This window comes from Arthrobacter sp. NyZ413, from assembly GCF_049390645.1.
In the GTDB taxonomy this organism is placed as follows: Bacteria; Actinomycetota; Actinomycetes; order Actinomycetales; family Micrococcaceae; genus Arthrobacter.
In genome coordinates, this window is sequence record NZ_CP155434.1 from 3,034,363 (window position 1) to 3,091,155 (window position 56,793).

Below are 56,793 nucleotides of genomic sequence, written 5' to 3' on the forward strand. Positions count from 1 at the left end.
GTCGGCCGGCGCCAGGAGAATGGCCCGCAACAGCTCCGGAGGGCTCATTTGGACCGTGCCTTCCGCAATTCCTAGCGCGCTGCGGATCTCGGGCGAGATAGGTATGACCTTGGACTGGCGCGGGAAGACTCCTCCGCCCGCGCTGATGAGCGAGCGGTCGTAGTCGTCCCAGGAGGAGCGGGGCAGGTCGAAGAGCCTCTGCCGTTCCTGGAATGAAGACGCGGCGTCCGGCGTCGGGTCCAGGAAGATGTGCCGGTGGTCAAAGGCAGCCAGAAGGCGGATGTGCTTGGACAGCAGCATTCCGTTGCCGAACACGTCTCCAGACATGTCGCCAACACCGACCACGGTGAATTCCTCGGTCTGGGTGTCGAGGTCCAGCTCGCTGAAGTGTCGCTTGACCGACTCCCAGGCGCCACGGGCCGTGATGCCCATGGCTTTGTGGTCGTAACCCACGGAGCCGCCTGAAGCGAAGGCGTCTCCCAGCCAGAAGCCGTACTCGGCGGCAAGGCTGTTGGCAGTGTCGGAGAACGTGGCGGTGCCCTTGTCCGCGGCGACGACGAGATAGGAGTCGTCGTCATCCTGGCGAACAACGTTCGACGGCGGCACGATCTTTTCACCGTCGGCAGTAGTGACGAGGTTGTCGGTGAGATCGAGCAATCCCCGGATGAAAGTCTTGTAGCTCTCAATGCCCTCGGCCATCCACGCGGCCCGATCAAGTGACGGATCCGGAAGCTGCTTGGCGAAGAATCCGCCCTTCGCGCCGGTGGGAACAATAACGGCGTTCTTCACAGTCTGTGCCTTGACCAAGCCAAGGATCTCGGTGCGGAAGTCTTCCCGGCGGTCAGACCACCTGAGACCGCCACGGGCTACCTTGCCGAAACGCAGGTGCACGCCCTCCACGCGCGGCGAGTACACCCAGATTTCATACTTCGGCCTGGGGAAAGGCAGGCCATCGATCTTGGTCGGGTCGAGCTTGAAGCTGACGTACGACTTGGCCTGGAAGTAATTCGTCCGCAGGGTCGACTCGATCAGGTTGACGAAAGTCCGCAAGACGCGGTCGGCGTCGAGCGTTGCCACCTGGTCGATAGCCTCCGCCAAGGTGGCGCGGGCAGCTCCCTGGCGGGAAGCCCGCGAAGTCTCCGGCGACGACGGATCGAAACGGGCGCCAAAGAGCTCAATCAGTCCCCGCGCAACCTCAGGGTTCGCGAGCAGGGTGTCCGCAATGAACTCGAAGGAATTGGTATTGCCCATCTGGCGCATGTACTTCGCATACGCCCGGAGCATGACGACTTGGCGCCAGTGGATTCCTTCGCGAAGTACCAGCCGGTCGAAACTGTCCGATTCCACCGCACCGGTCACGGCAGCACTGAAGGAATCGGCGAGGAGCTGACCTGTGGCAACCGGATCCACACCGGCGGGATACTTCAAGCCGAGGTCATACAGGAAGAAGTCCCGGTGGTCAGCGGTCTCGATCTCGAAGGGCCGCTCATCAAGCACTTCGAGTCCAAGATTGTGGAAATACGGCAGGATCTGGCTCAAGCTCTTGGGTTCCAGCAGGTAAAGCTTGACGCGGGCATCTTCTTCGAGCAGTTCGCCGGCACCGCTGGGCAGGTACACGTGGACCCCCGGTTCGGCCTGGACTTCTGCGGCGTCGCGGTCAACGGTAGCCCCGTAGGTCTCGAAGCGCTCAATGTCCTGGAGGGCGTCCTCAACCTCGTAGTCCACGCGGTAGCTTGCGGGGAACGCATCAGCCCAGAGGGCAGACAGTTCATCCTGGTCCAAGCCACTCGTGTTCTCACGCAGTACTTCCGCGACCCCTTCCGCCCACGAGCGCGAAGCCCGGACGAGGCGGGCTTCGAGCGCCTCGGAGTCGACGTCGCGAAGTTCGGCATCGCGCGGAAGCCGGATGCGGAAGAAGACCCTCGCGAGCGCGGACTCCGTGATCCGAGCCTCGTAGTCGATGCTCTCCGCTTCGAAAGTCTCGCGAAGTTCCTGTTCGATGCGCTGGCGGACGTTCGTGGTGTAACGGTCACGCGGCAGGAACACCAAGGCGGACATGAAGCGACCATAAATATCCGGGCGTAGGAAAAGCTTCGTACGGCGCCGCTCCTGCAGGCGCTGGATGCCCAGTGCGGTGGCCGCGAGGTCGTCTGTTTCGATCTGGAAAAGCTCGTCGCGGGGGTAGGTTTCCAGAATACCCACAAGGTCCTTGCCCGAATGCGAGTCCTGGGGGAATCCGGCTGAACGGAGGACGGCTTCGACCTTCTCGCGGACAATCGGGATGTTCCGGACGGATCCCGTGTACGCGCTCGTGGCGAAGAGGCCGATGAAGCGGCGCTCGCCGTTGACATTTCCCAGGGCATCGAAGCTCTTCACGCCGATGTAGTCCAAGTAGGCAGGGCGATGCACTGTGGAGCGGGAATTGGCTTTCGTGATGACGAGGGCGCGCTTCTCGCGGGCTTTGCGGCGTCCCGCATCAGTGAGGTGTTGGATTTGGTGCGGATGGTCACCGGCCCTCAACAGTCCAAGGCCGCTCTCTTCGCGGAGCTCAAGGACGTCCTCGCCGTTTTCAGTGATGAGGTCGTATTCCCGGTAACCGAGGAAGGTGAAGTTGCCGTTATCCAGCCAGCGCAACAGATCCTGCGCTTGGCGGAGCTCGGCGACGTCTTCGGGGTGTGCCACCTTGTCCAGCGATCCGGCCACCTCCAGCGCCTTGCTGCGCATCTTGGGCCAGTCCTCGACGGCGGCGCGGACATCGTTGAGTACGCGGTGGATTCCGTCGATGAGTTCAGTTTGGAAGGTCTCGGCCACCCGGTCGACCTCGACGGCGATCCAAGACTCCATGTGCGAGACGTTGTCTCCCCGCGCGATGAGATGGGAGATGTTCGGCATGGCGGCGGTGTCGCCGCTTGAGATGCCGATGCTGGCTGGAACACGGGCGATGCCGACGAGGTCCCCCGTGTTTTGCTCGCGAGAAACGACAAACAGCGGGTGCATGACAAACCGGATCGCGCAGTTCTGGCGAACGAGCTCGGCATTGACCGAGTCAACGAGGAAGGGCATGTCATCCGTGACGATGTAGAGGATGCTGCGATCGGCCTCATTGAAAACCTTGACGTTCGCGACGCCCGGCTTGCGGCTCTTGGCCACTTCCCTATGGGTTTCCGCTCTCGAAGTCAGTTTCTCGGCAGCATATCCGCGGGCGTCCTCCTCTGCGAGGTGCTCGTAGTAGTCTCCGAAGAACCCTTCCCGGACTACTGCAGGTTTTGAACGATCCTCCACGCTGGATCCTGACGACATCGACAAACGCCTCCATCACATCTTGATTGCTGCGTCTTTGCAGCCCACATGGCGAGCCTAACGCTTTGGCCGATGCCTTGCTCTGGAATAGACGACAGAGGATTTGCCATTTTGCTGGACTGACGCACAAACCAAAGTGGCGATAGCAGCCCTCAGGGGCGATTCCGGCGCCGTTTCGAGGAGGACCTCGCCTGCCAGCAGCGCGGAATCGCATGCTTCCGGGTCCGAAGGCAGGAACGCCTCCACGTCCCGGCCGGGCCCGTAGCGCTCCCAGGCTTCGTTCAGTTGCCGTTCAGGCGAGCGCCCGACGGCTGCGGGCCGCACCTTGTTCAAAACGATCCGGGGATTCGCCTGCGGGACTGCGCGTGCAAGGTCGGCGAGACCTCGGACGAGCCTCGGCACGCCGATCGCGTCCGCCGCACCAATCGCATACACCGTGTCCGCCATTTCGATGCTCCGCAGGGTGGCGGCATTGCGGCGCGGAGCCATACTGTCAAAACTGAGCTCTTCGTCGGCCTCAAGGCAAAAGCCCGCATCCACCACCACGACGTCAGCGACCTGTTGGGCGACTTCGAGCACCGTGGAGAGCGCGACTGCGCGAAGTTCGGTCCAGCGGTCCGCGCGGGTGATGCCGGTGAGAACACTGAAGTTGCCTTTGGCCATGAAGACGGGAGCCGCGACCCTCTTGAGGGCACCGACATCCAACTTCCCCTGGTCCGCCAGCCTACATGCCTGTGCGACTCCCGCGGATTCGTCAAGCAGCCCCAGCGATGCGGCCACGCTTGCGCCGTAGCTGTCCGCATCGACGAGGAGGACGGTTTTTCCTTCTGCGGCTAGTTCTGCGGCGATGTTGACAGCGAGCAAAGTCCGGCCGGGAGCTCCCGCCGGACCCCATACGGCGACGATCCTGCCGGCGCCACGAGGCCCGGAGTCAGGTTCCTCGTGCACGGGGGCCGGACGGAGATCGACCGAGGTGTCAGCATAGCCGGCATCAACCGGTTCCATCCGGCGTCGGGCTGCCGTAAATGTCTGCCCCACCGACTCGGAAATCGTGGAGGCGAGCGTCACGGAATCGACGCTCATCGGCGTCGTTGCCACGCCGATACTGTGTAGTCGGCGTGCCTCGGCGGGATCGTCGGTAAGGGCAAGGACGGTCACGCCCACAGCCGCAAGGCGGTCAACCAGCGACGCGGTCAACTCATCGATGCCTTCGGCCACCACCGCCGCCCGTGCGAGTCCGCTTTGGCACGCAGCCAGCAACTCCGCGAGTTCGCCGCACCTTCGCACCACGGTGACAGGGCCGTGAAGCCGCTCAAGGCCGCCCACAAGGTCTTCGTGCGACTGGCCGACTGTGACAACCGGGATGCTCATTTTCCCGCACCGGGATTCCAAACAACGGCGACCTTCGCCTTGTTTGCCTGCGCTCCCAGAAGCTTCGGCATCTGCTCATCCGTGACAAGGACCAGCACCACCTTTTCCTTGGACGCACCCAAGGTGGAATTACCCTCGCTGACCTGCGCGACTTCCGCATTGGGCAGGAGCAGTTGGGGTGTGCCGAATCCGCCGCGCGGATCCGGCAGTGCAACCCAAACGTCCACGCGCGAACCGGCCACCACTTGCGACGGCAACGATTCCTGAAGCGGGATCGCCACCGGTTTGCGGTTCAGGGCGTCCGCCGTTCCAAGGCTCTCCTGCGGAACGAGCTGGTTGCCGGCGATTCTCTGCACGGCGACTTTTCCCTCGGGCACACCGCCCGCGACCGTCAGGTAGCTCCGTTCGACGTCGTCCAATCGGACATTGACGACGGCGAGTTGTTCTCTGGATATCTTCTGGCCGACGGCGATCGGCTCGCGTGCCGAATAGACCTGGATGGTGCGGTCGGCAGCCCCGACGAGCGCGATGACGCCCGCCAGCGACGCGAAGACAAGAAGAACTCCCACCAGTAAGCGCGGGTCCCGCCACGACGGCTTCTTCAGCCGCGCTGCGCCCGCAGTACTTGCACTCATTTCGCTCCCCCAATTGAGTCGGTCGACTGCCATGAAAGCCAGTGGCCTCATTCTGGTCCGGCGCACGTCGCCAAAGAAAGCCAAGTGCCACAAATCACTTCAAGCTGTGGATAACTCCGACAAAGAATGCCGAAGAATGGCAAAATGGTGTCATGCCCCGATTCCTCACCTTGGCTGACGTCGCCGAACAACTCCAGATCAACTCACCGCAGGCCTATGCGTTGGTGCGGAGCGGTCAACTCAAAGCCATCCAAGTGGGCGGCCGCGGTCAATGGCGGGTTGAAGAGAAGATGCTCGAGCAGTACATCGAAGAGCGCTACGCCGAAGCCAGCAGGATGATTGAAGAGGCCAAATCCAAATCCTCCTAGCGAGAACCGATGCGGGAGCGTCCGGTCCTGCCGGAAGACTCCGGCGCGCTTCCTGCGTGCTAAAGCTCGCGTCCTCGCAGTGAGCGCAATGCGGCCAGCGAGCCGAACGGAACCGTGACCACGGACACGACGTTTCCGGCCCGTCGTACTTCACCGGGCATCAAGACCGCTAGATCGAAATGGTCTTTCCCGACTCGATCGATGACACCGTAGATGGCAGCTTCCCCAGGGTTCGCAGCCAACACGTGGACCGCCAATTCGGCCCTGTCGCGGGCCAACACGCGCAAGGCGCTGGCGATGCCAAGCCGCCGGGAAACGGTTGACTGAGCGGCAATCGCTTGCCTGCCCAATCCTCGATACGTCAATACTGCCGCCAGCGGGACAAGCCATTGAAGGCTGCCCTCGTTCAGAACCAGCCATTCGCTCCCGACATGGCTCACGCCGCCTGACACGACCATACCCGATCTGAGAACGACGTCGAGTGCTTGTCCGAGCGCTCCGCGCAGCCTGTCAGAGACATCTATTCCGGCGATCTCGACCCGCGCGCGCTCCGAGACTTCCGATTCAAGGCCCAGGAGATGCTCTGCGGCAAGTTGTGCCTCCATGTCGTCAAACAGAGCATCCCATCGCATGGCGCCAGCGTAAGCGGGCCTTCCGGCCGGATCAAAATCCGGCCAGCGACCAGCAAATCTGGACAAGTCGTCATTTTTATGATCAAAATGATTCAAGATTTATCAAACTACATCAAATGACATTATCCGGGTAAGGGGAACCCATGGAACAATCGACCAGATCCGTTCGCAATGACGCCGCAATGGCAGCAACGATCCTTCTGCTGGGTGTCTTGCTCGCCGCTACCGGCATGATCATGCTTTCCCGCTGGCAGGAATCGGCGAGTCGCCGGCAAACACCCATGTTCGACGACCTCTTAGGCCTTTGCGCGACAGTCGGCGGGTTGGTGATCGTGGCGTGGTGGGTCGCGGGACTCCTTTTGGCGATCGCTACCGTATTGCTCCAGCGCTCAGGCCGGACGCAGGGTGCGCGGGCCACTGCCCGTCTCAGCCCCGCATTCATGCGAAGACTGGCTTTGGCGGTACTGGGCCTGAATCTCGTGGGAATTCCTTTGGCAAACGCAGCTCCTAATCCTGTTGAGCCGGCGTGGAGCCCGACTGACCGGAGCGTATCCACCGCGCCGGCGTGGGCACCGACGCCCGCAGCCCCAGAGGAAACGTCCGACGCTTCGGCCGGGCGCCAAGGATCAGTCCCTCTGACGGCCGGGCATCCCAACACGGCGGCTGAGAAGTTGGATTCCTTGTCGGTCAGCCCTGCCCCGGCACCCATAGAGCCAGGTTGGCAGCCGCGCCAGCCGGTCACGGGGCCCGGACTGCTCGGTTCGGGCCAGCAACGTAGCGCCGAACAATCCGGCGCGAACACGCAGGGGGCCGTGGTGGTCCAACGCGGCGATTCGTTATGGTCGATCGCCGCCCGCGAGCTCGGCCCACTTGCCAGCGACGTAGAGGTCGCCCTCCATTGGCCGAAGTGGTACGAGGCAAACCGCCAGATGATCGGAGACGACCCTGGGCACCTCGTCCCCGGCCAAATCCTCAATCCGCCTCACCGGAGCTGACTATGACCAGTCCTTTGAGCGGACCTCCCCTAGCTTCGTCACCGAGGAACACCTTGACTACACCAGCACTGCTCCCCCTGCCCGAATCCGGACGAAAGGCAGCCGTGCCTGCCCTTGCCCCTTCTGCAGCGGTGGCTTCTCCAATGCGTGCTTCCCTCGCGAAGAATGGAAGCGGCGAACCATCGGACGTTCGTCCTTCCTCCGCGCCTGCCGTGCCGAAAGTGCTGAGCCTCGACAGGGACATTCGAACCTTGGCCAGGAGCATTGCGCAAGCAGTTGTAGAAGTCCTCGCAGGCACCCGGCCTGCCCAGCAGCTATCGCGCTCCTTGGAACCGTCGTGCTATGCGTCGTTGCTACACCGGGCCGCGCTGACGAGGGCATACACTGCACGCATCAAGTCTGAGCAGTCGCGTCTCCACCGCAGTCCCGTGGTCCGTTCTGTCCGCATATGCGCCGTCAAGGACGGCGTCTACGAGGCAAGCTCCGTTGTAGCCGAAGAACTTCGCTCACGGGCAGTCGCCATGCGGCTCGAGCGTGGGAACGATGCCTGGAAAGTGACAGCCCTCGAGATCGGCTGAGACAGGAAAATCGGCTGAGACAGGGCGGGGCAGGCCCGGGCACTCCTGCGAAGGACTAAAGCACCGAACAGATCCGCTACGCCCCCGGCCTTGAGCCGCGCAAGGATCCAGCCGTGCAGGGATAGCCCCGCGCAAGGATCAGCCGCGCTGGGATAGACCCGCGCAAGGATCCACCCGTGCAGGGATACACCCGCGCAGCGATAGACCAAAAGGGATGGCCCGGAACATAAGTTCCGGACCATCCCCTTTGGCGTACCCGACCGGTGGTTCGCCACCGGCGCAGTCTCTGCGGTTCGCCCTGCCTGGGGCTTCACTGACCAAGCAGGACAGCCTCCATGCCTAGCGGCGCTTCTTCTTGTTATTTGAACGAGGCCTTTCCTCAGCAGCCTTGGCGGGGTTCCCGGACCGTCCCGAGGAACGCCCTTCAATCCGCGTCTGGGTGGACCCGTCTTCTCCGGGCGCCGTGAACTGCAGCTGGACCGGCTTCTCCGGAGCGTCCAGTCCCGCCGCGTGGATCTGTGCATCGTGATGCTCGGTGTGTCCCCCTTCGGGGCTGCCGTCCAGGACCACGACGTCCTCTGCCGGGGTGACTTCGACCTCGAGGTTGTAGAGGAAACCGACGCTTTCCTCACGGATTGCTTCCATCATGCTCTGGAACATCGTGAAGCCTTCACGCTGGTACTCGACCAGGGGATCCCTCTGGGCCATGGCGCGCAGGCCAATGCCCTCCTTCAGGTAATCCATCTCGTAGAGGTGTTCCTGCCACTTGCGTCCCAGGACTGACAGGACAACCCGGCGCTCAAGCTCGCGCATGTTCTCCGCGCCAATGGCTTCTTCGCGTTCCTTGTAGACGAGCTGCGCATCCGAAAGGATTTCGTTCTTCAAGAATTCAACGGAAACCCTGGACTTTCCACCGGCTTCATCAATGATCTCTTGGGAAGTTACCGTGACCGGGTACAGGGTCTTGAGGTTGGTCCACAACTGGCTGTAATCCCAGTCATCTCCCGTGCCTTCCGCCGTCGCGGCGTCAATCATGGCATTGATGGTGTCCTCGAGGAAGAACTGGACTTTCTCGTGCAGGTCGTCGCCTTCGAGGATCCGGCGGCGATCGCCGTAGATCGCTTCGCGCTGGCGGTTCAGGACGTCGTCGTACTTGAGGACGTTCTTCCGCTGCTCGGCGTTCCGGCCTTCAACCTGGCCCTGCGCGGAAGCGATTGCGCGTGACACGAGCTTGGATTCGAGCGCGACGTCGTCCGGAACCGAGCTGTTCATGAGCCGCTCGGCTGCCCCCGAGTTGAAGAGCCTCATGAGGTCGTCGGTCAGGGAGAGGTAGAAACGGGACTCCCCCGGGTCACCTTGGCGGCCCGAACGGCCGCGAAGCTGGTTGTCGATGCGGCGGGACTCGTGGCGTTCCGTGCCAAGGACATACAAGCCGCCCGATTCGAGGACTTCCTGGTGTTCGTCCTTGACGGCCTGCTTGGCGGCTTCGAGCGCCTCGGGCCACGCGGCCTCGTATTCTTCGGAGTTGTCCTCCGGGTCAAGTCCGCGCGCAGCCAATTGGGCGATGGCCGTAAACTCGGCGTTGCCGCCCAGCATAATGTCCGTACCACGGCCCGCCATGTTAGTGGCCACGGTGACCGCTCCCTTGCGTCCGGCCTGTGCCACGATGGCGGCCTCGCGTGCGTGGTTCTTTGCGTTCAGGACCTCGTGCCGGATGCCTTCCTTGGCCAGCAGTCCGGACAGGTATTCGCTCTTTTCGACGCTGGTAGTACCAACGAGCACCGGCTGGCCCGACTCGTGGCGCTCGGCGATGTCCCGAACCACTGCCTCGAACTTCACGATTTCGTTCTTGTACACCAAGTCCGGTTGGTCGATGCGCTGCATGTCCCGGTTGGTGGGAATGGGCACCACTCCCAGTTTGTAGGTGCTCATGAACTCAGCGGCTTCGGTTTCCGCGGTACCCGTCATGCCCGAAAGCTTCGAGTACATGCGGAAGTAGTTCTGCAGGGTCACCGTGGCGAGGGTCTGGTTTTCGGCCTTGATCTCGACGTTTTCCTTCGCCTCGATGGCCTGGTGCATGCCTTCGTTGTAGCGGCGTCCTGCCAGGATGCGTCCAGTGTGCTCGTCGACGATGAGTACCTCACCGTCGAGGATCACGTAGTCCTTGTCGCGCTTGAAAAGTTCCTTGGCCTTGATGGCGTTGTTCAGGAAACCGATGAGGGGAGTGTTGGCGGATTCATACAGGTTCTGGATGCCGAGGTAGTCCTCGACTTTTTCGATACCGGCCTCGAGGACGCCGACGGTGCGCTTCTTTTCATCCACTTCATAATCGGTTTCAGGCTGGAGGCGCAGGACGACCTTGGCGAACTCGCTGTACCAGCGGTTGGTGTCGCCCTGGGCGGGACCGGAGATGATGAGCGGAGTACGTGCCTCGTCAATGAGGATGGAGTCCACTTCGTCAACGATGGCGAAGTGGTGGCCGCGCTGCACGAGCTCGGACTTGTCCCACGCCATGTTGTCGCGCAGGTAGTCGAAGCCGAATTCATTGTTCGTGCCGTAGGTGATGTCCGCGGCGTACATCTCCCTGCGAACCGACGGATCCTGGTTGGCGAGGATGCACCCGCTGCTCAGCCCCAGGAAGCGGTAGACGCGGCCCATGAGCTCGGACTGGTATTCCGCCAAGTAGTCGTTGACGGTGACAACGTGGACGCCCTTGCCGGTGAGGGCATTGAGGTAGGCAGGAGCTGTGGCCACGAGGGTCTTGCCTTCACCGGTTTTCATTTCGGCGATATTGCCGAGGTGCAGGGCGGCCCCACCCATCATCTGGACATCGAAGTGGCGCATTCCGAGGGTTCGAGAGGCAGCTTCGCGCACGGCTGCGAAGGCCTCCGGCAAGAGGTCGTCGAGGCTTTCGCCGTCCTGGTGGCGGTCACGGAGCCTGTCCGTTTCTTCACGCAATTCGGCGTCTGAGAAGGACTTGAAGGAGTCTTCAAGGGCGTTAATGGAATCGGCATAGTTCCGCAGTTGCCTCAGGGTTTTCTTGTCACCCGTGCGGAGAATTTTTTCGATAAGTGATGCCACGTAAAGTTGCTCCCAGTCTCAAGCTGCCGAATTCTGGCGTTTTCAGTCTACGGGAGAGACCAAGAGCACGGTTACGTTTCCCTGAGAGCGGAGAACCCTTGGGCCGGGGCTCGGAAACCACCGCGACTCAATTGCCGGCAGTGGCGGAGGCCAGCGCTGACGAAAGATTGCCGTTCGGTGCTACCACGACGTCGTCGAGCCCCAACCACTCCGCCATGAGGCGAAGTTCAGCGGAAAGTTCGACGGCGGTGTCCGGCGGGGCGTCCGGCTCACCGTGGGCTGCGCGCACCAGCAACCGTTTCGCTTCGCGGTCGGCCTTCAGGTCGACGCGGGCGACGACGGAATCGCGCAGGAGGAAGGGCAGGACGTAGTAGCCGTATTTCCGCTTCTCAGCGGGAGTGTAGATCTCGATCCTGTAGTGGAAGCCAAACAACTCCTCGAGCCTCCTGCGTTCGAAGACCAACGAGTCAAAGGGGCTGAGGAGGGCCCGGCCTTGGGCAGTGCGCGGGAGTTTGGCCTCAACGTGCCTGTAGAGCGGCCGGTTCCAGCCGAGCACCGTGACTGGTTCCAGCCGACCAGCGGCAACAAGCCGAATGACCGACTCGGAGCTTGCCTTCACCGGGGTCCGGAAATAGTCGGCGAAGCAACGGACCGTACCGATTCCGTGGGCCTGCGCCGCTGCGTCCAGCAATCGGTCCATGGACGTGGCGCGGTCGGCGCTGGGGTCGTGGGTGCCGTCGACTGGTCCATTGTTGGCGAAGATCCTCGCGGTCAGGGTGTACCGGCGTTCGAATTGTTCCGTCCGGGAGGCAGCCGTCACCAGCCCTTCCTCGAACAGGTGCTCGAGGACCCGCTTTACCAGGTTCCAGTTCCATCCCCAGTTGTCGTGCTGCCGCTCTTCTTCGTGCCCAAGATGCGCAGTCAACTGTGCTGCAGTCATGGGACGGCCCCCGGCTAGCGCTTCCAGGATCCGGCGTGCCATCCCTTCCCTTACTCCCGGCTCCAAGTGGGAGGCTCCAACCCATTTGCGCTTTTGCCACAGAAGGAGGTCCTGGAAGTGCTCGGGCCGGATGAAGCTGGCCTCGTGTGCCCAGTACTCCATCATCCGTCTCGGGCTTCTACCGGCCATCGCCCGCAGGATCTCCCGGTCATAGTTGCCAAGCCGCGAGAAGAACGGCAGGTAATGGCTCCGGGACAGAACGTTGACTGAGTCGATCTGGACCACCTGCAGCCGGGCAAAAGTACGGCCCACCGCCCGTGAAGATACGGGGCCGGTGGGCCGTACTTTGTCCAAACCCTGGGCTGCCAATGCGATCCGCCGTGCCTGCGACAGGCTCAGCGAAGCGGTCATTCCAGTCCTTTCATCGGGGTCGCTGCAGTTGGCCTAGGCTCGTGCGGCCTGGTCGTTCGAGCGGTACGCGTGGATCTTTTCTTCCACGGGCTGGTCCCCTGGTTCGCAGGTGGAGTCGAGGGTGATAACCCCATATGTCCATCCACGGCGGCGGTATACAACCGACGGCGTATTCGTTTCTTTGTCCACGAACAGGTAGAAGTTGTGGCCCACCAATTCCATGTTGTCCACCGCGTCATCAAGGGTGAGCGAAGCGGCAGGGAAAACCTTGCGGCGAATGAGGACCGGGGAATCGCCGGCAGGGATGTCGTTTTCAACATCGTAGGGGGAAGTTTCCGCCTGCGCCGTCTCTGGCTCCAGGTGGTTGCTGGCCCCTGCGTAAATGGGTTCGCTCGCGCTGGCGGGCTCAAGCGCCGCAGTCGCCTCACGGACGGCCTTGGGCGTGTGGCGGCCGTGGTGGACCTTCTTCCGGTCCTTTGCGCGGCGGAGCCTTTCCAGCAGCTTGCTATATGCGAGGTCAAAGGCGGCAAACTTGTCAGCGGCACTCGCCTCGGCCCGGATCACGGGGCCCCGTCCCAGGACAGTTACTTCCACAGTGAGTTGGCCGGGTGTCTGGCGCGGGTTGGTTTCCTTGGAAACCTTGGCGTCAACACGTTGGACCTTGTCCCCAAGCGATTCGATCTTGGAAATCTTTTCGCCGGCATACTCGCGGAAGCGATCCGAAACGGTCAGATTACGGCCGCTGATCATAAACTCCATGGTGCCCTCCAAACAACTCAGGTGACACGATAAGGGCGCTTCCGGGGGCTGATCTGACAGACAGTCGAGCCCCTTTCCGAGCCGCTATCGACAGGTACATCTGTTCTTGGTACCCATAACCGACGTTAGTTCATCGCCACGGGTAATTCATCCTTTCGTCACTTATTTTTTGGTTTGAGTCGCCTGAGGATATGCCTGCCGGCTGGTTTGGGGAGCTTCGCCGCCCGCGGGCGGCCTGGTCGCGGCAAGGACGACTGCACCGCACACCGTTCCGCCCTCGGTCGAAATCGCCCGTGCTGCCTCGGCGAGTGTGGCGCCCGTGGTGAGGACGTCGTCGACTATGACGCACGGAACGCCGTCCAGCGGTCCTGCCCGAAACACGGCGCGGACCTTCATGGAGCCGCGCACGCGGCGCGCGCGCTCTCCGCGGCCAAGCCCCTTCTGTCCGCCCGCGGCGCCTTTCGTCCATCGATCCGGGATCCGGAGAAGGCCGGCCATTCCGATGAGTCCGGCGACTCCAGGTCCGGATTTCTTCAAGACGTCCTTTACTTCCATGCCCGGCAGCGCCTTGCGTCGCCGCAAATGCGAGAGCAGGAGATGAACCGGGCTGAAACCCCGGCGCCGGAATGCGGCGTTACTGCTCGGGACCGGGACAAGGCAGATGTGGGAGGCGTCCCCGACAGCTGCCCGGATCGCCTTTCCCAGTGCGGGCGCCAGCGTCGCGGCGAGCCGTCCCTGTCCAAGGTGCTTGAAGGAAAGCAGGGCTTGCGCCATTTCGTCCCGGTAGTGTCCAGCAGCCACGACGGGGACCAGCACCGACCCGTCGACGGTAAGCAGCGCGGGTGCCTGTGCTTCAGCCCGGAAAGGATAGGCGCACAGGAGGCGAAGGCGGCGCGCGCATGTGCCACACAGTACCGAATCCTCCGCGCCGCAACACACACATTCTTCGGGAGCCAGCACTGAGAGTATTTCGGTGAAGGCGTCGGCAAGGCCTTGAGCGACCGCAGCCATTAGCGCACCGTGCCTCCCGCGATGCCGCGCGTCGCAGTTCCGGGTGCCTGCGAGATCGGGATCCCGCGCGCGGAAACGCGCTTCGCCATGTGCCATGAACCCAGCATGAAACCTGGTGCCCGGCAGGGGAAGGAACCAATGCTGCTATGTGGACAAACCGCGGGAACCAGCTAACCCGGGAAGGCCGGATCCACAGGACCCTTGAGTTGGAGTTCCCAGCCGTTTCCCACGCGCTGGAACACCCCGGCCGACGACTGGCCGTAAACCTCGTCCGGACCATTGCCGGCGCTGATGGTTGTCAGCCCGGCCCAGGCAGGAAGAAGCTGGGGCTCTCCCGACGTGAGCGACAAAAGCTCGGGGACAACGTTTTGCGTGGCCGAACCCTTCATCACTGCCACGGTGGTGGAATTGACCCAGACTCCTTGGTCGACCGGCGCCGACGTGAGGAGGGTTATGGGCGCCGTGAGGTCTTTGGGGGTGCCATCGGGGTTGCGGAGGATTCCGGTCACTTGGACAGTTGACTTGCCGTTCTGCTCCGAGACGACGAGCGCGCGGGTGCCCTCGCGGGAAATCCGGAAGTCCCGCACGATGCGTCCGGCCAGCCAGGGCGGAGCCATGGTCACCGACGGGATGGGCTGGCCTTCCGGAACGTTGGACGGTTTGAACGCGACTACTTCCGTGGCCCCGTTCGCGCCGGGACCTGATGTCCATACCCAGTCCTGCGGACTGAAGGAGGGATCGGCCAGAGTGCTTCTGGTAGTCAATTGACGGGCAGGCTGGCCCGGAATCATGGAATAGAGGACGGTCCCCGAGCCGTTGAGGAAAGCCACAGCCTGGGACGTCGGGGACTCGGCGGGCGCTTGCGGATTGAGCCCCGCGACCGGCTGCATGTCCGGAAGGGGGGAAATCCTGTTGTTCTCATAGCGCACGAGTTCGTTGTTGCTGACGGCGATTTGGCGGGCCGGGGCGTTCTTCTCAAGGACCGGCGGCAGGACGGAGCCGCTGTCTTCGACACGGACCAGGTCCTGATCGGCCCGAAGTTGCACGTTCACCACGTCCGGCTGGCTCCGGAAGGTGAGCGTGAGTTGGTTTTGCATGCGCTGCCGGTCTTCGGCGGAGGCGTCAACGAGTTCCTTGGCGGAAAGATCCACCTGCGCCGCGCCGGAGACAACGGGCACCGATTCCCTGGCCAGCGTCATTCCGGCGGGAAACGCGCTGACCACCGCGCCACGGAGATAGGGTGCGGGACCTGCGAGCAACGCACTCGTCATGGCCTTGACCGTGTTCTTCTTGATGAACCACCGGATGTCCGGCACCGCATACGTAAAGGTGGGATCGTAGAAATAGATCGGCTGGGCGGCGTAGATGACCTTGAATGTCTCTTCAGGGATCGCTGTGCCGTCGGGCACGGCGGAGATCCGCCATTCGCCGTCCACCTGGTCCAAGGTCACCGGGATTGATTCCGTGGTTCCTTCCGGGAACTGGGTCGCGACGCCGTCGGCATCCACTGAGTAGGCGAGGTCAAGCTGGTACTTGAACTGATTCTCCACGCCGGTCTTGACAACCGTGGCCTTGCGGAAGACGAGCGTCCGTTGGTCCGACTTCCAACTGACCGACAATGACTGCGTCAGGTACTGCCGGGCCACCGCGTAGTCGCCTTCGTACCCGCTGCCGGCACCGTAGAAGTCCTCGATGATCGACTCCGGGGTGGCGCCCGGGTGGGGAGGCGGCGGGAAGAAAACGGGGGCGTTGGGATTGCCCGCGCTTTCGTCTTTGCTCTTTCCCACTGGGCCTGACCGCGGGATTTGCGCGCAGGAACTGAGGACCACCATGAGGACCGCCAAAACGGCGATGGTTGCCTTCAGCACGGACGAGCGGCGTAAACTCACGGCGTCGCACCTCCCCCGGTACCGGCGTCGTCCTCTTCTGCCAGGTTCCGCGCCGGCGAGGTTGTGCCTTCCGACGGTGCCGGCATTACTGAATCCTGAGTCGCTGAATCCTGTTCCGGAGCGCCTTCGCCGGCATCCAGGACGAGCATCTGCCGCTCGGACGCCGCGCCGGGAAGGCGGATATCCACGGGCTCCAACTGGAGGGGCGACTTCCCGATGGTGCCGCCCTTCTTGAGGGGCAGGGTCAATCGGAAGTTCGAACCGGACCCTTTGTGGCCCCACGCCTGCAACCAGCCGTTATGGAGTTTGGTGTCTTCCGCCGCGATGGACAATCCCAGCCCGCTGCCGCCGGTCGTACGGGCGCGCGCGGGATCGGCACGCCAGAACCGGTCGAAGACCCGTGCGGCTTCCGCGGCGGTCATTCCGATGCCGAAGTCGCGCACTGAAACGGCAACGGCATCATGGTTGGCGGCGACGGAGACGTGGACCGGCCTGCCTTCACCGTGCTCGACGGCGTTGAGCAGCAAGTTGCGCAGGATCCGGTCGATCCTGCGCGCATCCATCTCAACGATGATCCGCTTGTGCCGTGAAGTAAGGCGCACCTCCGAGCCGTACTCCGCGGCGACGGGCGAAGCGCCGTCGATGACATGGGACACAACCTGGAAGATGTCGGTGGGTTCCGCGTCCAACACGGCGGCGCCGGCGTCGAAGCGGGAAATCTCCAACAGGTCCGAAAGCAAGGACTGGAACCGCTCCACCTGGTTGTAGAGGAGTTCCGCGGATCTCTTGTTGATGGGGTCGAAGTCATCGCGCGCGTCGTACAAGACCTCGGCCGCCATCCGGACGGTTGTGAGGGGTGTCCGTAGCTCGTGCGAGACATCGGAGACGAACCGTTGCTGCATCTGGGACAGGGTTGCCAACTGGGTGATTTGTTCCTGGAGGCTCGCGGCCATGTGGTTGAACGAAGCCCCCAGCCTTGCGACTTCGTCCTCGCCCTTGACCACCATCCGTTCCTGCAATTGGCCGGCGGCGAGCTTTTCGGAAACGACGGCGGCATGGCTCACCGGGCTGACGACGTTCCGGGTCACGTACCACGCGATGCCGCCGATCATCAGCACAAGGGCCGCGCCACCGGCCCACAGCACGTTCTGTATCTCGTCGAGCGTCTGCTGGGCGGTATCGAGGTCATACAAGAGGTAGAGCTCGTAGACCGTGCCGTTGAACGTGACCTTGTTCCCGACGGCGATGCCCGGGTGGTCCTGGTCGCCCACCGGGAACTCCGTCGAAGCCCAGTACTGGTCCTTGCCGGATTCCTGGACGGCCTTCCTCAGGGCCGGGGGGATGACGCGGACCGTCAATTGGTCCGAAGCGCGCGACTCCACCCAGCGGTTCCGCGGCTTGGTTTGCTCCGGCATGGCTTCGAAGACGTAGCGCCGCTGGATGACGGAGCCGTTTCCCTCCACTGCCTTGAGGGTGTCATATACCAGCGTGATCACGCTTGATTGGTCGTTGGCCTGTGAGCCGTCGAAAGTGTCCTGGACTTGCTTGACGTAGTACCGGCTCTCCGATTCCGCCTGTTTCAATCGCTCTTGGAAAAGGTTGTTCGCGATTTGGTTGGAAAGGTACGCGCCAACCACGGCAAAGGAGGCAATGGACAACAGGAGGGTCATCGAGACTGTCCTGAATTCCAGCGAGCGGCGCCAGCGCCGTAACAGGGCACGCCACAAATACCGGATCCCGGGACGGAAATGCCGCAGGCCGGTCACGACGAGCCGCGACACGCGCAAGGCCAGGATCAGCGCGCGGCGCGTCCAGATGCGGGTCCGCTCAATGAGCCACGGGAGGTTCAGGGCGTGGGCGTCCGTGTGCTCGGGAACCGGGTGCCCCGCCCCGGTGTTTTTGGCGTCGCTTGGTACTGCCGGGTTGTCTGTGCCGGACTCGCCGGCGGGCGACTCAGGAGCCTGCTTTATATCCGACACCACGAACCGTCAATACAACTTCGGGAGCTTCCGGGTCACGCTCGATCTTGGACCGCAATCGCTGGACGTGGACGTTGACCAGGCGGGTGTCTGCGGCGTGGCGGTAGCCCCACACCTGTTCCAGCAGCAATTCCCGCGTAAAGACCTGCCACGGCTTGCGTGCCAAGGCAACCAGGAGGTCGAACTCCAAGGGCGTCAACGAAATACGTTCACCGCCACGGGTGACCATATGGCCGGCGACGTCGATGGTCACGTCCGCGATCCGCAGGGTTTCCGGGGCTTTCTGGTCCCCTGGACGCAACCGGGCGCGAACCCGGGCCACGAGTTCGGCGGGCTTGAACGGCTTCGGCACGTAATCGTCAGCACCGGATTCCAGTCCGCGGACGACGTCGGAGGTATCCGATTTGGCGGTCAACATGACAATCGGCACGTCCGACTCTCCACGGATCTGCCGGCACACTTCGATGCCGTCGGAACCCGGCAGCATCAGGTCAAGCAGCACGAGGTCCGGCTTGGCGGAACGAAAAACGTCGAGGGCTTGTCCTCCGTCTGCGCAAAAGACCGGATCGAAGCCGTCGTTCCGGAGCACGATGCCGATCATTTCGGCCAGTGCTTCGTCGTCGTCCACTACCAGGATGCGTGCCTTCATAGTTATATATTCCCTTATCACTAGTGCTTTGTCCTGTTGAGCCTGGTCACGGCATGGCGGCCGGCAACCGCCAAGCGCGTTGGACTATGTGGCTCAGCGACTGAACTATAGGCTGGAGCCCACGGTCCCCAACCGGGTCCGTGGATTGCTGCGGACTGCGTCTTTTGGGGAGGAAAACGTGTCACAGCCAGAGCCTGGCAACCAGCCACAATGGGGCAGCCAACCGCAATGGGGCGGCCAGCCGCCGTCGGACAACCAGCCGCAATGGGGAAGCCCACCGCAATGGGGGAACCAGCCCTATCCCGGACAGGCGTGGGGCGCCCCCGTTGATCCCCGCTGGCAGGCGGCGGGCCTGCCACCGTATGGACAGCCACGCTACATCGCTCCGCCGAAACCGGGAATCGTTCCGCTGCGCCCGCTTCTGTTCGGTGAAATCATGGACGGCGCCTTCCAGACCATCCGCCGGAACGCCAAAACCATGTTCAGTTCGGCGCTCATTGTCCAAATCATCTCGACTGGCCTGAGCGGAGTGGCCTCCATCGGGTTCCTTACCATGGCCAAAGTTCCGGCAGGCGGGTTCACGAGCCAGGCCGAAGCGATGAGCTTTTTCGGTCCGGTCATCGGAATGATGGCCGGTGTCATGGCGATTTCCCTGCTCTCGGCCGTGCTGTCCGCGATACTCCAAGGGGTCCTTGCCATTCCGGTCACGAGATCGGCCCTCAACCGGCGGACTGGATTCAAGCAAATGTGGTCCCTCGCCCGTTCACGCATTTTGCCCTTGGTGGGATACGGATTGCTGCTGCTGGCTGGATATTTGGCGATCGTCGTGATCGTCGTCCTGCTGGGAGCCATAATCCTGGCCTCGCTTGGGCCGGTCGGCCTCGTCCTGGCAATTCCCCTTGGACTCGTAGCAGTGGCGGCGTGCGTCTGGATCTACACCAAGCTGATGGTGGCGCCGGCCGCGATCACAGTCGAGGAGCTCGGGGTATTCGCCGGAATCCAGCGTTCATGGGGGCTGACTACCGGAAGTTGGTGGCGGATCTTTGGAATCGTCCTCCTGGTGACGTTCATGGTGGGAGTGATCGGGAGCGTAGTGCAAATGCCGATCAGCATGGCCACCGGAGGAATCACCGCCGTCGTGTCCCCACATGCCAGCACGCAACAGTTGACTACCACAACAATCGTCCTGACTGTGGTTTCGCTGATCGTCTCCGCCTTGGTGGGAGCAGTGGGCTTCGCTTTCCAGACTTCCGTTGCCGCCTTGATCTACATGGACCTGCGCATGCGGCGGGACGGGCTGGACCTGGAGTTGCTCCGGCTACTGGAAACCGGTGAAGATCCTGACGGCATTCCAGGCCGCCACGCGGTCCGCCAAGCGAACTTCCGGCCTTGGCCACCGGCGAGCGGTCAGGGCTACCCCCACGGATGATCCCAGCAGCCGCGGCCTCAATCCTTCTTGCCGCCTCCGAACCTCCGGTGGACCCGGACCGCGATGAAGCCCGACGGTGGGCCACTGAGGAGCTGTCCAAACAGCAGTATGTTTCCGCCCAGCCCAATTGGTTCGAAGAGCTGTGGAACCACTTCATCGATTGGCTTCGCTCCCTCAACGGGAACTCGATTGAGGGACCCGGTTTCGGGCTTCCCCTGATCGGAGCGTTGGTGGTGGTCCTCATCGTGGTCGCCGTCATCGTCGTCAGGCCGCGGCTCAACGCCCGCAGGAAGTCGTCGGCGGAAGTGTTCGACGACGACGCCCCCGCACATGCGGACGTATTCCGCGCCCGCGCTGCCGCCGCCGCGAGCCGGGAAGACTGGGCGACAGCCGTCGTCGAGCAGTTCCGGGCAGTGGTCCGCGCCGCCGAAGAGCGGGCGGTCATCGATGTGCAGGCGGGCCGGACGGCCGATGAGGCGGCTGCCCAACTGGGCCGCGCGTTCGCGGCGGCCGGCACACGGCTGGAGCAGGCGGCCCGGCTCTTCGACGGGGTGAAATACGGCAAGGGAGCCGCTTCGGCTGCCGATTACGCGGACGTCCTTGCGCTGGATTCGGAGTTGGCGGCAACGAAACCGGACTATTCCGGAGCCGCAAGCATCGGCTTGGCGGTGCCGCGATGACGATGGCCCCGGTCAGCGCCGGCGATCGCAAGACCGGCCGCGACACTCCCCCGCCAACGGAACCACGAGGTCCGGGCCGGAACCTCCGCGAGTGGGCGCGTCGCCGTTCGTCGTGGCTACTCATCGGAGCGCTCATTGTTGTTCTGGCCGTCGTCACGGTGGCTGAAAACTCCGGCGGCTCGGATACGGCTCCGTTGTCCGCCCGCAATCCGGCTCCGAACGGTGCCATGGCCGTAGCCGAAATCCTGCGGCAGCACGGAGTCACGGTCACCCAATCCGATTCATTCGCGAACACCACCGCGCTTTTGAGCGGAAAGCCGCAAGCCACCGTTTTGCTGTACGACCCGAACGGCTTCCTGGGCGCCTCCCAACTCCACCGCTTGGAAGGGACGGCGGGGCGCCTTGTTGTGGTGGCTCCCGGCTTCCGGACCCTCAGCGGGTTGGGCGCCGGAATCCGGAATGCGGGTGTGGTTCCCACGAGCACCACAACCGTGGAACCGGGATGCCGCCAGGCCGACGCCGTCGCCGCTGGGACTGTCTCCGGAACGGGTGGGTTCCTTTACGCCGGAGCCGAAACTACGTGCTACCGGCCGGGCAACGGCGACGGCGGGATGTACGCCGCCAGCGCGGACGGCCGACTAGTAGTGTTCGGCAGCACGGAGCTGCTCAGCAACCAGCTCCTGCAAAACGAAGGAAACGCGGCTCTGAGCCTGCGAACCCTCGGATCGGCACCAGAGCTGATCTGGTACCTCCCGGGCATCGGAGACGTTCCCAAGGACGGACGGGCGCCGACCCTGAACGACCTCGCGCCGCCGTGGGTTGGATTCCTCGGGCTGTGGCTCGCGATTGTCGCAGTGCTCGCCGTGCTCTGGCGGGGGCGGCGGCTCGGCCCGTTGGTATTCGAACCACTGCCCGTGGTGGTCAAAGCCGCTGAAACGGCTGAAGGCCGGGCCCGGCTGTACCAGGACTCCCGGGCTGTCGCGCGGGCGGCGGATAACCTGAGGGCAGGCACCCTGGCCAGGCTTGCCAAGCATTTCCGGCTCGGTCCGGAAGCCAGCGCGGAGGCCGTCCTGGACGCAATGGCAAGGCGGCTGGACCGTGCACCCCAAGAGTTGCGCCCTGTCGTGTTGGATCACAAGCCGCACAGCGAGTCCGAGCTGGTGCGTTGGGCACAAAGCATCGAAAGAATCGAGCAGGAGGCAATAGCCCGATGAGCAATCAAGCAAGCAGCTTCACCGACGGGAGCCACGGTTACCAGGGCGGACATGTGCGGGAGGACGCCGGACGCCACGAGCCAAGCCCCTCCGTTGAACCCGATCCCGCCCGCAAAGCGCTGCTGGACGTCCGCCACGAAGTCGGCAAGGCCGTCGTCGGGCAGGACTCAACCGTGACTGGCCTGCTGATCGCCCTCTTGTGCGGCGGCCATGTATTGCTCGAAGGCGTTCCGGGTGTCGCCAAGACCCTGCTGGTCCGGGCACTGTCCACGGCCCTGAGCCTCGACACCAAACGAGTGCAGTTCACCCCGGACCTCATGCCCGGCGATGTCACGGGATCCCTCGTCTACGACTCGCATACTTCCGAATTCACGTTCCGCGAAGGACCCGTCTTCACCAACATCATGCTGGCCGACGAAATCAACCGGACACCGCCCAAGACGCAGGCATCGCTGTTGGAGGCGATGGAAGAACGGCAAGTGTCCGTCGACGGCGTCTCACGCGCATTGCCGTCGCCATTCATCGTCGCTGCCACCCAAAACCCCGTGGAGTACGAGGGCACCTATCCCCTGCCCGAAGCCCAGTTGGACCGCTTCCTCCTCAAGTTGTCCATGCCCTTGCCTGGCCGGGCAGAGGAAATCGAGGTGGTCCGCAGGCATTCGGTGGGCTTCGATCCGCGAAACCTGAAGGCCGCGGGCGTCCGGCCCGTCGCCGGCGTGGTGGAACTCGAAGAAGCCCGCAGGTCGGTGGCCCAGGTGACGGTCGCCCCGGAAGTCCTCGGCTACATTGTGGACGTCGTCCGGGCAACGCGGGCGGCGCCGTCGTTCCAATTGGGCGTTTCTCCCCGCGGGGCGACGGCGTTGCTGAACACGTCCCGGGCGTGGGCGTGGCTCTCCGGCCGCAATTTCGTCACCCCGGACGACGTCAAAGCCTTGTCCTTGCCATGTTTGCGCCACCGCGTCGGGTTGCGGCCGGAAGCCCAGATGGACGGCGTCCACGTGGACGATGTGCTGGGTAGCATCCTGGCGTCCGTTCCCGTGCCGCGGTGATGGTTCCCTCTCCCATGACGACCGCTCCGGGGTGCTGAATGGCGATCACCGGCCGTTTCGTGCTGCTTGTTTTCGCCGCGTTGGCCCCTTTGGTGCTTTTTCCGTCGTGGGGCACGGTGCTGATCCTCCTTGCCGTGCTCCTCGCTTTGTTGTTGGCCGACCTGGTGCTCGCGGCATCGCCAACGGCCCTTTCCTTGGAGCGCAAGGATCCCGGCAACGTGACGCTCCATTCGGACGCGGAATCCGTGGTGCTTCTCGGCAATGGAGGCACACGCACCTTCCGCGGGCTCGTGCGCGACGGCTGGCAGCCCTCCGCGGGGAACGCCGCACCCATCCAGCGCGTCACTGTTCCGGCCGGTGAGCGACGCCGTGTGGCTGCACGCCTGCGGCCGACGCGGCGCGGGGACCTGACGTCACCCCACGTGACATTGCGGTCCTTCGGCCCGCTGGGTCTCGCGGCCAGGCAACGAACGGTCCCCCTCCCCGGCCGCGTGCGCGTCCTGCCGCCGTTCAACTCGAAGCGGCATTTGCCGTCGAAGTTGCGGAAACTCCGGGAACTCGACGGCAAGGCGGCCGTGCAGATCCGCGGGGCGGGAACCGAATTCGATTCCCTTCGGGACTATGTCCGTGGCGATGATGTCCGTTCGATCGACTGGCGCGCGACCGCGCGACGCACCGCCGTCGTGGTCCGCACGTGGCGGCCGGAACGGGACCGCCGCGTCGTGATCATGCTGGATACCTCCCGTACGGCGGCGGCGCGCATCGAGGACGAGCCGAGGCTGGATACCGGCATGGAGGCTGCCCTGCTTCTGGCTGTCCTCGCTGAACGTGGCGGTGACCGGGTGGACTTTTTCGCTTTCGACCGCCGCGTTCGCGGACGCGTCGATTCGGCGGCGAAAGGCAATCTCCTTGGTTCGCTCGTGCAGGCCATGGCGCCGCTTGAGGCTGAGCTGATCGAGATGGACTGGGGGCAGGTTCCCGCCGAGGTGCGGGCCATTTCGGCGCACCGCTCCCTCGTTGTCCTGCTGACGTCGCTCGACGGCGGTGCCCCCGAAGAAGGCCTCATTCCCCTGGTGGCGCAACTGCTGCGGCAGCACGTCGTCCTGGTCGCCTCAGTCCGGGACCCCTTGCTGGGCCGCATGAAGGAAGATCGGACGACGGCGAGCCAGGTATTCCGTGCCTCGGCCGCCGAACGGGCGCTGCTGGACCGCGAAGCCGTCAGCACCCATTTGCGGCAATTGGGCGCCGAGGTTGTGGATGCCGAACCGCTCGACCTGCCGCCCCGGCTGGCCGATGCGTATATCCGGCTCAAGGCGGCCGGCCGTTTGTAGTACCGTCACGCGAGAGCTTGGAATCCATCTACCCGGCGAGGAGCCACATGAGCACACCGATCTATGAACTGGCATTGGGCGCCAAATTCCAGCAACTGCAGCCCGAGGTCCAGGACTATTTCTCACTTGCGCCGGGATCCGGATCGTACGGAATCGGCGAGGGCGTGTTCGACGTCGTCGGATGCCGGCAGCGCTGGCTGCGGCCCCTTGTGGCCACCGTCGCCGGGGAACAAGCGTTCTTCCCCGAGTACGGCGAGCAGGTTCCGTTCCGGATCGAAAACCACGCCCATCTTGACCCGTTCGGACGTTCGAGCCTCACTGCCCGGCGGGAAATCTTCTTCCCGGGCCGGACCCGGTTGTTCCACGACTCCACCGTGGCCGAAGCCGGCAAAAACGGCACCCGGCTGGTGGATTACCTTGGCCGCTACCGCAGGCTCGCCACCGATTTGGACCTCGATGTCACGCCCGAGGGGCGCCTTCGAGGCATTTCAAGTGCCACGCGTCTATTCCTGGGTCCCCTCAGGCTATCCTTGCCGGCTTCCCTCGATGCGAAGGCGTATGCCGAACAGTGGTGGGACGCAGCGGAAGGGAAACATAGGATCCAGGTGAAGGTACTGCAGAGGCACGTTGGACTTGTCCTCGTATATGCCGGGGCCTTCGACTACCGGCTGGCCCCTTTGCTGCCCGCGAACGAATCCGCATCCTCCGCGCAAACCGCAACTTCCGCCGTCGGACTCCCGCGCTACGCGGAACCGGAACGTTGGGAGCCGCGCGTCTAGGGGCGGGGTAAAAAGTCAGCCGAGCGCGAGTTGGTTCAGTCCATCCGCCAGTTGCGTCAACCGGGTCAGTACTTCCTTGGCGCCTGACGGCGAATAGCCGGCCAAACCGTCCGACGGCGTGACGCGCACTGCCCCAAGGCTCGACGGCGGCAGGCCAAGTTGGCGCCAGGGGCGCCAAACGCAGTCCACGACGTCAGCGGTGCGCGGCAGCTTCGCCGATGGGTCGTCCGTTGGGAGCGCGCCGGCCCACAGCGTTTTTCCTGCCTCAACGGCCCCGGCGAGCTGTTCCCACTGGCGCGTTGTCAACGCCTTGAGCGGAACGGCGATGCCGTCCGCACCCGAGGCGAGGATCCGTTGGATGGGGGCTTCGATCTCCGGAACGGACACCACCACCTCGGCCACCCCGGCGGCACGCAAAGCGTCGATCACCGTGCGCCACGCACTCGTGACTTCTTCACCCGGAATGGCGCGGAGCGTCCGGTATCCGCTGGCAGTGGCTATGGTGCCGGCCAGAATGGCGGAGATGTCAGGTTCGTCGAGTTGGACCACGACGGCGGAGCCCGGCACCGCCGCGCGGACGCGCGAAACGTGGTCGGCAACGCCGGCGGCCAGGGAGTCCACGATGTCCCTGCGCGCGCCGAAGTCGAGCAGGGCACGCTCCCCGTTGTGCAGATACAGGCCCGCTGCGAGGCTCATGGGACCGCGCAACTGGATTTTCAGTGCCTCAGCAGAGGTATCTTCAGAACCGGCGACATCTGCCAGGACGTTGATATCGCTGGCAAGCGCGGACGCTGCGCGCCGCTGGTCCTTCCCGGGACGATCAACCAGACGCCATCCGTGTGGTTGCACATCCACGGCCAGTTCAACAAGGAGCGATGCAGTCCTGCCGAGGGGATCGGAGCCTACGCCGCGATCGGGCAGTTCCGCGAGGAAGGGAAGGTGCGGACTGCCGAGCTCGCCACGGATGATCCGCTGGGCTTCAAGAGCGTCCGTCCCTGGCCACGGTCCCGGAGCGGTCGCAGTGACCTGTTTTTGCACGGCTTCTGGCACGCGCTCAGGCCTGGGCGATGGTCGCTTGGTGGTCCTCGGCTATGGCTTCGTGATGCCTGATGACCTCGCTGATGATGAAATTCAGGAATTTCTCGGCAAACGCGGGATCGAGGTGCGCTTCCTCGGCGAGCCGCCGCAACCTGGCAATCTGGGCAGCTTCCCGGCCGGGATCGCCTGCCGGGAGCTTGTAGGTCGCTTTGAGGACGCCCACTTTCTGGGTCGCCTTGAAGCGTTCCGCGAGGAGGTAGACAAGCGTGGCGTCGATGTTGTCGATGCTCGAGCGGATGGAGAGCAGTTCGTCCATGACTGCCTGGTCCACATGGCCGGCAAGGGAGCTGGCGGAAGGATCGAAGGAATCGGCGTCAGGGAGGGCGTGGTTCTGCTCGGTCATTCCTCCAGTCTAGGTGTGCGGGCATCCCCTTGAGGGGCACAATGGGCATGTCCGCGCCAACGTTAAGGAGAGCACGCATGAAAATCGCAGTTCTTGGCACCGGAATGGTCGGTCACGCACTGGCCGGCAAGCTGGTGGCGCTCGGCCATGAAGTCATGATGGGTTCCCGCGAGGCCGGCAACCCTAAAGGCACCGAATGGGCGGCGCAGGCTGGCCCGGGAGCCAGCGCCGGCTCCTTTGCCCAAGCCGCGGCCATGGCCGAGCTCGTGATCAACGCGACGCCCGGCACAGTTTCGCTTGCGGCGCTGGAAGAAGCCGGCGCGGCAAACCTGGCCGGCAAGGTCCTGCTGGATGTGTCCAACCCCTTGGATTTTTCCCATGGGTTTCCGCCGTCCTTGTCGGTGTGCAACACAGACAGCATTGCCGAGACCATACAGCGTACATTTCCGGATGCGCGCGTGGTGAAGGCCCTCAACACCGTCACCGCTCCGCTCATGGTCGACCCGCTTCGGCTCGACGGCGGCGCACACGACGTCTTCGTGGCCGGCAACGACGACGACGCGAAGGCCGCCGTCGTCGGGATCCTGCGGGAGTTCGGCTGGCTACCCGGACACATCCGCGACCTTGGCGGGCTTGAAGTCGCGCGTGGCATGGAGATGTGGATGGCGCTGTGGCTGCGGATCTTCATGCGCCAGCCGCAAGGCAAGCTGTTCAACATCGCCGTGGTGTCCGAATAGCGCGAAGGGACATGCCCACCCCTCCGGGAGAGGGGTGGGCATGTCCCTTTTTTGCTTCGGGTGCTGCAGAGCGGGCTAGATGCCCAACAGCGCGCGGTGCTCTTCCCGCCGTCGGGCTTGTTCGTCCGGATCCGGCACCGGGAGCGAGGCAATGAGCCGACGGGTGTAATCGTGCTGCGGATTGCCCATGATCTGGCTGCCGATCCCCTGTTCCACCAGGTTGCCCTTGAACAACACGCCCACCCAATGGGAGAGCATGTCCACCACTGCGAGGTCGTGGCTGATGAACAGCGCGGCGAAGCCGAACTCTTCCTGGATGTCCTTGAACAGCTCCAGGACTTTCGCTTGGACGGAGACGTCCAATGCGGACGTCGGCTCGTCGGCGATCAGCAGGCGCGGGTTGAGCGCGAGCGAACGCGCAAGTGACGCGCGCTGGCGCTGGCCGCCGGAGAGTTCGTGCGGGAACCGTTCAGCGTACGACGCCGGCAACTGTACCGATTCGAGCAACTGCGCCACGCGCTGGCGTGCTTGAGCCGGGCTCGGGTGGGTGTGGATCAGCAGCGGCTCCGCGACGCATTCACCGATGGTCAAGTGGGGGTTGAACGACGCGGCAGGATCCTGGAAGACGAAGCCGATGTCCTTGCGCAAGGGCTTGAACGTGTGTTCCTTGAAGTCCAGCATTTCGTATCCGAGGACTTTGAGGCTGCCGCCAGTGGCCCGGTTCAGGCCCGCGATGGCCCTGCCGATGGTGGACTTTCCCGAACCGGACTCGCCCACCAACCCGAAGACTTCATTCTCGGAAAGGGTGAAGCTGACGTTGTCCACGGCTTTGAACCCCGGCCTGCCGAGCCGGCCCGGGTACTCGATGGTGAGGTTCTTTGCCTCCACAAGGACCTTCCCGCCCTGGTGCAGCCGTTCCGTGGCTCCCTCGGACGCCGAGTTCCGGCCAAGGTGCGGGACGGACGCCAGCAGGTTCTTGGTGTAGTCCTGCTTGGGCTCGGCGAACAGCGCCTTGGCGGGGGCCTCTTCCACCACGTCTCCTTGGTACATGACCACCACGCGGTCCGCGAGGTCCGCGACGACGCCCATGTTGTGCGTAATGAGCACAATCGAGGTCCCGTACTTGTCACGCAGGTCGCGAAGGAGCTGCAGGATTTCGGCCTGTACCGTGACGTCGAGTGCCGTCGTCGGTTCGTCGGCCACGATCAGTCCGGGATTCAACGCAAGGGCGGCCGCGATGACCACGCGCTGTTTCTGCCCGCCCGAGAGCTGGTGGGGATAGTAGTTGACCCGGACTTCCGGCTCCGGGATTCCCACTTTCCGCAATGCCTCGGTGGCCCTTTTCTTGGCTTCCCTGGCCGAGATCCGGTGCCCGTCCGCTGCGTGGGCCCTGATGCCTTCGGCGATCTGCCAGCCAACGGTGAACACCGGGTTCAGTGCGGTCGAGGGTTCCTGGAACACCATCGCGACATCCCGGCCGCGGATTTTCCGCAACTTGGACCGGCTGACGCTGATGACGTTGTTGCCTTTGATCAGGACCGCGCCGGAGCTGATAGCCGTTTCGGGAAGGAGTCCCAGGATGGTCTTGGCCGTGACCGTCTTGCCTGATCCGGATTCGCCGACGATCGCAAGGACTTCCCCGGCTTTGACCTCCAGGCTGACGTCCTTGACGGCGTAGACGTCGCCGCTGTCAGTCGCGAAGGTGACTTTGAGCCGCTCGATATCGAGGACGGGCTGGTCCGTAGGCAACGGCTGGTCCGAGATGTTGCCGATGTTGGTAGTCATGCGTTACCTGCTTCCGGAGTACCGTTTCCTGCTACGGAACCGGTACCTGCTCCTGTATTTCCGCCCTGTCCAACGGCTGCCGTGGAACGGGAGGGCTTGCCTCCTGCACGCTTCCGGCCGCGCAGGCGGGGATCGTTGAGGTCGTTGATGCTCTCGCCGACCAACGTGAGTCCAAGGACAGTGAGGACGATGGCGATGCCAGGGAAGACACCTGTCCACCAAATTCCTGAGGATGCGTCCGCCATGGCCTTGTTGAGGTCGAATCCCCATTCGGCCGCGGAGGATGGCTCGATGCCGAATCCCAGGAAGCCGAGCCCCGCAAGGGTCAGGATCGACTCTGAGGCGTTGAGGGTGAACATCAGCGGAAGCGTCCGCGTGGCGTTCTTGAAGATGTGCCTGCCGATGATGCGCATGCTCGATGCGCCAAGCACCATGGCTGATTCCACGAACGGTTCGGCCTTGAGCCTGATGGTCTCAGCGCGGATCACCCGGAAATACTGCGGTACGAACACCACGGTGATCGAGAAGGCGCACGCGAGGATGCCGCCCCAGAAGCTCGACTGGCCGTGGCTGATGACGATCGACATGACGATCGCGAGGAGCAAGGAGGGGAACGCGTAGATGGCATCGGCGATGACCACGAGAACCCGGTCCAGCCACCCGCCGTAGTATCCGCTGAGCAGGCCGAGCGCGACGCCAAGGAAAATCGACATGGCGACGGCCACCACAATCACGGTCACCGCGGTCTGCGAACCCCAGAGAACCCGCGAAAGGACGTCGTATCCGCCCACTGTGGTTCCCAGGAGGTGCTTGCTGCTGGGGGCTTGCTGCGCGGGGAATGAACCGCTTTGGTCGCTGAGCTGCGAGTAGCCATAGGGAGCGATGAATGGCGCCAGGATGGTGCACAGCAGGAAGAATCCGGTCAGGACCAGCCCGGTGATCAGCATGCCGCGCTGGAGTCCGACGCTCTTTTTGAGGTGGGAGATAACGGGGAGCCCTGACAAGAAGGACTTCTTCGGGCCGGAGAATGTGGCAGTACTCATCTCAGTACCTCACTCGCGGGTCGATCAGCGCGGCCACAACGTCCACGATGAAGTTGGTGATGGCGACGATGACGGCCAGGAGCACCACGATGCCCTGGACCGCCACGAAGTCCCGGGCATTCAGGTATTGCACCAGCTGGTAGCCAAGTCCTTTCCACTCAAAGGTGGTCTCCGTCAGGACGGCGCCACCGAGCATGAGGGCGATCTGCAGGCCCATGACCGTAATGATGGGGATCAGGGCCGGTTTGTAGGCGTGCTTGGTGACGAGCCGGAATTCGCTGACGCCGCGTGACCGTCCGGCCTCGACGTAGTCTTTGCCCAGCGTTCCAATGACGTTGGTCCGGACGAGCCGCAGGAAGACACCGGCGGTGAGGAATCCGAGCGCGATGGCGGGAAGCACGGCGTGCGAGACGACGTCGCCGAGTGCCGCGAAGTTGCCGCTGCGGAGGGCGTCGAGCCAGTAGATGCCGCTGGGAGCCGCGAGGCTGCTCATGGCCAGTTCCGTACGGGTCGAGGCGCGTCCCGCTACCGGCAGCCAACCGAGCCAGACCGAGAAGGTGAGCTTGAGCAGCAGTCCGGAGAAGAACACCGGGGTCGCGTAGCACAGGATGGCGAAGAAGCGGAGGAAGGCATCCGTCGCGCGGTCGCGGCGTTGTGCGGCGAGGAGCCCGAGGGGAATGCCGACGGCGAGCGCCACGATGAGCGCGTTGATGGACAGTTCCAGCGTGGCGGCGCCGAAGGTGGAAAGCATTTCGACGACGGGTCGCCGGTCCGTGATGGTGGTGCCGAAGTTGCCCGTGACAACCTGGCCCAGGTATTCGAAGTACTGGACGAAGATGGGCCGGTCGTAACCGGCGTCGTGGATTCGCTGGGCAAGGACGTCTGGAGGAAGCCGGCCGCCCTGCGCGGCGGTGATGGGGTCACCGATGACCCGCATGAGGAAGAACACGAGCGTGACCAGGATGAAGATCGTGGGAATGATCAGGAAGAACCTGACCACGATGTACCTGCCCAGGCCCCCGCCCTGCCCTGATTTGCGCTTCGGAGCGACGGCGACCGGCTCGACGTCGGGCACCTCAATAAGTGTTGTCATTGCTACCTAAAGTTCATAGCCCGCGGATCGCGCGGGGCCTTGCTTTGATGTGTGGCAATCAGCAGCAAAGGGGAGGCAAGCGCCTGTTGGCGCCCGCCTCCCCCTGACGGGCTGCTTACTTGGAAACAGTTCCCAAACGGAACTTGAAGGATGCGTCGAGCGTCTTGTCGACGCCGTTCACACCGTTTGCCGAGATGGCAACCTGGGCGCCCTGGAGCAGCGGAAGCGTGGAAATGTCCTTCGCCAACGCGTTCTGGACTTGCTGGATTGTCGCCTCGCGGCCCGACTTGTCCGTGGTGGTCAGCTGCTTGTTGATCAGGTCGGTGACCGTCGGGTTGTTGTAGTGGTTCTTCAGGAAGCCGCCGTTCGGGAAGAACGGAGTGAGGTAGTTGTCGGAATCGCTGAAGTCGGGGAACCAACCGAACTGGAACAGCGGGTATTCGTCGGCACGGCTCGCCTTGCTGTACGTCACCCATTCGGTGGATTGCAGGTTGACCTTGAACAAGCCGGATTTCTCGAGCTGGTCCTTGATCATTGCGTATTCGTCGCCCGAGGAGCTGCCGTAGTGGTCCGGGTTGTACTGCAGGTTCAGCGTGACGGCGCTGCTGACGCCGGCATCGGAGAGGACCTTCTTGGCCTTGTCCAGGCTCGGCTTACCGGTGCCGTCGCCGTAAGCGTCCTTGAACGACTGGTTCGCGCCCAGGAAACCGTTGGGTACGTTGGAGTACAGCGGCAGGTATGTGCCCTTGTAGACCTGGTCGGCAATGGCCTGGCGGTCTACGAGGTCGGCGATCGCCTGGCGCACGGCCAGGGCCTTCGCCGGGTTCGCGTCCGGAGTCTTCGCGCCGAACGGCATGGTGTCGAAGTTGAACGTGATGTAGCGGATTTCGCCGCCGGGTCCGATGTTGACCTTGACCTTCGAGTCCTTCTTGAGGTCGTCGACGTCGGTTGCGCTGAGGCTGCGGTTGGCAACATCGATGTTGCCCTGCTGGATATCCAGCTTCATGTTGGTCGGCTCGGCGTAGTACTTGATGGTCGCGGCGTCATTGGCCGGCTTGCCCAGTACCCCCTGGTAGTCCGGGTAGGCCTTGAGGCTGATGAGTTCGTTCTTCTTGTAGCTGTCGATCGTGTATTGGCCGTAGAACGCCTTGGCCTTCACGATGTCGTCATCCGAAAGCAGCTTGTCGGCCGGGAAGACCTGGTGGTCGACGATCGGGGCCGCCGGGCTGCTCAGGATCTGCGGGAACGTCTGGTCGTTGGCGAGCTTGAGCTTGAAGACTGCGGTGTCGGCGTCCGGGGTGCTGACGCTTTCCAGGTTCGCCAGCAGCGACGCGGGGCCGGCGGGGTCGTTGATCTTGAGCTGGCGGTCGAAGGAGAACTTGACGTCCGTGGAATCCAGCGTGTGGCCGTTGGCCCACTTCAATCCGGGCTTCAGCTTGACCGTGTACTCGGTGGGGGACGTGAACGACGCCGACTGCGCCAGGTCCGGCACGGGATCGGCGCTTCCCGGCTTCGAGTTGAGCAGGAAGGAATAGACCTGGTTCATGACCATGAAGGAACCGTTGTCGTACGAACCAGCGGGGTCGAGTGCGGTCACCTTGTCGGTGGTGCCGTAAGCGATCGGGCCGCTGGCAGCTGAAGAAGCCGAACCGCCTCCGCCGGACGGGCCCGTGCAGGCCGTCAAAGCGAAAGCGGAGATGCTTGCAAGCGCGATGACGCTTCGCAAAGCTTTCTTGTTCATTGCCATCTGTGAACTTTCTGTTCGATGGATACGGCATGCCGCCGTCGGTAATTTCTTCGGAGCGCAGACTCCTGATTCCACGATTCAACCAGAAGCCGGACGGGGTGAAACGTTTTATCATGTGAGTTGAGACACAAACTTTACTTTTCATCAGCGTCCGCACTCACTCTCCTGCCCCGTCGAACTTGCCTTGGCCAAGGCGTACGAACGTTTCTTTCCAGCTCATGCGGACGGCGTAGATGAAGGATGCTCAAAAATCGGAGGCCACGAAGGCGTGAGGGGTGACCCGCCGGGAGGTCCGGTCACGATTGGAGCTCAGGGGCTCCCCGCGCTCAAGGCGCGCGGCAGGCTACACGACCGGCAGGCCACACGACCGGCAGGCTGCAAGGCCGGCAGGCTACACGACCGGCCGCTACAAGGCCGGCAGGCTACAAGGCCGTGCGCTGGAGGGAACGGGCGGCATCGATGGTTGCCTGCCCGAGTACGCGCGTTCCCTGGTACAGCACGATCGTCTGTCCAGGAGCGACGCCGCGCAGGGAATCGATGAGCGTCACCACGAGGCTTTCGCGCTCGATGCCGGCCTCGTCGAGGTGACGTTCAACGGAGGCCTTGGCTGGAACGGGGTCGCCATGGGCACGGACCTGCGCATGGCAATCGAATACCTCGCCCGTGGCGACCTCCGCGATCGGCAGGCCGGCCCAGGACACCTTGATGCCACGGATCTCGTCGATGGCAAGCAGCGCTTCGGGCCCGACCACCACTTTGTTTTCCTTGGGCCGGATCTCCAAGACGAACCGCGGCTTCCCGTCTGCGGCCGGGGTGCCGAGTTTCAGGCCGCGGCGCTGTCCCACGGTGAAGGCGTTGGCACCCGGGTGCTCGCCGACCTTGGCGCCGGTTTCATCCACGATGTCGCCCGAGGCCATCTCGATCTTCTCGGCAAGCCAACCAGCGGTATCGCCGTCAGGGATGAAGCAAATGTCGTGGCTGTCCGGCTTGTTGGCGACAGACAAGCCGCGGCGCTCGGCCTCTGCCCGGACCTCGGCCTTCGAGGGGGTCTCGGCCAAGGGGAACACGGAGTGCTTGAGCTGCTCGTGGGTCAGGACACCCAGCACGTAGCTTTGGTCCTTTGCCCAGTCGGCGGCCCGGTGAAGTTCGGGATTGCCTTCCGCGTCCGTGATGACCTTCGCATAGTGGCCCGTGCAGACGGCGTCGAATCCCAGGGCAATGGCCTTCTCCAGCAAGGCGGCGAACTTGATCCGCTCGTTGCAGCGCATGCAGGGGTTGGGCGTGCGGCCCGCGGCGTATTCGTCGATGAAGTCCTGGACGACGTCTTCCTTGAAGCGTTCGGAGAAATCCCAGACGTAGTAAGGGATACCGAGCACGTCGCAAGCCCGCCAAGCGTCCCGGGAATCCTCGATCGTGCAGCAGCCACGGCTGCCGGTCCGGAGGGTTCCGGGCATGCGGGACAGCGCCAGGTGGACGCCGACGACGTCGTGCCCGGCCTCGACGGCACGGGCGGCGGCAACGGCGGAGTCGACTCCGCCGCTCATGGCTGCAAGAACTCGCATGCTGGCTTTCTGTTGAAGATAGGGGAAGAATCGCGCCTCAAGGACCTGAAGCAAGGGGACGCGCCCGTCTATTCTAGCGCCCGCCCGATCAGGCCCGAAAATGCCTTGACCCCGGCAGCCGGGAAATCTAAAGTCAAAATTGTCAGTTTTAGATGCCGGTTCGTGCACTCCTCAGCGCCCAGCCGGCTTCCGCGTCCAGAGCGAATCGAGTCATGATGGACACTGAACACATCGTCATCGCCGGCGGCGGTTTGGCCGGAGCCACAGCGGCCAAGACGCTCCGCGCAGAAGGATTCGAAGGGCGCATCACCGTAGTGTGCGCCGAGAACGAGACGCCGTACCTCCGGCCTCCGCTCTCCAAGGAATTCCTCCTCGGCAAGGCCGCCGAAGATACCGTCCCGGTGGTGCCGCCCGGCTGGTACCAGGAGAACGACGTCGAACTCCTCCTTAAGGTGGCTGCCACGGCGATCGATCGGGGCGCCCACGCCGTACAACTGGATTCGGGCAGCGAGCTCCGCTACGACAGGCTGCTGATTGCCACGGGAGCCCAGCCGCGGCGGATTCCCCTGCCGGGCTCGGAACTCGAGGGCGTCATGACTTTCCGGACGCTCAACGACTCCCGCGGGCTCAAGGAGAAGCTCTCCGGCGGCGGCAAGAAAGTTGTGATGATCGGCTCCGGGTGGATCGGGATGGAACTTGCGGCGGCTGCCACGGAATATGGCAACAGCGTGACCCTCATGGGGCTTGAAGACGTGCCGCTTAGCATCGCCATCGGACCCGAACTAGGGGCCTACTTCCGCGGCCTGCACGAAAAGCGCGGCGTGCAGTTCCGCCTGCCCGCGAGCGCCGCGGAAGTCAGGGGCGATGACGGCAGGGCCCAAGCAGTCGTTACCAATACGGGCGAAGTCCTTCCCGCAGACCTCGTGGTGATGGCCGTCGGCGTCGCGCCGGATACCGCTTTAGCCGAGGCCGCCGGGCTTGACATCAAGAACGGGATCCTGGTCGATTCCTCCCTCAGGAGCAGCGACCCGGACATCTTCGCTGCTGGAGACGTTGCAAACGCGCTCCACCCGTTCACGGGCGAGCACCACCGCAGCGAACACTGGCACAACGCGCTCAATGGCGGCAAGGTGGCGGCCAAGTCGATGCTCGGCCAAGACGCCGTCATGGACGTGGTGCCCTATTTCTATACGGACCAATACGACGCATCCATGGAGTACTCCGGCTACGCCACACTCGCGGCGGGTGCGGAGCCCGTGGTCCGTGGCTCGCTGGAGGAAGGCAGCTTCATCGCCTTCTGGCTCCGGGACAGCACAGTAGTGGCGGGCATGAGCGTCAACCAGCAGCGGGTGCAGAAGCCCATCAAGGCGCTCATTTCTGGCCGCGTCACGGTCGATGCTGAGCGCCTGGTTGATACAAGCGTGCCTCTTGACGATTTCTTGCCCAAAGGCTGAGCTCAAGCCGGCTGAGCCTCGCCTGGGGTCTGCGGCGTCGATACCCTATGTGCCGGACCCCCGGCCGCGGGCAACCGTCGCCGCGGTCTGGATGCTGGATTCGTGGCCGGCCATGCCGGCCTGCTTCGCGCGGGCGTAGGCTTCCGGGAGCGCTTTGAGGAGCGCGTCCACGTCGGCGTCGTTCGACGCATGGCCCAAGCTGAAGCGCTGCGCTCCCCGGGCGGTGTCCTCGTCCAGCCCCATGGCCAGCAGGACATGGGAGGGCCTGGGGACGCCGGCCGTGCACGCGGATCCGGTTGACGATTCGATCCCCGCGAGGTCCAGGAGGAAGAGCAGTGAATCGCCCTCGCAGCCGGGAAAGGTGAAGTGCGCGTTCCCGGGTAGCCGCGCGTCGCCCGGAGCTCCGCGCAACACGGCTTCCGGGATGGCAGCTGTGACGCCGTCGACGATGCGGTCCCTCAATGCGCTGATCCGCTCACGTTCGGACGCCAGGTTCCGTGCCGCGGATTCAGCCGCGGCGGCAAACGCGGAGATCGACGCCGTATCCAACGTTCCGGAGCGGACGTCGCGTTCCTGCCCGCCACCGTGTTGGGTGGGCGTGACCTTGACGGACCGGCCAAGGAAGAGCGCGCCTATCCCCACGGGACCGCCGATTTTGTGGCTCGAGACCGACATCGCGGCCAGACCCGATTCGCGGAAGCTCAAGGGAATGGAACCGAAGGCCTGCACGGCGTCCGAATGTACAGGGATGCCGTGGGCCGACGCGAGATCCACGATCTCCCTGATGGGCTGGATGCTGCCGACCTCGTTGTTGGCCCACATTACGGTCACCAACGCGATCGACTCCGGGTCGCGTTCGATTTCGGCGCGGACGGCGTCGAGCCGCACCACTCCTTGGGAATCAACGGGCAGCCAGACGGCTTCTGCGCCCTCATGCCGTTCGAGCCACTCAACGGTGTCCTGCACGGCGTGATGCTCGACGGCGGAGCACAGGATCCGCGTCCGACGACCGTTTTCGTCGTGGCGTGCCCAATACAAGCCCTTGACCGCGAGGTTGTCGGCCTCGGTGCCTCCCGAGGTGAAGATAAGTTCGGAAGGGTGCGCTCCCGCTGCCGCCGCGATGGATTCGCGGGCTTCCTCCACTGAACGGCGCGCGCGCCGCCCCGAGGCGTGCAGCGATGAAGGATTGCCGGTCCGCGCCAGCTCCCGGGTCATTGCCGCAAGGGCGACTTCGGAGATCGGGGTGGTGGCGGCATGGTCCAAGTAAACAGGCACTGCTTAAGTCTAACGAGCGCGATTCGCTTGTGGCCTACGTGTTGGCAGAACGCTGCAGGACCGAAGGCGGCACGGCGGTGCAGGCGAACCAGTGTCCAGGTGGGATCAGCGTCCAAGTGGGATCAGGGTCCGGGCGGGATCCGTGTCCAGGTGGGATCAGTGTTCAGGCCGGATCCGGGCGCAACAGTACCCTTCCCGGTCGTCGCCCGCGACCCGGTCCTGCTCGACCCCGCAAGCGGCTGCGGCTCCGCTGAGGAAGGCGCCGTTCATGGCGCAGACAACATCAACATGTCCTTCCGCCAGGCGGTGGAATGGGCAGTTCGCGAGCGAGTACCCGCCGTCGTCGTCGGCTTCCGGACGGTAACCGTAGTTCTCGAGTACGTCCGTGAAGTCCGCTCCATTCCCGCCCGCGGCGCGGCCGCGTGCATAAGCGGTTTCGAGGAGGGTTTCGCGCGGCGAGCCGCCGTCGTCCATCATCCGGTGGAGCGCGGAGGCCATCACGTCGCCGGCGAGGTCGTAGTTCCGTTCCGGAACGGACGCGCCGATCTCGTCAACGACGGACGTGTACAGCTTGGCGGGGCGCCCTGAACCCGGGCCGACCTTGCTGCCGAGCTTGCGGAATTCGACCTTCAGGAGCTCGTCGCGCACCAAGCGGTCGAGGTGGAAGGACGCCGTGCTTCGGGGAAGGCCAAGAGCCATGGCGGCGTCGTCGCGACTGACCGGGCGGTTCGCCCGGCACACGTGTTCATACAGGCGACGGCGATTGCGGTCGTCAAGGGACGCCACTGCCGACAGCCGGCGAAGCCAGGGAATTCCGCTCATGAACCAAGCTTATCTCTAAAAACAACATCCATTGCTTAATCCCGGGGAGCTTTCTAAAATCAAGATATCAACTTTTAGAAAGAAGGCATCATGACAACTGCATCGACCCCTGCCCGGGCGAAATCCGGATCCTTGCTGGCCGCCGATCCGCAACGGCAGGCCTTCCTCCTGCTCCGGACGGTATTCACCGTCGCTCCCATCATTTTCGGCCTGGACAAGTTCACCAACCTGCTCACGCACTGGACGATGTACCTCGCGCCGGTGGCCACAACCGTGGTGCCCATACCGGCTCAGACGTTCATGTACATCGTGGGAGTCGTGGAGATCGTGGCCGGGATCGCGGTGGCGGTCCGCCCGCGCTTCGGTTCACTCCTGGTAGCCGTGTGGCTCCTCGGAATCATCGTGAATCTGCTGGTCCTCGGCAATTTCTTCGACGTAGCGCTCCGCGACTTCGGGCTGTTGGTGGGCGCACTCGCCCTCAACCGCTTGTCCGGGTCCGCCCGCCGCTGACCAGCCCGCCAACCTGCGTTCGGATCCGCAACCCGCGAAACGAAAGCCAGGACCTCCCATAGGGGGTCCTGGCTTTTCGCTGTCCCGATCACCCCGGCCGGAGGCCCCATCCCCCAGCCCCGCGGCCGCCGTCGAACCCTCGCGGCACGCAGGTGAACCCGGGAACACGCAGGTGAACCCGGGAACTAAAGGGCGGCCCGCCGTCGTTCTCCTGAATGGCTGGCTAGACTTGCCAAGACCGCTGCTCCGCGCCGGGCGGCGAAACCGTCGAAGATCGCAGAGAAAGGCCGTCGTTGGCTGAGGGCAGCAGTTCCCACTATCAGGTCCTCCGGGTTTCCGTCACGGCCACGGACAAGGAAATCAAGGTGGCCTACCGCAAGGCTGCCAGGCTCGCCCACCCGGACCACGGCGGCGATCCCGCGGCCTTCCGGCAAATCACCCTCGCCTATGAAACCCTGATCGATCCCAAGCGCCGCGCGGAGTACGACCGCCGCTACGCCAGCAGCACTTCAGGGAAATTCAGCCCGCAACCCGAAAGGCCGGACTATAGCGGGGCCAGCGCTCCGCGGGCCGAAGCCCGCCCGTCCGCGGGAGCCCACCGGCCCAACACGCCGCGCAACACCGCCGGCGACGCGCCCGTCTATGTGCCGTCATTCGACGACCCCCTCGAAGTCCCGCTCCTCTCGAAGGGCGAAGCAGCCTTGCAAGTCCACGGCATGCCAAGGAAACGCGGGATCTTCGGCGCAGAGGCACGCATCCAACGGGAAATGCGGACCGTGCAGCTGATCAGCCGGCAAATACTGCCCGCCATTCCCTCGGCCCGGCTCATCAACGGATTGCTCTCGCCGTCGGACAACAGCCACATAGACCACGCCTTGCTCGCCGGATACCGGCTCGCGCTCATCGGCTCCATGCTTCTGCCCAAGGGCGCTTACGCCTGGGACGGGCTCGCACTCCGGCACGGCGGCCGCGCGGTTCCCCCACCCCAGCTCGAGCTGATCGTCCGCCACATGCAGGAGATCTTCCCGGAGCTGAATGTCACGGGATGGGTGGTGGTGCACAGCACGGACGGCAACCCGCACGAACCGGTCATCGACCACTATCGGCGGACAGACGGGGAGTACGGCTCGGTACAAATCGTCAATGCCGCCGGATTGGCCCGCGGCCTCAAACAATTCCTGAGTTCCGGGCCGGTCCCGAACACGGTGGTTGTGCCCGTCCTCGCGCGCTTGCTGCGTGGCATGCACTGACCCGCCCGGCACCGCCAAGCACCCAACCATGCCCTTCCCCGCCGCTCGCTAGGATTGATACGTGTTCCGCATCCTCTTCCACACCCCTGAAATCCCGGGAAACACGGGAAACGCCATCCGACTCGCCGCCATCACGGGTGCCGAACTGCACCTCGTGGAGCCGCTCGGTTTCGACTTCTCCGACGCGAAACTCCGCCGCGCTGGACTCGATTACCACGACCTCGCCGTCGTCACGGTGCATCCGGACATCGAAGCGGCGTGGGCGGCTTTGCAGCCCGAGCGCGTCTTCGCGTTCACGTCCGACGGCGATACCTCCTACACGGACATCGCTTACCAAAAAGGCGACGTCCTGATGTTCGGTCCGGAATCGGTGGGCCTTCCGGCTTGGTTGAAAGAGGACTCCCACGTCACAGCCCGCGTACGGCTCCCCATGTTGCCTTCCTTGCGTTCGCTGAACCTCGCCAACGCCGCCTCGATCGCCGTGTACGAGGCCTGGCGCCAACACGGCTTCGCCGGCGCCCAGGTTTAGCCGGCAATCCAAAGGACCAGCCGCGCCGAATACCCCGTGCAGGCAAATTCAGCCTGTTAGCGGAAAGGGGGCGCACGTGACTACTCTGGCGACTCACAGGGCCCCTGGTTCTACCCGGGTGCCCGGCAACCTATGCTGGACGGTAATGGATACACCCAATGTGGGGGGCTCGGAAGCCCCGGAACTGCTTGCCGGCTCGAATGCCCAGCTCGCAAGCCTCCTCGGCCAGATCGCGGGCGGCGACCAAGCTGCCTTCAAGGAGTTCTACCAGCTCACTGCCCGGCGCGTTTTCGGCATGGCCAAGCGGGTCCTTATCGACGCGGGCCTGAGCGAGGACACCACGCAGGAAGTATTCATCCAGGTGTGGCAAAGAGCTTCCACGTTCGACCCCGCCGCGGGCAGTCCCCTCGCCTGGCTCATGACCATCACGCACCGTCGCGCCATCGACCGCGTCCGCTCGGCACAGTCCGCCACGGACCGCGAAGCAAGGTACGGTGCGGCGAGCCAGGACCCCGACCACGATTCGGTGGAAGAGGAAGCCGGCACCAAGCTCGAAGCTGAAGCCGTCACCCGTTGCCTTGGAACCCTCACTCCCACCCAATTGGAATCCGTCCGGCTCGCCTACTATGGCGGGCTGACGTACCGGGAGGTCGCCGAACGCCTCGGTGCCGCGATTCCAACCATCAAGTCGCGGATCCGCGATGGACTCCTCCGCCTCAAGGCCTGCATGGGGGTCGACTGAGATGGCCGGACTCGATGATGGACAAGGAAACCTCGGGAAGGACGGATACACGCGCAGGATGTTTGCCAATGACATCGCCGCCGACCTCGTGGAGGGCAGGCTCCTCGAACTTGCCGAGATCTACGCCCTCGACGCACTGACGGATACCGAGCGCGCGGAAATCGACCGCTACCTTGAGACCGCCCCGGAACGTTCGGCTTTCCTGGAGCGGGTGCGGCAGTCCCGCGAAGCCCTCGCGGCGGCCTTCACCGTCGAGGCCGAGCCTCCCGCAGCACTCCTCGACGATATTGTGCGTCGCCTGCCGCCGCATCCGACGGCGGCGTCCGGGCCATCCTTGGTTCCGGACGGGCAAGCCGGAGCCCCGGCCGCGGCTGGCTCCGACGTCGTTGATTTCGGTGCGGCGAAGGAAAAACGGGAACGACGGCGGCTCGCCGGCTTGCGCCTTTGGCTTGCCGCTGCGGCGGCTGCCGTGGTGCTGGCGGTCGGCGGCATCGGAGTCGGCGTGTACGTCGCGGGGCAAAACGACCCCGTGAACCAGGTCCTGCACGCCCAGGACGTGCGGCAAGCCACTGTGAACGTCGACGGCGGCGGCACGGCCACAGTGTCTATCTCGAGTTCCAAGAATGCCGTGGTGGTCCGGATGAACGGGGTCCCCGCTCCCCCTGCAGGCAAGGTGTACCAAATGTGGCTCATTCCCAAGGATGGCTCCGCGCCCGTGTCCCAAGGCCTCATGGATGCCGAAGCCTTGAGCCACCCGGCCGTCGTCAAGGGAATATCGAACGCCGCCGCGATCGGCATCACGGTGGAACCCTTAGGCGGCTCGAAGAAGCCGTCACTTCCCACTGTCGCGGACGCGCCGTTGACGTAGCGCGCCATTCCACCGGCGAAAGTCTTGACCTTGACGTAACGTCAACTTCTACGCTTGAAGCATGAAGCAAGACGAAGCAGCAGGCTGGACGATCTCCGAGGTAGCCAAGGCAAGCAAGGTGTCGTCTCGGACCTTGCGCCACTACGACCACATGGGATTGCTGGAACCGGCGCATACCGGACCGAACGGTTACCGGTTCTACGGCCAGCGGGAATTGCTCCGCCTGCAGCGCATCCTCCTGCTTCGTGAACTTGGCCTTGGGCTCGAGACCATTGGCGAAGTTCTGGATGGCCAGGCCGATCCGGTGGAGGCCCTCGCCGTCCACAAGGAATGGCTCCTGGCCGAGCGCGACCGGCTGGATCGGATGTCCCGCACAGTGGACGCCACCATCGCAGCACTACGTCAAGGAGAAAACATGACCGCTGAAAATATCTTCAAGGATTTCGACAACAACCCGTATGAGTCAGAAGCCCGCCAGCGCTGGGGCGACCAAGCGGTCGATGCCAGCAATGCGCGCCACGCGGCGATGACGCTGGACCAGAAGCAAGCGTTCATGGAGGAGTACGCCGCTGTGAACGAGGATCTCGCCCGCTGCCTCGACGCCGCCCTCCCCGCTGACGATCCGGCGGTGCAGGCCGCCGTCGAACGCCATTACGCCTGGATCTGCCTTAGCTGGACCCCGAGTGCGGAATCGTACGTTGGCTTGGGCCAAATGTACGTAGACGACCCCCGCTTCACCGCCAACTACGACAAAGTGCGGCCCGGACTGGCGTCCTACCTGCGCGAAGGCATCAAGATCTACGCCGCGGAAAAGCTCAGCTGAGCCTTTCCGCGCGGAAAGGACGACGGCGGCCCCGCCTCCGGGATCAATACCGGTACGCGGGGCCGTCGTCGGGCTTTCCTGTTGTTGAAACTCCCAGTGCCGGAATCCCGGCTACAACACCAGCGACAAAAGCATGATGAAGCCAAAGCCGACCAACGAAATCAGTGTTTCCATCACGGACCACGTCTTGAAGGTCTGCCCGACGGTGAGGCCGAAAAGTTCCTTCACGAGCCAGAAGCCGGCGTCGTTGACGTGGGACAAGAAGAGCGAACCCGCTCCGATCGCGAGGGCAAGGAGCGCGGCGTGCGTCGGACTCAGGGTGGTGGCCAGCGGAGCCACGATGCCGGCGGCCGTCACGGTGGCAACTGTCGCCGAACCCGTCGCGAGCCGCAGCGCGACCGCCACAATGAAGCCCAGGACCAGCACGGACATGTTGGCGCCCTCGGCCCACTTCTTCACGGCATCGCCCACACCCGCGCCGATCAGGGTTTGCTTGAATCCACCGCCGGCGCCGACGATCAGCAGGATGGCGGCAATCGGACCAAGGCTTGCGCTGAGCTTGGAAGTGATCTTGCTCCCGGTGAACCCCACGGTGTAGCCGAAAGTCACCATCGCAGCGAGCACGGCCAAGGTCATGGCAACAAGGGGCTGGCCGATGAAATCCAGGACGGTGCGGATCATGGGAGCGTGGGCGGCATCGGGCCACACAATGTCCGCGATTGCCTTCAAGAGCATGAGCACCACGGGGAAGATGATGGTGAGCAAGGTGACGAGGAAGCTCGGTTGGCGCTTGACGTCACTGAGGTCCACGGCATGCGTCGTGTCGATGCCACCGGCTACCGCGGGTGCCTCAACGGGAACCCAACGGGCGGCCAGGCGCGAAAACAAGGGCCCGCAAATGATCACGGTGGGGACCGCGACCAGGAGGCCCAGAGCCAAAGTGGTGCCGAGTTCGGCCTTCACGGCGCTGATGGCAATGAGCGGACCCGGGTGGGGTGGCACCAGGCCGTGGAGCACCGAGAGGCCGGCAAGTGCGGGAATCGCGATCCGCATCAGCTTCATCTTGGAACGCTGGGTCACCAGGACGATGACCGGCAGGAGGAGCACGAGGCCGATCTCGAAGAACATGGGCAGTCCGATGATCACCGCCACAAGAGTCATCATCCAGACGACCCGGTTTCCCTTGGCCTTTTCCAACAGGGTGTCCACTACCCGGTTGGCACCACCGGAGTCCGCCAGGAGCTTGCCCAGCATGGCGCCGAGCGCAATCAGGAGGCCGACTTCCTTCAGGACGCCGCCCACTCCGTCTTCGAAGTTGCCGACTACCTTGTCGAGCCCGACGCCGGACGCGAGGCCGACAAATGCCGAGCCGAGGACGAGCGAAAGGAAAGGATGGACTTTGAACTTTGCGATCAACAGGACAATCAGCGCGATGCCGATTGCCGCAACTACAAGGAGTTGGGTGTCATGCCCGGTCCAGTTCAAGCTACTCCGCCCACCGCTTTGTTCGGCAATGCTTCAAGTCCGAGCCGCTCGATGACTTCCTCCGCTTCTTCCGCCGGTGACGCCGAGACGCACAGCGAAATGTGGTTTTCCTCTTCGGTGGGCTCTTCGAGGGCCTCGAACTGGGATTCCAGCAAGGATGCCGGCATGAAGTGCCCGTGTCGGGACGCGAGGCGGTCGGAAATCTTGTCCTTGCTTCCTTGGAGGAAGACGAAGACAACGCCCTCGCCACGCAGGACGTCACGGTAACGCTTCTTCAAGGCCGAGCACGTGATGATGCCGGGCCTGCCTTCCGAGGTGCGTTCCTTGATCCAGCCGGCAATGATGTCCAGCCAAGGCCAACGGTCCTCATCCGTGAGCGGCTGGCCCGCGTGCATCTTGGCCACATTCGCTTCCGGATGCAGGTCATCGCCTTCGGCGAGGTCCCAGCCAAGCCGTCCCGCGAGCACGCCCGCCACCGTCGATTTCCCTGAACCGGAGACGCCCATGATGACCAGTACGGGTTGTTGTGCAGTCTTCGTCATCAAAGTCTGCCTTCCTCAAATAAATATGATTTAAACGAGAATAAGCATATGACACGGGTTACACATCGGCAATGTCAGAAGCCTGCGATCGTCGCCGAACCGTTGATTTCCACCACATGGAATGCCTCAGCGCTGCGCCCCTCCGGCATGCCGGCCCGGGAAGCGTTGTGCCGGAGCATGCCGCGGACAGTGCGATCCATGCCGTCGAGGTCCGGGTGCTGGCTCGCGTGGATCCGGATTGCCGCGAGCTTGGCGTCCACGTGGTCCGTGACGTCCACGAAATAGTTCTCACGGGCCTCTGGACCGGCGAACAGCCAGAGCCACGGCAATTTGAAGGCTTCCAGGCCCGCCTCTGCGAGTTCCGGGTAGGCGTACGGGTTCTCCAATGCCGGGTACACGGCCCGCGTCACGATCTCCCCCACGGCCAGGTGGTCCGGATGGCTCTTCTGCATCCTTTCCCAGTTCCGTTCCGGATGCATGGCGAGCACGATGTCCGGCCGGATTTCACGGATCAACTTCACCACTTGCTTGATGACGCCATGTGTCGGCTCAAGGTAGCCGTCGCGCTCATGGAGGTAGTGCACGTCCGTCACACCAACCAGGGCAGCAGCTTTCCTCTGCTCTTCGGCGCGCATCCCGATGATCTCTTCCCGGTGCGCGGGATCGAAGCCTCCCGCATCGCCGTCGGTCATGACGCAATAGCTGACCTCGACTCCGGCTGCAGTCCAGGCTGCTATGGCGCCGGCCGCGCCGAAATCGATGTCGTCAGGGTGGGCAGTAAAACAAAGCACCCGCTCAACGCGCTCCGTGGAGGCGTTGAACGGGCTCTTTGCTGACATTGAGTCAGGAGACAAGGGGTCAGCCTTTCCGCTTCTTGATTTCTTCAGTGGCTTGCGGAACTACCTTGAAAAGGTCACCGACGATGCCGAAGTCGGCAATCTCGAAAACCGGCGATTCCGCGTCCTTGTTGATCGCGACGATCACCTTGGACGTCTGCATGCCTGCCTTTTGCTGGATGGCTCCGGAGATACCGGCGGAAATGTAGAGCTGCGGAGAAACGGTCTTTCCCGTCTGGCCCACCTGGTAGTCGTGTCCGATCCATCCGGCGTCCGTGGCTGCGCGCGACGCGCCCACGGCGCCGCCGAGGGCATCCGCCAGCTCTTCCAAAGGACCGAAGTCACCGTCCACGCCGCGGCCGCCGGCCACCACGATCCTGGCTTCCGTCAGCTCGGGACGGCCGCTCGCGGGCTTCTCGGTGCGGCCGGTAATGCGTGCCGCGTTCGCCGCGGCGTCGGCGGGAACTTCAACCGTGATGGTTTCCGGCGCACCGGCGCCCACGGGAGCGTCGACGTCGACACTGTTCGGCTTGACCGCGAGGATAGCGACGGCGGTACGCGCCTTCGCCGTGGTGGTGTAGGACCCTGCCAGGACCGACTTATGGGCGGTGCCGTCGGCGTCCACGCCAACCACGTCGGTGATGACACCGGCGTTGAGCTTCACGCCGAGGCGGGCCGCGATTTCCTTGCCGTCGGCAGTGTTCTCCACCAGGACCGTGTCCGCGCCGGAAGCCGCAACGGCCGCGGCGAGGTAGGCCGCCTTCGGTGACACCAGGTAGTTGTCCAGGTCCGTGGCCGAGGGGAGGTAGACGGCGGTGGCGCCGTGCGCGCCCAAGGCGGCTGCGACGTCGTCGTTCAACTCGCCGTTGAAAGCAACGGCGGCCTCTCCCAGCGAACGTGCGATCGCCAGGAGTTCAAGGCTGCTCTTCTTGAGCGCTGCTCCCGGGTTGTCAATGAATACAAGTGCTTTTGCCATGTTTCGGAATCCCTCTTAGAGCAGCTTCTGGGCGGCGAGGAAGTCAACCAGCTTGATGCCGGCGTCGCCTTCGTCAGTGATGATGGTGCCTGCCGTGCGCGGCGGCCGGGCTTCGGCGGTCTCGACGGCGGTCCAGGAACCGGCCGCGCCAACCTGGGAGGCATCGACGCCGATGTCGGCCAGGCTCAGGGAAGCGATCTTCTTCTTCTTGGCGGCGAGGATGCCCTTGAAGTTGGGGTAGCGCGGTTCGTTGATCTGGTCCGTCACCGAGACCAGTGCCGGCAGCGTCGCCTCGACGGTTTCAGCGTGGGCGTCGCCGTCGCGGCGTGCCACGACGCGATCGCCATCGACGTCGAGGGAGGAGGCGAAAGTCACCTGCGGGAGGCCGAGGCGCTCGGCGAGCTGCGCCGGTACCAAGGAAGTTTCGCCGTCGGTCGAAGCCATGCCGGTCAGGACCAGGTCCACCGGCGAGTCGGCCCCGAGGTGCCGGATCGCCGCGGCAAGGGCCAGGGATGTGGCAGCGGCGTCGGAACCGGCCAGGGCGTCGTCGCTCAAGTGCGCACCCGAGGAAGCGCCGATCTGCAAGGACTTCTTGACAGCGTTCACTGCACCGGCGGGACCCATGCTCAAGGCAATGACTTCGTTGCCGGCCTTGGCCCCTCCGCGGGCCTCGCTGATCTGCAGGGCGGCTTCAAGGGCATACTCGTCCAGCTCGGAGAGGATGCTCTCGTCGCGGTCCGTCGTGTTGCCTGGGCCGGTGAGGTGTCGGTCGAACTGCGCGTCCGGGACGTGCTTGACCAGAACAACAATCTTCAATGTATCTCCCACTGTGTTCGAGGCGGCCTTACATACTCGGGGATGGCCAGCAGCTGGCGGCGTAGCCAAGAGTGCCCAGAGTATCGGCTCGTCCTAGCTAAGCATATTGCGCCACAAGTCGAACAACGGCGCGTTCCCGCATTAACTCCTGTTTCACCGAACCGCCTTGCAGCGCCTTCGCGCACAACGTGCAACGCATACAACGCACGACGACGGCGGGGCCGCTGCGGCCCGCCGTCGTCGTGCTTTCGATCCGGTTGTCCGGGCCTGTCAGCTGGCAGGTGCTGCGTCCAAGGTGACGTCGAGCTCCTGCGACTGGCCTCCACGCTGGACGGTCACCTTGACCGTGGCGCCCGCCGGCTGTTCGCGGACCGCCGCGGTCAGCTGCTCAGGATCGGTGATGGCCATGCCGGCGAACTGGGTGACAACGTCGCCCACCTTGACGCCGGCCTTGTCGGCTGCGGAGCCCGCGGTCACGCTGGCTACCTGGGCACCCACCGAGAAACCCGAGCTGCTGCTTCCGGTTGCGGACTTGGCCTGCACGCTGACCCCGAACTGCCCGTGGGTTGCCTTGCCGTTCTTGATGATTTCATCCGCCACGCGCTTGGCGTTGTTGATCGGGATGCTGAAGCCCACGCCGATGTTCCCGCTGGACGAGGACGAGGCACTGCTGCTTCCGGCCGATGCGATCGCCACGTTGACGCCGATGACCTCGCCCTTGGTGTTGACCAGCGCGCCGCCGGAGTTGCCCGGGTTGATGGCCGCATCGGTCTGGATCACGTTGAGCGATACCGTGCCTTGGGCCGAGCTGCGCTGGCTCTGGCTCTGGCCGCCGTTCGGCGGGGCGAATTCGAAGCCGCCCTGGCCGCCGCCCTGCGAGTTGTCCGAGCCGCCGTTCGGAACGGCTGAGGAGGCCACGCTGATGGTGCGGTTGAGCGTAGAGATGATACCGTCCGTCACCGTGCCCGGGAGGCCAAGCGGGGCGCCGATTGCCACGGCGTTGTCCCCCACGTTGATCTTGCTCGAGTCGCCGAGGGTTGCCGGCACGAGGCCCGAGGCATTATCCACCTTGATGACCGCGAGGTCGGACAACGGATCGGTTCCCACAACTTTCGCCGTCAGGACGCGTCCGTCGCTGGTCCGGACTTCGAGGGCTGCGTTGGCGCTGGCGCCGTCAAGGGTGACAACGTGCGTGTTGGTCAGGATGTGGCCTTGGTCGTCGAGGATGATGCCCGAGCCCGTACCGGCCTCGCTTCCGCTGGTCGCGGAGATCGTCACGACGCTGGGCGAAGCCTTCGCGGCCGCTGCAGTCACGGCGTTGACGCTATCCGTGTTGTTCACGATCACGGTGCCGGCCTGGTTGCTGCTGGCTGCCACGGGCGTCCGGTTGTTGAACAACTGGTCGCCCGCCGCCACGACGCCGCCACCGACGAGTCCGGCCGCGAGGATGCTCGCCACCAGGGTCCCGACGCCGAAGACCGGCTTGCGCTTGGGGGTCGCCGCCGGGCCGCCAGGATTGCCGTACTGCTGGCCGCCATAGTGCTGCGAGGGGTTCTGCGCGCCGTAGAACGGCTGGTGCTGTGGGTAGGAATGGCCGCCCTGGCCCGCAGGATAATCGGGACGCTGCGGTTCCGCGTGATGGCCGGTCCCGACAGGGTGCCGCACGCCATACTGCGGAGCACCTTGGTGCGAGCCGCCCTGCTGCGGGCCGCTTTGCTGGGAACCGCTGTCCTGGGTGTAGATCTGCTCCGTGGCGTTCCCGCCCGGCCCCTGGCTCCACGGAGCCGGCCCGGATTGCGGGGCGAAGTCCTGACCCGGCTGGTAGGCCGGCAGCGGGGCCGTAGGCTGGGAGTTGGCCTGCTTGCCCGCCTCCCCGGCACCGGCGTTCTCCGGACCATGGTTGTGGGGGCCGTTGTTCTCCGGTGCGGCGCCCTGTGCTGGGTTCTCCGTCATGGGACTTCCTTTCTTCCTCGTCCCTTTAACTATGGCCACTCTTGCTGGATCAAGAGTCGACGTTCGCTGGGAGCTTCCTGAACGCCGTCGTCGAGACTGTCGGGGTGCCTCGAACGGACCGGCTAGCCCCCTCAACGCTTGGGAACAGTGGTTCTCTCCCCGTTTCGCTGGCGGCATATTTGCTGCTGTGGACGAGCCAAAAGGTGCACCATAGTATCAAGTGGAATTGCCACAGCGACCTGCGGCTTGAAAACCATGCGTGGGGGCGCTGATGCATTCTGTTTCGATTGCTCCGGCCTGGACCAATCGCAGACGTGCTGAAGGGTTGCACATGCGGTCAATGTTGAAACGTCTATTCGCCGTCATCGGCTTGGCTGCTGTGCTGGCGTTCCCCGCCGCATCAGCATGGGCAACAGATCCGGTGACCATTCCGTCCGGCCAGAACATCACTGACGACGCCGGGGTCCTGCAGGACAAGGGCGCGGTCCAAAACGCCATCTCGTCCCTCTATAGCCAACACCAGTTCAACCTGTACGTCGTGACGGTCCCGTCCTTCACCAACCCGAGCACGCCCACCGACTGGGGCAATGCAGTGGCTAAGAAGAAGGCCTTCGGGTCCACCGACGTCCTGCTGGCCATCGCCACGAACGACGGCAAAGTGAACATCACCCGGGGGCCGGGCAGCAAGATCAGCGATTCCCAGCGTAACGACATCCTTAACAAGGCTGTTCTCGCGAATCTGGTCCAAGGCAAGAAGAACTACGACCAAGCGGTCATCGACGCAGCCAAAGCCATAGGCGACACCCAGGGTTCCGGAGCGGGCGTCGCAGTGCTCATTGGCGCCGCGGTTGTCGCGGCCGGCGGCGTCGGCACCTACCTCTACTTCCGCAACCGCCGCAAGAGCGTCGCTGCGGGTGCAGGCGGAAGCCGGCAGGCCGAACAAGCCGATCCCCTGGCGGGACTGAGCATCGAAGAACTTCGCCGCAAAGCCGGCACCCTGCTCATCGAGGCCGACGATTCCATCAAGTCCAGCGAGCAAGAACTTGGCTTCGCCCAGGCGCAATATGGTGATGCCGCCGTCGGAAACTTCACCAAGGCCTTGGCGGAAGCCAAGAACCACATGACCGAGTCCTTCAAGCTGCAGCAGCAACTTGATGACCACATTCCGGATACCGAACAGCAGCAACGCAGTTGGCTCGGCGAAATCATCCGCCGTTCGAACGCCGCCCTCGAATCCCTGCGTGAGCAAAAGGCCGACTTCGACTCTTTGCGCGAGCTTGAGAAGAATGCGCCGCAAGCACTGGCTGCCGTTGCGGCCGGAGCTGCCGAAGCCGGAGCCAAGATCAGCAACGCCGAGCAATCCCTCAACGACCTCCGCGCGAAATACGCGGACAGCGCGCTCGGCCATGTCAGTGACAACATCACGCAGGCCAAGGACCGGCTGGCTTTCGTCCAGAACGCAGCAAGCACGGCGCAGGAAAAACTCGGCAACGGCGAGAACAGCCTGGCTGCGGTGGCAGTCCGCGCCGCCGAAGAAGGACTGCACCAGACGAACGTGCTGCTCGACGCCATCTCAAAGGTGGCCTCGAGCCTCGACGACGCCCGGACTTCCTTGGAAAACGCGGTCGTGGAAACCAGCCAGGACCTCGCGCAGGCCAAAGCGATGATCCAGTCCGGCGCGCATCCGGAACTCGCCGGACCGGTAGCCGGCGTCGAAGCCGCGTTGGCCCAGGTCAAGGCCGAGATCCAAAGCGGGAAGATCGATCCCATCTCCACCCTGGATCGGGTGGAGAAAGCCCACCAGGCGTTGGACCAGTCCCTCACGGGCATTCGAGACCAGCAAGAACAGGCCCGGCGCGCACAGGCCTCACTGCAGCAAACCATCATGGCTGCGCAGTCCCAGATCAGTGCCACATCGGACTACATCGCGGCACGGCGCGGCGGCGTCGGACCGGAGGCCCGCACACGCCTCGCCGAAGCCCAACGCAATCTCGACTACGCGCTCTCGATCTCCCGCAACGATCCCGTCACTGCCTTGACCTACGCCCAGCAGGCCCAGGCACTCGCGTCGCAGGCCGCGCAACTGGCACAGTCCGACGTCGACCAGTTCGGCGGCTTCGCCAACCAAGGCTACGGCCGCGGCGGAATGTTCGGGGGCGGCGGAAACGGCGGGGGCCTCGGCGGCGCGATCCTCGGCGGCATCCTCATCAACTCGATCCTGCACGGCGGCGGTGGCGGCTGGGGCGGCGGAAACAACGACGGCGGCGGAGGAGGGTTCTTCGGTGGCGACGGCGGTGGAGGCGGAGGCTTCTTCGGCGGCGACGGCGGCGGAGGCTGGGGCGGCGACTCCGGCGGAGACGGGAGCTTCTAGCTCGAAGCAACACTCCGCCGGGACCTGTCCCGGCGGAGAAGCGGTACAAGAACTGATCACTGGATTCAGTGGGCACCACTGAGCAGGACGAAAGGCAACACCATGGTTAAGCAGTCCATTTTCGGGCGGATCGCCCAGCTCGCCAAGGCGAACATCAATGCCTTGCTCGACCAAGCCGAGGACCCGCAGAAAATGCTGGACCAGATGGTCCGCGACTACTCGAACAATATTGCCGAGGCCGAATCCGCCGTGGCGCAGACCATCGGCAATCTCCGGATGCTCCAAGCCGACTACAACGAAGACCTCAAGAACGCCCAGGACTGGGGCAACAAGGCCCTCGCAGCCTCGCGCAAAGCTGATGAGTACCGTGCTTCCGGAAACACGGCGGATGCCACGAAGTTCGACAACCTTGCCAAGGTAGCCATCCAGCGGCAGATGTCGGCCGAGAACGAAGCCAAAGCCGCCGAACCGAACATCGCATCGCAGAGCGAAGTAGTCGAGAAGCTCAAGGGCGGCCTCGACCAAATGAAGGGCAAGCTCAACGAGCTCACCAGCAAGCGCAACGAGTTGGTGGCGCGCTCGAAGACCGTTGCCGCCCAGACGCAGGTGCATGACGCCCTCAAGAGCATCGACATCATGGATCCCACCAGCGAGGTTGGCCGCTTCGAAGAGAAGATCCGGCGCGAGGAAGCCAAAGTGCTGGGCCAGCAGGAACTCGCCGCCTCCAGCTTGGACGCCCAGTTCAACCAACTCGAGGACCTCGGCGAACAGACCGAGATCGAAGCCCGCCTGGCCGCTCTCAAGTCCGGCGGATCGAAGGCCGCGATCGGTGCGGGCAATGCCGCACCGGCCGAAGATACCATCGACGAATCGGACTTCGACAAGCTCTGACAAGCAGCCTCAGCGAAGGATGGCCGGACCCGTACGGGTCCGGCCATCCTTGCTTCTGGCGCTGTTCGGGCATGCAGCCTTTATGCCCCTACCGCGAGCCTGCCCACAATCAGTCGCATGATCTCGTTGCTGCCTTCGAGAATCTGGTGGACCCGCAAATCCCTGGCGATCTTCTCAAGGCCGTACTCGGACAGGTACCCATAGCCGCCATGCAGCTGGATGGCTTTGTTCGCAACACTGAATCCGGCGTCCGTGGCCACTCGCTTCGCCATGGCACAGAGCCTCACCGTATCCGGGGCTCCCCGGTCCAAGGCGTCTGCCGCGCGCATGACCAGCGTCCGTGCGGTCTCGAGTTCCGTGTCCATGTCCGCAATATCAAACAGCAGTGACTGTTGGTTGATGAGAGGGCCGCCGAAAGCGGAGCGTGATTTAAGGTAGGCGATGGACTTGTCCAACGCCGCTTGGCCACCCCCGAGTGAGCAGGCCCCCATATTCACCCGCCCGCCGTTGAGGCCCTTCATCGCAATGCCGAAACCGCTGCCTTCCTCGCCGAGCCGGTTCGCCACGGGGACGCGGACGTCCTCGAAGATGACTTGGCGGGTAGGTTGGGCATTCCAGCCCATCTTCTTTTCGTTGGGGCCGAACGAGAGGCCGGGCGAGTCTGCCGGCACAACAATCGCCGTGATTCCGTGGCTGCCCGTGTCCGATGTCCGGGCCATCACCACATACAGGCTGGAGACTCCGGCGCCCGAAATGAACTGTTTGGTCCCGTTGAGAACGTAATTGTCGCCGTCGAGCACTGCCTTGGTGCTCAGCGCGGCGGCGTCGGAGCCCGCTCCCGGTTCCGTGAGGCAATAGCTGCCCAACTCCTCCATGGCGGCAAGTTGCGGAACCCACTGCGCCCGCTGTTGATCGTTTCCGAAGGCGTCGATCATCCACACCACCATGTTGTGGATGGAAATGTAGGCAGCGATGGTGGGGTCGGCCTTGGACAATTCCTCAAAGATCAGCGCGGCGTCCGAACGCGTGAGCCCCGAACCGCCGAACTCCTCGCTGACATAGATGCTGCCCATGCCAAGAGTGCCGGCCTCGCGAAGGACATCCACGGGAAAGTGCTTGGTCTCGTCCCACTCGGCGGAGTGCGGCGCGATGGCCTTGGCGGCGAAGTCGCGCACCATCTCCACCATCGCTTGCTGGTCCTCTGTGAGCTCAAACATTGGCACTCCTTCTCCCGGGTTGTCCGGCCTCATGGTTATGCGTTTACTTGCTGACTTTCCCCATCAACGAAGCGACAGGGCGGAGGAACAACGGCCTGGCAAGGAACCACGCGCCGACAATCACCAGGAGAGACACCGCGAAAATCGCGAAGCCCACCCAGTTGATGTCGTCGCTGCTGCCGTACATGTGGTTGAGGTTCCTCAGGGCCCCTGTGGCGAGGACCAGGGTGACATGCACGATGGTGAACAAAACGAAGTACACCATCGTGGGGAAGTGCACCGCCCGGGCCCACTCGATGGGATAGAACTTGTTGACAGCCGCCTTCTTTGGCCAAGCCGACGAGGTGCGAAGGCCCGTGAGGATGGCAAGCGGGGCGGCAATGAAGACGGTGACGAAGTAGGTCAGGAGCTGCAGGGCGTTGTAGTTGACCCAACCGTCCTCAGTAGGCCAATTCAACGAGGCGTACTGGAGTGCTGCAGAAATGGCGTTCGGGAAGACATCCCAATTGGTGGGGATGATCCGCACCCACTGGCCGGTAGCAAAGATCACGATGAGGAAGATAATGCCGTTCAGTACCCAGAGAGCGTCCAGGGTCAGGTGAAACCAGAGATCCAGGCTGATCTTGGTCGGGGCACCCTTGGTACGGATGAAGCCCTTGTTGTTCCGGGTCCACATGGCAGGAGGCCTCTTGGCCGTACGCACCTGCCATCCTGAGCGGACGATCAGCACCATGAAGAAGACATTCAGGAAATGCTGCCAGCCAAGCCAGGCCGGAAACCCGACGGGAGCATTGTCCGGCAGGCTTGACGCACCCGGATAGTCATGCAGGAACGATTGCACTCCCGACAAGCCGGTCAACCATTTGGCCAACAAGACAATGAGCAAAAGCACAATCAGCACGCCTGGAACCACCCAGAGGGGTTGGGACCATTTGCTTCTGGCAGCCGTCGACTTTTTGGCGGGGGTGGACATCTTCTCAGACACCTCTCGGAGGAACTTTGCAATCACGGACGCATCAAGCTAACAGGCTTTGGGCTGAACCGGCCAAAGCCTGTTACGCCGTCAGTTGCACCGGGCCGTTGTGAGGCGGGTTTTGCACCGTTCAGCCGGACCCTGCACGTGCTTGACGAGCATGGCGTTCTTCATTCAACAGCTCCCTCGATGCGGATGAACTCGCGTTGAGACGAGAATACTAGGAAATCCTAGTATTTGCTACGGAGCCGTCCAGCGGCGTCGGAAGATCCTTGTGATGCGTCGCGGCATCGCGCGACGACCAGCACGTTGGCCAAGGCAGTCAAGCAAATGACAGCAGCAAGTCCGGGAAAGTTGGGTTGGAACTCCAGGGCGAGCGCACCGTTCTGCCTCCCGGCAGTTGCGGAGAACACGCCAGGAAGGGTGGCCGAGGAGTCAGTTGAAAGGGCGATCACGCCGATAACGACGCACAGGATGAACGCGCAAGCAAGCCCGGCGACCAGTCCCCCAAGTGCCTCTCCGATGATCTTCAGCATTACTTCCTCCTGTTTCCTTGAACTGACAGGGGAAAACTTCAATCACGATATGTGGTTCCCCGTCTAAGAAAGTAATGCCGCCGTGTCCTGTCCAGGAGTTCAGAGCTGCGAAAAGGCACCCAAATTAGGTGTGAAATGCCGCTTCTAGGTGTGCTTTAGGCCGGACATGAGTGTTTTTTGGGCTTTACACCTAGGCGTGTCTCCTAAATCGTCGCCGGTGGTCAGGGACGATTAGACGATGACAACTGCTTCTGTACTGACAGACGGACAATGGGACCGCGTTCAACCATTGCTTCCCTCTTCTGCCGGCCGCCGGGGGCGTCCGTTCCGCGACGATCGACGGGTAGTTGAGGGCATGATTTTCCGGTATCAGCACGATTTGGCGTGGCGTGATCTGCCAGCCGAGTTCGGTCCGTGGCAGACGGTCTGGAAGCGGGAGAACAGGTACAGGGGCGACGGCACCTGGGGCAGGATCTTCGCCGAGCTGCTGGGTGGCCCGGAGCCCCTTTGGCCGAGTGGATAAGTGGGAAAAGCAAAAGAGCCCATCCATACGGACGGACTCTTTGCCTTTTGGTTGCGGGGACAGGATTTGAACCTGTGACCTCTGGGTTATGAGCCCAGCGAGCTACCGAACTGCTCCACCCCGCGGCGATGAATCAACTCTACCGCATGCCGAGGGACTCTCAGGACATAGCGAATGTGGCATCCGGCACATTCGCTATGTCAGCGTCCAGTGGAGATCTCGAGGACGAAAAGCGCCGGGCGAAAACACCGAGGGAAAAACAAAAAGGTCCGGCACAATGTTTTCACTGTGCCGGACCTTTTTCTCCAGTTGCGGGGACAGGATTTGAACCTGTGACCTCTGGGTTATGAGCCCAGCGAGCTACCGAACTGCTCCACCCCGCGTCGCACGTACTACTTTACCTGCCGGTGAATGGCAGGCCAAATCCAAACGACGTGATCTCCGTCTCCGCGCAGTCGGAGCCAAGCCGCTCCTCACAAACGAAGGCCGGGCCAGCCCATTTGTGATGGACTGACCCGGCCTTCGTTCAAGCAATCCCGGCGCGGCCGAAGCCTGCCGAGGTTCTCGATGGTCCGCCTATTTGCTCGGTGAAGGTGACGCCGTTGGTGAAGGCGTGGCACTTGCCGACGGCGCAGGTGCCGGCGCGACGCCTAGCCGGGCCTCGGCGTTGAGCGCCTGTTGGATGGCGCTGTTCAATATCGACTGCTGGGTGCCGTAACCAGCGAAGTCACCCTTGGCCAGGGCGGCTTGGCCATCCTGGATTGCCTTGTTGGCCCGGTCCAACGCGGCCTTCAATTGGGCCTGGGCATCGGCTGTGGCGGGCGCAGTTGCTCCAGGAGTTGCCGGAGTCTGTCCGTTGTTCGCCGAGTCGCCGGCCGAAGCCCCGGAGTCGCCACCGAAGAGGATCTTCAGC

General features: G+C 63.7%; 50 protein-coding genes and 2 tRNA genes (2 of these 52 cut by a window edge). 20 read left to right on the plus strand and 32 right to left on the minus strand.

The window, feature by feature from the left end:
* The 3 genes in view from ABCW42_RS14145 to ABCW42_RS14155 are tightly spaced (at most 57 nt apart) and all read right to left on the minus strand, a layout consistent with a single transcriptional unit that may run on beyond the window.
* Positions 1–3,300, minus strand: the 5' portion of a protein-coding gene (locus tag ABCW42_RS14145) for an NAD-glutamate dehydrogenase (protein WP_423181812.1). 1,554 nt of this gene lie to the left of the window's left edge; the window shows 3,300 of its 4,854 coding nt (coding positions 1–3,300); the start codon lies at positions 3,298–3,300; its stop codon lies beyond the left edge, outside the window.
* Between the two features lie 57 nt (positions 3,301–3,357).
* Positions 3,358–4,671, minus strand: a complete 1,314-nt coding sequence (locus ABCW42_RS14150; RefSeq protein WP_423181813.1) for an AAA family ATPase — start codon at positions 4,669–4,671, stop codon at positions 3,358–3,360.
* The gene (locus ABCW42_RS14155; RefSeq protein WP_423181814.1) at positions 4,668–5,306 is read right to left on the minus strand and encodes a hypothetical protein; all 639 of its coding nucleotides are present in this window, start codon (positions 5,304–5,306) and stop codon (positions 4,668–4,670) included. Before ABCW42_RS14155 ends, ABCW42_RS14150 begins: the two co-directional genes overlap by 4 nt.
* A 152-nt stretch (positions 5,307–5,458) precedes the next feature.
* Here ABCW42_RS14155 and ABCW42_RS14160 point away from each other — a divergent pair, with 152 nt between their 5' ends.
* Positions 5,459–5,674, plus strand: coding sequence for a helix-turn-helix domain-containing protein (locus ABCW42_RS14160; protein WP_133205395.1), 216 nt, complete (start codon positions 5,459–5,461; stop codon positions 5,672–5,674).
* Positions 5,675–5,733: 59 nt separating this feature from the next.
* On the opposite strand, the gene ABCW42_RS14165 is transcribed toward ABCW42_RS14160, so the two are convergent.
* A complete protein-coding gene (locus ABCW42_RS14165) occupies positions 5,734–6,306 on the minus strand; it encodes a hypothetical protein (RefSeq protein WP_423181815.1) in 573 nt (190 codons plus the stop codon).
* Positions 6,307–6,488: 182 nt separating this feature from the next.
* Here ABCW42_RS14165 and ABCW42_RS14170 point away from each other — a divergent pair, with 182 nt between their 5' ends.
* On the plus strand, positions 6,489–7,301 hold the full coding sequence (locus ABCW42_RS14170; protein WP_423181816.1) for a LysM peptidoglycan-binding domain-containing protein: 813 nt from the start codon (positions 6,489–6,491) through the stop codon (positions 7,299–7,301).
* A 53-nt stretch (positions 7,302–7,354) separates the two neighbouring features.
* Positions 7,355–7,879 (plus strand): Rv3235 family protein, encoded by a 525-nt coding sequence (locus ABCW42_RS14175; RefSeq protein ID WP_423181817.1) that lies wholly within the window; start codon positions 7,355–7,357, stop codon positions 7,877–7,879.
* A 339-nt stretch (positions 7,880–8,218) separates the two neighbouring features.
* Here ABCW42_RS14175 and secA read toward each other — a convergent pair whose 3' ends face one another.
* From secA to mtrA, 7 genes are all read right to left on the minus strand, one after another.
* On the minus strand, positions 8,219–10,960 hold the full coding sequence (gene secA, locus ABCW42_RS14180; protein ID WP_423181818.1) for a preprotein translocase subunit SecA: 2,742 nt from the start codon (positions 10,958–10,960) through the stop codon (positions 8,219–8,221).
* Between the two features lie 127 nt (positions 10,961–11,087).
* Positions 11,088–12,311: a winged helix-turn-helix domain-containing protein gene (locus ABCW42_RS14185; protein ID WP_423181819.1), complete on the minus strand. Its 1,224-nt coding sequence runs from the start codon at positions 12,309–12,311 to the stop codon at positions 11,088–11,090.
* Positions 12,312–12,344: 33 nt separating this feature from the next.
* On the minus strand, positions 12,345–13,070 hold the full coding sequence (gene hpf / locus ABCW42_RS14190; RefSeq protein WP_423181820.1) for a ribosome hibernation-promoting factor, HPF/YfiA family: 726 nt from the start codon (positions 13,068–13,070) through the stop codon (positions 12,345–12,347).
* Between the two features lie 162 nt (positions 13,071–13,232).
* Positions 13,233–14,081 carry a ComF family protein gene (locus ABCW42_RS14195; RefSeq protein WP_423181821.1) on the minus strand — a complete coding sequence of 283 codons (849 nt, stop codon included), beginning with the start codon at positions 14,079–14,081 and terminating at the stop codon, positions 13,233–13,235.
* 170 nt (positions 14,082–14,251) lie between these two features.
* Entirely contained in the window at positions 14,252–15,913 is a 1,662-nt protein-coding gene (locus tag ABCW42_RS14200) for an LpqB family beta-propeller domain-containing protein (protein WP_423184905.1), read from the minus strand.
* A gap of 53 nt (positions 15,914–15,966) precedes the next feature.
* Complete coding sequence (gene mtrB / locus ABCW42_RS14205; RefSeq protein WP_423181822.1) at positions 15,967–17,952, minus strand: MtrAB system histidine kinase MtrB; 1,986 nt, start codon at positions 17,950–17,952, stop codon at positions 15,967–15,969.
* Positions 17,924–18,598, minus strand: a complete 675-nt coding sequence (gene mtrA, locus ABCW42_RS14210; protein ID WP_133205387.1) for an MtrAB system response regulator MtrA — start codon at positions 18,596–18,598, stop codon at positions 17,924–17,926. Before mtrA ends, mtrB begins: the two co-directional genes overlap by 29 nt.
* Before the next feature lie 178 nt (positions 18,599–18,776).
* Between mtrA and ABCW42_RS14215 the strand changes: the two genes are divergently transcribed.
* Genes ABCW42_RS14215 through ABCW42_RS14240 form a run of 6 tightly spaced genes read left to right on the plus strand, consistent with a single transcriptional unit; the run spans position 18,777 to position 25,080 of the window.
* The gene (locus ABCW42_RS14215) at positions 18,777–20,027 is read left to right on the plus strand and encodes a hypothetical protein (protein WP_423181823.1); all 1,251 of its coding nucleotides are present in this window, start codon (positions 18,777–18,779) and stop codon (positions 20,025–20,027) included.
* Complete coding sequence (locus ABCW42_RS14220) at positions 20,024–20,707, plus strand: DUF4129 domain-containing protein (protein ID WP_423181824.1); 684 nt, start codon at positions 20,024–20,026, stop codon at positions 20,705–20,707. Before ABCW42_RS14215 ends, ABCW42_RS14220 begins: the two co-directional genes overlap by 4 nt.
* A complete protein-coding gene (locus ABCW42_RS14225) occupies positions 20,704–21,921 on the plus strand; it encodes a DUF4350 domain-containing protein (protein ID WP_423181825.1) in 1,218 nt (405 codons plus the stop codon). The genes ABCW42_RS14220 and ABCW42_RS14225 overlap by 4 nt, the downstream gene beginning before the upstream one ends.
* Positions 21,918–22,970 (plus strand): AAA family ATPase, encoded by a 1,053-nt coding sequence (locus ABCW42_RS14230; RefSeq protein ID WP_423181826.1) that lies wholly within the window; start codon positions 21,918–21,920, stop codon positions 22,968–22,970. The genes ABCW42_RS14225 and ABCW42_RS14230 overlap by 4 nt, the downstream gene beginning before the upstream one ends.
* 38 nt (positions 22,971–23,008) lie before the next feature.
* The gene (locus tag ABCW42_RS14235; RefSeq protein ID WP_423181827.1) at positions 23,009–24,301 is read left to right on the plus strand and encodes a DUF58 domain-containing protein; all 1,293 of its coding nucleotides are present in this window, start codon (positions 23,009–23,011) and stop codon (positions 24,299–24,301) included.
* 47 nt (positions 24,302–24,348) lie between these two features.
* Positions 24,349–25,080, plus strand: a complete 732-nt coding sequence (locus ABCW42_RS14240; RefSeq protein ID WP_423181828.1) for a DUF4166 domain-containing protein — start codon at positions 24,349–24,351, stop codon at positions 25,078–25,080.
* Between the two features lie 15 nt (positions 25,081–25,095).
* Here the strand turns inward: ABCW42_RS14240 and ABCW42_RS14245 are convergent, their stop codons facing one another.
* On the minus strand, positions 25,096–26,130 hold the full coding sequence (locus tag ABCW42_RS14245) for a hypothetical protein (protein WP_423181829.1): 1,035 nt from the start codon (positions 26,128–26,130) through the stop codon (positions 25,096–25,098).
* Positions 26,131–26,134: 4 nt separating this feature from the next.
* Positions 26,135–26,521: a chorismate mutase gene (locus tag ABCW42_RS14250; protein ID WP_423181830.1), complete on the minus strand. Its 387-nt coding sequence runs from the start codon at positions 26,519–26,521 to the stop codon at positions 26,135–26,137.
* A gap of 77 nt (positions 26,522–26,598) precedes the next feature.
* Here ABCW42_RS14250 and ABCW42_RS14255 point away from each other — a divergent pair, with 77 nt between their 5' ends.
* A complete protein-coding gene (locus ABCW42_RS14255) occupies positions 26,599–27,258 on the plus strand; it encodes an NADPH-dependent F420 reductase (protein WP_423181831.1) in 660 nt (219 codons plus the stop codon).
* A gap of 75 nt (positions 27,259–27,333) precedes the next feature.
* Here the strand turns inward: ABCW42_RS14255 and ABCW42_RS14260 are convergent, their stop codons facing one another.
* The 5 genes from ABCW42_RS14260 to mnmA form a co-directional block, all read right to left on the minus strand.
* Complete coding sequence (locus ABCW42_RS14260; protein WP_423181832.1) at positions 27,334–29,043, minus strand: dipeptide ABC transporter ATP-binding protein; 1,710 nt, start codon at positions 29,041–29,043, stop codon at positions 27,334–27,336.
* Positions 29,040–30,086 (minus strand): ABC transporter permease, encoded by a 1,047-nt coding sequence (locus tag ABCW42_RS14265; RefSeq protein ID WP_423181833.1) that lies wholly within the window; start codon positions 30,084–30,086, stop codon positions 29,040–29,042. The genes ABCW42_RS14260 and ABCW42_RS14265 overlap by 4 nt, the downstream gene beginning before the upstream one ends.
* 1 nt (position 30,087) lies before the next feature.
* Complete coding sequence (locus tag ABCW42_RS14270; protein WP_423181834.1) at positions 30,088–31,179, minus strand: ABC transporter permease; 1,092 nt, start codon at positions 31,177–31,179, stop codon at positions 30,088–30,090.
* 115 nt (positions 31,180–31,294) lie between these two features.
* A complete protein-coding gene (locus tag ABCW42_RS14275) occupies positions 31,295–32,926 on the minus strand; it encodes an ABC transporter substrate-binding protein (protein ID WP_423181835.1) in 1,632 nt (543 codons plus the stop codon).
* A 422-nt stretch (positions 32,927–33,348) separates the two neighbouring features.
* Positions 33,349–34,470: a tRNA 2-thiouridine(34) synthase MnmA gene (gene mnmA, locus ABCW42_RS14280; protein WP_423184906.1), complete on the minus strand. Its 1,122-nt coding sequence runs from the start codon at positions 34,468–34,470 to the stop codon at positions 33,349–33,351.
* A gap of 233 nt (positions 34,471–34,703) precedes the next feature.
* On the opposite strand from mnmA, the gene ABCW42_RS14285 reads away from it, so the two are divergent.
* Entirely contained in the window at positions 34,704–35,942 is a 1,239-nt protein-coding gene (locus tag ABCW42_RS14285) for an NAD(P)/FAD-dependent oxidoreductase (protein WP_423184907.1), read from the plus strand.
* Positions 35,943–35,987: 45 nt separating this feature from the next.
* Here ABCW42_RS14285 and ABCW42_RS14290 read toward each other — a convergent pair whose 3' ends face one another.
* Both ABCW42_RS14290 and ABCW42_RS14295 read right to left on the minus strand, forming a co-directional pair.
* Positions 35,988–37,217, minus strand: coding sequence for a cysteine desulfurase family protein (locus ABCW42_RS14290; protein ID WP_423181836.1), 1,230 nt, complete (start codon positions 37,215–37,217; stop codon positions 35,988–35,990).
* A 156-nt stretch (positions 37,218–37,373) separates the two neighbouring features.
* A complete protein-coding gene (locus ABCW42_RS14295; RefSeq protein ID WP_423181837.1) occupies positions 37,374–38,039 on the minus strand; it encodes a helix-turn-helix transcriptional regulator in 666 nt (221 codons plus the stop codon).
* Positions 38,040–38,129: 90 nt separating this feature from the next.
* Between ABCW42_RS14295 and ABCW42_RS14300 the strand changes: the two genes are divergently transcribed.
* The 6 genes from ABCW42_RS14300 to ABCW42_RS14325 all read left to right on the plus strand — a co-directional run bounded on the left by ABCW42_RS14300 (position 38,130) and on the right by ABCW42_RS14325 (position 42,761).
* On the plus strand, positions 38,130–38,549 hold the full coding sequence (locus tag ABCW42_RS14300) for a hypothetical protein (RefSeq protein WP_423181838.1): 420 nt from the start codon (positions 38,130–38,132) through the stop codon (positions 38,547–38,549).
* A 293-nt stretch (positions 38,550–38,842) separates the two neighbouring features.
* Positions 38,843–39,799: a J domain-containing protein gene (locus ABCW42_RS14305; protein ID WP_423181839.1), complete on the plus strand. Its 957-nt coding sequence runs from the start codon at positions 38,843–38,845 to the stop codon at positions 39,797–39,799.
* A gap of 61 nt (positions 39,800–39,860) precedes the next feature.
* Positions 39,861–40,328 (plus strand): tRNA (cytidine(34)-2'-O)-methyltransferase, encoded by a 468-nt coding sequence (locus ABCW42_RS14310; protein WP_423181840.1) that lies wholly within the window; start codon positions 39,861–39,863, stop codon positions 40,326–40,328.
* A gap of 145 nt (positions 40,329–40,473) precedes the next feature.
* The gene (gene sigK / locus ABCW42_RS14315; protein WP_423181841.1) at positions 40,474–41,070 is read left to right on the plus strand and encodes an ECF RNA polymerase sigma factor SigK; all 597 of its coding nucleotides are present in this window, start codon (positions 40,474–40,476) and stop codon (positions 41,068–41,070) included.
* Between the two features lies 1 nt (position 41,071).
* Complete coding sequence (locus ABCW42_RS14320; RefSeq protein WP_423181842.1) at positions 41,072–41,938, plus strand: anti-sigma factor; 867 nt, start codon at positions 41,072–41,074, stop codon at positions 41,936–41,938.
* Positions 41,939–41,999: 61 nt separating this feature from the next.
* Complete coding sequence (locus tag ABCW42_RS14325) at positions 42,000–42,761, plus strand: MerR family transcriptional regulator (protein ID WP_423181843.1); 762 nt, start codon at positions 42,000–42,002, stop codon at positions 42,759–42,761.
* 111 nt (positions 42,762–42,872) lie between these two features.
* On the opposite strand, the gene ABCW42_RS14330 is transcribed toward ABCW42_RS14325, so the two are convergent.
* The 6 genes from ABCW42_RS14330 to ABCW42_RS14355 all read right to left on the minus strand — a co-directional run bounded on the left by ABCW42_RS14330 (position 42,873) and on the right by ABCW42_RS14355 (position 49,369).
* Positions 42,873–44,246: a gluconate:H+ symporter gene (locus tag ABCW42_RS14330; protein WP_423181844.1), complete on the minus strand. Its 1,374-nt coding sequence runs from the start codon at positions 44,244–44,246 to the stop codon at positions 42,873–42,875.
* Positions 44,243–44,788 carry a gluconokinase gene (locus ABCW42_RS14335; RefSeq protein ID WP_423181845.1) on the minus strand — a complete coding sequence of 182 codons (546 nt, stop codon included), beginning with the start codon at positions 44,786–44,788 and terminating at the stop codon, positions 44,243–44,245. The genes ABCW42_RS14330 and ABCW42_RS14335 overlap by 4 nt, the downstream gene beginning before the upstream one ends.
* Positions 44,789–44,862: 74 nt before the next feature.
* A complete protein-coding gene (locus tag ABCW42_RS14340; protein WP_423181846.1) occupies positions 44,863–45,627 on the minus strand; it encodes a PIG-L deacetylase family protein in 765 nt (254 codons plus the stop codon).
* Positions 45,628–45,646: 19 nt separating this feature from the next.
* Positions 45,647–46,600 carry an electron transfer flavoprotein subunit alpha/FixB family protein gene (locus tag ABCW42_RS14345; protein WP_423181847.1) on the minus strand — a complete coding sequence of 318 codons (954 nt, stop codon included), beginning with the start codon at positions 46,598–46,600 and terminating at the stop codon, positions 45,647–45,649.
* A gap of 15 nt (positions 46,601–46,615) precedes the next feature.
* Complete coding sequence (locus ABCW42_RS14350) at positions 46,616–47,416, minus strand: electron transfer flavoprotein subunit beta/FixA family protein (protein WP_423181848.1); 801 nt, start codon at positions 47,414–47,416, stop codon at positions 46,616–46,618.
* Positions 47,417–47,686: 270 nt separating this feature from the next.
* Positions 47,687–49,369 carry a trypsin-like peptidase domain-containing protein gene (locus ABCW42_RS14355; RefSeq protein ID WP_423181849.1) on the minus strand — a complete coding sequence of 561 codons (1,683 nt, stop codon included), beginning with the start codon at positions 49,367–49,369 and terminating at the stop codon, positions 47,687–47,689.
* A gap of 331 nt (positions 49,370–49,700) precedes the next feature.
* Between ABCW42_RS14355 and ABCW42_RS14360 the strand changes: the two genes are divergently transcribed.
* Together ABCW42_RS14360 and ABCW42_RS14365 are read left to right on the plus strand one after the other, a co-directional pair.
* Positions 49,701–51,740, plus strand: a complete 2,040-nt coding sequence (locus ABCW42_RS14360) for a TPM domain-containing protein (RefSeq protein ID WP_423181850.1) — start codon at positions 49,701–49,703, stop codon at positions 51,738–51,740.
* A gap of 102 nt (positions 51,741–51,842) precedes the next feature.
* Complete coding sequence (locus ABCW42_RS14365) at positions 51,843–52,631, plus strand: PspA/IM30 family protein (protein WP_423181851.1); 789 nt, start codon at positions 51,843–51,845, stop codon at positions 52,629–52,631.
* 80 nt (positions 52,632–52,711) lie between these two features.
* On the opposite strand, the gene ABCW42_RS14370 is transcribed toward ABCW42_RS14365, so the two are convergent.
* The 3 genes from ABCW42_RS14370 to ABCW42_RS14380 all read right to left on the minus strand — a co-directional run bounded on the left by ABCW42_RS14370 (position 52,712) and on the right by ABCW42_RS14380 (position 55,357).
* Positions 52,712–53,848 (minus strand): acyl-CoA dehydrogenase family protein, encoded by a 1,137-nt coding sequence (locus ABCW42_RS14370; RefSeq protein WP_423181852.1) that lies wholly within the window; start codon positions 53,846–53,848, stop codon positions 52,712–52,714.
* A gap of 43 nt (positions 53,849–53,891) precedes the next feature.
* On the minus strand, positions 53,892–54,821 hold the full coding sequence (locus tag ABCW42_RS14375; RefSeq protein WP_423181853.1) for a cytochrome b/b6 domain-containing protein: 930 nt from the start codon (positions 54,819–54,821) through the stop codon (positions 53,892–53,894).
* Positions 54,822–55,051: 230 nt separating this feature from the next.
* Positions 55,052–55,357: a hypothetical protein gene (locus tag ABCW42_RS14380; protein WP_423181854.1), complete on the minus strand. Its 306-nt coding sequence runs from the start codon at positions 55,355–55,357 to the stop codon at positions 55,052–55,054.
* Positions 55,358–55,595: 238 nt separating this feature from the next.
* Between ABCW42_RS14380 and ABCW42_RS14385 the strand changes: the two genes are divergently transcribed.
* Positions 55,596–55,880, plus strand: coding sequence for a transposase (locus tag ABCW42_RS14385; RefSeq protein WP_423181855.1), 285 nt, complete (start codon positions 55,596–55,598; stop codon positions 55,878–55,880).
* Positions 55,881–55,928: 48 nt separating this feature from the next.
* Here ABCW42_RS14385 and ABCW42_RS14390 read toward each other — a convergent pair.
* The 3 genes from ABCW42_RS14390 to ABCW42_RS14400 form a co-directional block, all read right to left on the minus strand.
* Positions 55,929–56,005 (minus strand) — tRNA-Met (locus tag ABCW42_RS14390).
* A 184-nt stretch (positions 56,006–56,189) separates the two neighbouring features.
* A tRNA-Met gene (locus ABCW42_RS14395) sits at positions 56,190–56,263 on the minus strand.
* 193 nt (positions 56,264–56,456) lie between these two features.
* On the minus strand, positions 56,457–56,793 hold the final stretch of the coding sequence (locus ABCW42_RS14400; RefSeq protein ID WP_423181856.1) for a UPF0182 family protein. 2,651 nt of this gene lie beyond the right edge of the window; only the last 337 of its 2,988 coding nucleotides appear in the window; its start codon lies beyond the right edge, outside the window — the gene reads right to left on this strand; its stop codon occupies positions 56,457–56,459.

Bases quoted from the DNA above. Each gene is read 5' to 3' on its own strand.
- ABCW42_RS14150 (WP_423181813.1), bottom strand. From the start codon at position 4,671: ATGAGCATCCCGGTTGTCACAGTCGGCCAGTCGCACGAAGACCTTGTG.
- ABCW42_RS14155 (WP_423181814.1), bottom strand. From the start codon at position 5,306: ATGAGTGCAAGTACTGCGGGCGCAGCGCGGCTGAAGAAGCCGTCGTGG.
- ABCW42_RS14160 (WP_133205395.1), top strand. From the start codon at position 5,459: ATGCCCCGATTCCTCACCTTGGCTGACGTCGCCGAACAACTCCAGATC.
- ABCW42_RS14165 (WP_423181815.1), bottom strand. From the start codon at position 6,306: ATGCGATGGGATGCTCTGTTTGACGACATGGAGGCACAACTTGCCGCA.
- ABCW42_RS14170 (WP_423181816.1), top strand. From the start codon at position 6,489: ATGGCAGCAACGATCCTTCTGCTGGGTGTCTTGCTCGCCGCTACCGGC.
- ABCW42_RS14185 (WP_423181819.1), bottom strand. From the start codon at position 12,311: ATGACCGCTTCGCTGAGCCTGTCGCAGGCACGGCGGATCGCATTGGCA.
- hpf (WP_423181820.1), bottom strand. From the start codon at position 13,070: ATGGAGTTTATGATCAGCGGCCGTAATCTGACCGTTTCGGATCGCTTC.
- ABCW42_RS14195 (WP_423181821.1), bottom strand. From the start codon at position 14,081: ATGGCTGCGGTCGCTCAAGGCCTTGCCGACGCCTTCACCGAAATACTC.
- ABCW42_RS14200 (WP_423184905.1), bottom strand. From the start codon at position 15,913: ATGGTGGTCCTCAGTTCCTGCGCGCAAATCCCGCGGTCAGGCCCAGTG.
- mtrA (WP_133205387.1), bottom strand. From the start codon at position 18,598: ATGAAGGCACGCATCCTGGTAGTGGACGACGACGAAGCACTGGCCGAA.
- ABCW42_RS14220 (WP_423181824.1), top strand. From the start codon at position 20,024: ATGATCCCAGCAGCCGCGGCCTCAATCCTTCTTGCCGCCTCCGAACCT.
- ABCW42_RS14225 (WP_423181825.1), top strand. From the start codon at position 20,704: ATGACGATGGCCCCGGTCAGCGCCGGCGATCGCAAGACCGGCCGCGAC.
- ABCW42_RS14230 (WP_423181826.1), top strand. From the start codon at position 21,918: ATGAGCAATCAAGCAAGCAGCTTCACCGACGGGAGCCACGGTTACCAG.
- ABCW42_RS14235 (WP_423181827.1), top strand. From the start codon at position 23,009: ATGGCGATCACCGGCCGTTTCGTGCTGCTTGTTTTCGCCGCGTTGGCC.
- ABCW42_RS14240 (WP_423181828.1), top strand. From the start codon at position 24,349: ATGAGCACACCGATCTATGAACTGGCATTGGGCGCCAAATTCCAGCAA.
- ABCW42_RS14250 (WP_423181830.1), bottom strand. From the start codon at position 26,521: ATGACCGAGCAGAACCACGCCCTCCCTGACGCCGATTCCTTCGATCCT.
- ABCW42_RS14255 (WP_423181831.1), top strand. From the start codon at position 26,599: ATGAAAATCGCAGTTCTTGGCACCGGAATGGTCGGTCACGCACTGGCC.
- ABCW42_RS14260 (WP_423181832.1), bottom strand. From the start codon at position 29,043: ATGACTACCAACATCGGCAACATCTCGGACCAGCCGTTGCCTACGGAC.
- ABCW42_RS14265 (WP_423181833.1), bottom strand. From the start codon at position 30,086: ATGAGTACTGCCACATTCTCCGGCCCGAAGAAGTCCTTCTTGTCAGGG.
- ABCW42_RS14270 (WP_423181834.1), bottom strand. From the start codon at position 31,179: ATGACAACACTTATTGAGGTGCCCGACGTCGAGCCGGTCGCCGTCGCT.
- ABCW42_RS14275 (WP_423181835.1), bottom strand. From the start codon at position 32,926: ATGGCAATGAACAAGAAAGCTTTGCGAAGCGTCATCGCGCTTGCAAGC.
- mnmA (WP_423184906.1), bottom strand. From the start codon at position 34,470: ATGAGCGGCGGAGTCGACTCCGCCGTTGCCGCCGCCCGTGCCGTCGAG.
- ABCW42_RS14285 (WP_423184907.1), top strand. From the start codon at position 34,704: ATGGACACTGAACACATCGTCATCGCCGGCGGCGGTTTGGCCGGAGCC.
- ABCW42_RS14295 (WP_423181837.1), bottom strand. From the start codon at position 38,039: ATGAGCGGAATTCCCTGGCTTCGCCGGCTGTCGGCAGTGGCGTCCCTT.
- ABCW42_RS14300 (WP_423181838.1), top strand. From the start codon at position 38,130: ATGACAACTGCATCGACCCCTGCCCGGGCGAAATCCGGATCCTTGCTG.
- sigK (WP_423181841.1), top strand. From the start codon at position 40,474: ATGGATACACCCAATGTGGGGGGCTCGGAAGCCCCGGAACTGCTTGCC.
- ABCW42_RS14320 (WP_423181842.1), top strand. From the start codon at position 41,072: ATGGCCGGACTCGATGATGGACAAGGAAACCTCGGGAAGGACGGATAC.
- ABCW42_RS14325 (WP_423181843.1), top strand. From the start codon at position 42,000: ATGAAGCAAGACGAAGCAGCAGGCTGGACGATCTCCGAGGTAGCCAAG.
- ABCW42_RS14335 (WP_423181845.1), bottom strand. From the start codon at position 44,788: ATGACGAAGACTGCACAACAACCCGTACTGGTCATCATGGGCGTCTCC.
- ABCW42_RS14340 (WP_423181846.1), bottom strand. From the start codon at position 45,627: ATGTCAGCAAAGAGCCCGTTCAACGCCTCCACGGAGCGCGTTGAGCGG.
- ABCW42_RS14345 (WP_423181847.1), bottom strand. From the start codon at position 46,600: ATGGCAAAAGCACTTGTATTCATTGACAACCCGGGAGCAGCGCTCAAG.
- ABCW42_RS14355 (WP_423181849.1), bottom strand. From the start codon at position 49,369: ATGACGGAGAACCCAGCACAGGGCGCCGCACCGGAGAACAACGGCCCC.
- ABCW42_RS14360 (WP_423181850.1), top strand. From the start codon at position 49,701: ATGCGGTCAATGTTGAAACGTCTATTCGCCGTCATCGGCTTGGCTGCT.
- ABCW42_RS14365 (WP_423181851.1), top strand. From the start codon at position 51,843: ATGGTTAAGCAGTCCATTTTCGGGCGGATCGCCCAGCTCGCCAAGGCG.
- ABCW42_RS14370 (WP_423181852.1), bottom strand. From the start codon at position 53,848: ATGTTTGAGCTCACAGAGGACCAGCAAGCGATGGTGGAGATGGTGCGC.
- ABCW42_RS14375 (WP_423181853.1), bottom strand. From the start codon at position 54,821: ATGTCCACCCCCGCCAAAAAGTCGACGGCTGCCAGAAGCAAATGGTCC.
- ABCW42_RS14380 (WP_423181854.1), bottom strand. From the start codon at position 55,357: ATGCTGAAGATCATCGGAGAGGCACTTGGGGGACTGGTCGCCGGGCTT.
- ABCW42_RS14385 (WP_423181855.1), top strand. From the start codon at position 55,596: ATGACAACTGCTTCTGTACTGACAGACGGACAATGGGACCGCGTTCAA.